The organism is Phocaeicola sp. RTP21198st1_B8_RTP21198_201120 (assembly GCF_040929485.1).
GTDB classification, from domain to species: domain Bacteria; phylum Bacteroidota; class Bacteroidia; order Bacteroidales; family Bacteroidaceae; genus Phocaeicola; species Phocaeicola dorei.
The window spans coordinates 1-55,515 of sequence record NZ_JBCOCI010000024.1 but is presented as its reverse complement, the minus strand read 5'-3'; the positions used below and the strand labels follow the sequence as shown (position 1 = coordinate 55,515).

At 45.1% G+C, this 55,515-nt stretch carries 45 protein-coding genes; 19 read left to right on the top strand and 26 right to left on the bottom strand.

Going from position 1 to position 55,515, the window contains the following annotated elements:
* Nucleotides 1-38 precede the first annotated feature (38 nt).
* The 5 genes from AB5935_RS11340 to AB5935_RS11320 all read left to right on the top strand — a co-directional run bounded on the left by AB5935_RS11340 (nt 39) and on the right by AB5935_RS11320 (nt 6,691).
* A complete protein-coding gene (locus AB5935_RS11340) occupies nt 39-707 on the top strand; it encodes a YggS family pyridoxal phosphate-dependent enzyme (protein WP_007854197.1) in 669 nt (222 codons plus the stop codon).
* A gap of 13 nt (nt 708-720) precedes the next feature.
* A complete protein-coding gene (locus AB5935_RS11335) occupies nt 721-1,695 on the top strand; it encodes a dihydroorotate dehydrogenase-like protein (protein WP_007840347.1) in 975 nt (324 codons plus the stop codon).
* A 189-nt stretch (nt 1,696-1,884) separates the two neighbouring features.
* The gene (locus AB5935_RS11330; protein WP_007832578.1) at nt 1,885-3,543 is read left to right on the top strand and encodes an AMP-binding protein; all 1,659 of its coding nucleotides are present in this window, start codon (nt 1,885-1,887) and stop codon (nt 3,541-3,543) included.
* A 253-nt stretch (nt 3,544-3,796) separates the two neighbouring features.
* Nucleotides 3,797-5,182 (top strand): hypothetical protein, encoded by a 1,386-nt coding sequence (locus AB5935_RS11325; protein ID WP_038612407.1) that lies wholly within the window; start codon nt 3,797-3,799, stop codon nt 5,180-5,182.
* A gap of 36 nt (nt 5,183-5,218) precedes the next feature.
* On the top strand, nt 5,219-6,691 hold the full coding sequence (locus AB5935_RS11320; protein WP_007832576.1) for a DUF3943 domain-containing protein: 1,473 nt from the start codon (nt 5,219-5,221) through the stop codon (nt 6,689-6,691).
* On the opposite strand, the gene AB5935_RS11315 is transcribed toward AB5935_RS11320, so the two are convergent.
* A complete protein-coding gene (locus tag AB5935_RS11315) occupies nt 6,688-7,266 on the bottom strand; it encodes a Crp/Fnr family transcriptional regulator (protein WP_007832575.1) in 579 nt (192 codons plus the stop codon). The two genes, AB5935_RS11320 and AB5935_RS11315, sit on opposite strands and share 4 nt — an antisense overlap.
* A 143-nt stretch (nt 7,267-7,409) precedes the next feature.
* Between AB5935_RS11315 and AB5935_RS11310 the strand changes: the two genes are divergently transcribed.
* The 5 genes from AB5935_RS11310 to AB5935_RS11290 all read left to right on the top strand — a co-directional run bounded on the left by AB5935_RS11310 (nt 7,410) and on the right by AB5935_RS11290 (nt 14,695).
* Nucleotides 7,410-9,008: a dipeptidase gene (locus AB5935_RS11310; protein ID WP_007832573.1), complete on the top strand. Its 1,599-nt coding sequence runs from the start codon at nt 7,410-7,412 to the stop codon at nt 9,006-9,008.
* A 31-nt stretch (nt 9,009-9,039) separates the two neighbouring features.
* Nucleotides 9,040-10,230, top strand: a complete 1,191-nt coding sequence (locus AB5935_RS11305) for an aminopeptidase C (protein WP_007832572.1) — start codon at nt 9,040-9,042, stop codon at nt 10,228-10,230.
* 130 nt (nt 10,231-10,360) lie between these two features.
* Complete coding sequence (locus AB5935_RS11300; protein WP_007832569.1) at nt 10,361-12,592, top strand: S9 family peptidase; 2,232 nt, start codon at nt 10,361-10,363, stop codon at nt 12,590-12,592.
* 176 nt (nt 12,593-12,768) lie between these two features.
* Complete coding sequence (locus AB5935_RS11295) at nt 12,769-14,256, top strand: capsule assembly Wzi family protein (protein WP_368327430.1); 1,488 nt, start codon at nt 12,769-12,771, stop codon at nt 14,254-14,256.
* Between the two features lie 58 nt (nt 14,257-14,314).
* Entirely contained in the window at nt 14,315-14,695 is a 381-nt protein-coding gene (locus AB5935_RS11290) for a lipocalin-like domain-containing protein (protein WP_005851610.1), read from the top strand.
* Nucleotides 14,696-14,914: 219 nt separating this feature from the next.
* Here the strand turns inward: AB5935_RS11290 and AB5935_RS11285 are convergent, their stop codons facing one another.
* The 15 genes from AB5935_RS11285 to AB5935_RS11215 form a co-directional block, all read right to left on the bottom strand.
* Nucleotides 14,915-16,348 carry an aspartate ammonia-lyase gene (locus tag AB5935_RS11285; protein ID WP_007832567.1) on the bottom strand — a complete coding sequence of 478 codons (1,434 nt, stop codon included), beginning with the start codon at nt 16,346-16,348 and terminating at the stop codon, nt 14,915-14,917.
* A 263-nt stretch (nt 16,349-16,611) separates the two neighbouring features.
* Nucleotides 16,612-17,502 carry a YitT family protein gene (locus tag AB5935_RS11280; protein ID WP_007832566.1) on the bottom strand — a complete coding sequence of 297 codons (891 nt, stop codon included), beginning with the start codon at nt 17,500-17,502 and terminating at the stop codon, nt 16,612-16,614.
* Between the two features lie 140 nt (nt 17,503-17,642).
* Nucleotides 17,643-19,520, bottom strand: coding sequence for an LruC domain-containing protein (locus tag AB5935_RS11275; protein ID WP_038610253.1), 1,878 nt, complete (start codon nt 19,518-19,520; stop codon nt 17,643-17,645).
* Nucleotides 19,521-19,811: 291 nt separating this feature from the next.
* Complete coding sequence (gene galE / locus AB5935_RS11270) at nt 19,812-20,846, bottom strand: UDP-glucose 4-epimerase GalE (protein ID WP_007832562.1); 1,035 nt, start codon at nt 20,844-20,846, stop codon at nt 19,812-19,814.
* A gap of 32 nt (nt 20,847-20,878) precedes the next feature.
* Nucleotides 20,879-21,775 carry a hypothetical protein gene (locus AB5935_RS11265; protein ID WP_038610256.1) on the bottom strand — a complete coding sequence of 299 codons (897 nt, stop codon included), beginning with the start codon at nt 21,773-21,775 and terminating at the stop codon, nt 20,879-20,881.
* A gap of 140 nt (nt 21,776-21,915) precedes the next feature.
* A complete protein-coding gene (rsxA, locus tag AB5935_RS11260; RefSeq protein ID WP_005841506.1) occupies nt 21,916-22,518 on the bottom strand; it encodes an electron transport complex subunit RsxA in 603 nt (200 codons plus the stop codon).
* Nucleotides 22,519-22,536: 18 nt separating this feature from the next.
* Complete coding sequence (gene rsxE, locus AB5935_RS11255; protein WP_007846519.1) at nt 22,537-23,121, bottom strand: electron transport complex subunit RsxE; 585 nt, start codon at nt 23,119-23,121, stop codon at nt 22,537-22,539.
* Between the two features lie 14 nt (nt 23,122-23,135).
* Complete coding sequence (locus AB5935_RS11250; protein ID WP_007832556.1) at nt 23,136-23,927, bottom strand: RnfABCDGE type electron transport complex subunit G; 792 nt, start codon at nt 23,925-23,927, stop codon at nt 23,136-23,138.
* The gene (locus AB5935_RS11245) at nt 23,924-24,913 is read right to left on the bottom strand and encodes an RnfABCDGE type electron transport complex subunit D (protein ID WP_007832554.1); all 990 of its coding nucleotides are present in this window, start codon (nt 24,911-24,913) and stop codon (nt 23,924-23,926) included. Before AB5935_RS11245 ends, AB5935_RS11250 begins: the two co-directional genes overlap by 4 nt.
* Nucleotides 24,914-24,927: 14 nt before the next feature.
* A complete protein-coding gene (rsxC, locus tag AB5935_RS11240) occupies nt 24,928-26,265 on the bottom strand; it encodes an electron transport complex subunit RsxC (RefSeq protein ID WP_007832552.1) in 1,338 nt (445 codons plus the stop codon).
* Nucleotides 26,266-26,304: 39 nt separating this feature from the next.
* Nucleotides 26,305-27,252 carry a Fe-S cluster domain-containing protein gene (locus AB5935_RS11235; protein WP_008671809.1) on the bottom strand — a complete coding sequence of 316 codons (948 nt, stop codon included), beginning with the start codon at nt 27,250-27,252 and terminating at the stop codon, nt 26,305-26,307.
* A gap of 20 nt (nt 27,253-27,272) precedes the next feature.
* Nucleotides 27,273-27,701 (bottom strand): SoxR reducing system RseC family protein, encoded by a 429-nt coding sequence (locus AB5935_RS11230; RefSeq protein WP_007832548.1) that lies wholly within the window; start codon nt 27,699-27,701, stop codon nt 27,273-27,275.
* A gap of 178 nt (nt 27,702-27,879) precedes the next feature.
* A complete protein-coding gene (gene ilvA, locus AB5935_RS11225; RefSeq protein WP_007832546.1) occupies nt 27,880-29,076 on the bottom strand; it encodes a threonine ammonia-lyase in 1,197 nt (398 codons plus the stop codon).
* Between the two features lie 180 nt (nt 29,077-29,256).
* Nucleotides 29,257-30,177, bottom strand: a complete 921-nt coding sequence (locus AB5935_RS11220; RefSeq protein WP_038610259.1) for a DMT family transporter — start codon at nt 30,175-30,177, stop codon at nt 29,257-29,259.
* Nucleotides 30,178-30,208: 31 nt separating this feature from the next.
* Nucleotides 30,209-31,399, bottom strand: coding sequence for an MFS transporter (locus AB5935_RS11215; protein WP_007832534.1), 1,191 nt, complete (start codon nt 31,397-31,399; stop codon nt 30,209-30,211).
* A 440-nt stretch (nt 31,400-31,839) separates the two neighbouring features.
* Here AB5935_RS11215 and AB5935_RS11210 point away from each other — a divergent pair, with 440 nt between their 5' ends.
* From AB5935_RS11210 to AB5935_RS11200, 3 genes are all read left to right on the top strand, one after another.
* Nucleotides 31,840-33,288, top strand: coding sequence for a glutamate decarboxylase (locus AB5935_RS11210; RefSeq protein WP_007846513.1), 1,449 nt, complete (start codon nt 31,840-31,842; stop codon nt 33,286-33,288).
* A gap of 65 nt (nt 33,289-33,353) precedes the next feature.
* Nucleotides 33,354-34,316, top strand: a complete 963-nt coding sequence (glsA, locus tag AB5935_RS11205; RefSeq protein WP_007832529.1) for a glutaminase A — start codon at nt 33,354-33,356, stop codon at nt 34,314-34,316.
* Between the two features lie 300 nt (nt 34,317-34,616).
* Nucleotides 34,617-35,480 (top strand): copper homeostasis protein CutC, encoded by an 864-nt coding sequence (locus AB5935_RS11200; RefSeq protein WP_007832527.1) that lies wholly within the window; start codon nt 34,617-34,619, stop codon nt 35,478-35,480.
* Nucleotides 35,481-35,570: 90 nt separating this feature from the next.
* Here AB5935_RS11200 and AB5935_RS11195 read toward each other — a convergent pair whose 3' ends face one another.
* Nucleotides 35,571-38,234, bottom strand: coding sequence for a transglutaminase domain-containing protein (locus AB5935_RS11195; RefSeq protein ID WP_007832526.1), 2,664 nt, complete (start codon nt 38,232-38,234; stop codon nt 35,571-35,573).
* An 81-nt stretch (nt 38,235-38,315) separates the two neighbouring features.
* Nucleotides 38,316-39,050, bottom strand: a complete 735-nt coding sequence (locus AB5935_RS11190; protein ID WP_007840321.1) for a potassium channel family protein — start codon at nt 39,048-39,050, stop codon at nt 38,316-38,318.
* A gap of 166 nt (nt 39,051-39,216) precedes the next feature.
* On the opposite strand from AB5935_RS11190, the gene gadC reads away from it, so the two are divergent.
* A complete protein-coding gene (gene gadC, locus AB5935_RS11185; protein WP_007832523.1) occupies nt 39,217-40,794 on the top strand; it encodes a putative glutamine/gamma-aminobutyrate antiporter GadC in 1,578 nt (525 codons plus the stop codon).
* A 217-nt stretch (nt 40,795-41,011) separates the two neighbouring features.
* Nucleotides 41,012-43,285 (top strand): PAS domain-containing sensor histidine kinase, encoded by a 2,274-nt coding sequence (locus tag AB5935_RS11180; RefSeq protein ID WP_007832522.1) that lies wholly within the window; start codon nt 41,012-41,014, stop codon nt 43,283-43,285.
* A gap of 2 nt (nt 43,286-43,287) precedes the next feature.
* Here AB5935_RS11180 and nhaA read toward each other — a convergent pair whose 3' ends face one another.
* The 7 genes from nhaA to AB5935_RS11145 all read right to left on the bottom strand — a co-directional run bounded on the left by nhaA (nt 43,288) and on the right by AB5935_RS11145 (nt 50,541).
* A complete protein-coding gene (nhaA, locus tag AB5935_RS11175) occupies nt 43,288-44,628 on the bottom strand; it encodes a Na+/H+ antiporter NhaA (protein WP_007854150.1) in 1,341 nt (446 codons plus the stop codon).
* A 132-nt stretch (nt 44,629-44,760) separates the two neighbouring features.
* Entirely contained in the window at nt 44,761-46,542 is a 1,782-nt protein-coding gene (gene lepA / locus AB5935_RS11170) for a translation elongation factor 4 (RefSeq protein WP_007832519.1), read from the bottom strand.
* A gap of 80 nt (nt 46,543-46,622) precedes the next feature.
* Nucleotides 46,623-47,015, bottom strand: coding sequence for a type II toxin-antitoxin system HicB family antitoxin (locus AB5935_RS11165; protein WP_007832518.1), 393 nt, complete (start codon nt 47,013-47,015; stop codon nt 46,623-46,625).
* A 214-nt stretch (nt 47,016-47,229) separates the two neighbouring features.
* On the bottom strand, nt 47,230-47,433 hold the full coding sequence (locus tag AB5935_RS11160) for a winged helix-turn-helix domain-containing protein (RefSeq protein WP_007832517.1): 204 nt from the start codon (nt 47,431-47,433) through the stop codon (nt 47,230-47,232).
* A gap of 156 nt (nt 47,434-47,589) precedes the next feature.
* Nucleotides 47,590-48,093 (bottom strand): C-GCAxxG-C-C family protein, encoded by a 504-nt coding sequence (locus tag AB5935_RS11155; protein ID WP_032933280.1) that lies wholly within the window; start codon nt 48,091-48,093, stop codon nt 47,590-47,592.
* A gap of 43 nt (nt 48,094-48,136) precedes the next feature.
* Nucleotides 48,137-49,093, bottom strand: a complete 957-nt coding sequence (locus AB5935_RS11150) for a D-2-hydroxyacid dehydrogenase (RefSeq protein ID WP_007832513.1) — start codon at nt 49,091-49,093, stop codon at nt 48,137-48,139.
* A 170-nt stretch (nt 49,094-49,263) separates the two neighbouring features.
* Entirely contained in the window at nt 49,264-50,541 is a 1,278-nt protein-coding gene (locus AB5935_RS11145; RefSeq protein WP_007832511.1) for a replication-associated recombination protein A, read from the bottom strand.
* 239 nt (nt 50,542-50,780) lie between these two features.
* Between AB5935_RS11145 and AB5935_RS11140 the strand changes: the two genes are divergently transcribed.
* Together AB5935_RS11140 and AB5935_RS11135 are read left to right on the top strand one after the other, a co-directional pair.
* Nucleotides 50,781-52,856 carry a hypothetical protein gene (locus AB5935_RS11140; protein WP_007832508.1) on the top strand — a complete coding sequence of 692 codons (2,076 nt, stop codon included), beginning with the start codon at nt 50,781-50,783 and terminating at the stop codon, nt 52,854-52,856.
* A 31-nt stretch (nt 52,857-52,887) separates the two neighbouring features.
* On the top strand, nt 52,888-53,964 hold the full coding sequence (locus AB5935_RS11135) for a hypothetical protein (protein ID WP_038610269.1): 1,077 nt from the start codon (nt 52,888-52,890) through the stop codon (nt 53,962-53,964).
* Nucleotides 53,965-54,188: 224 nt separating this feature from the next.
* Here AB5935_RS11135 and AB5935_RS11130 read toward each other — a convergent pair whose 3' ends face one another.
* On the bottom strand, nt 54,189-54,407 hold the full coding sequence (locus AB5935_RS11130; RefSeq protein WP_005841452.1) for a DUF4248 domain-containing protein: 219 nt from the start codon (nt 54,405-54,407) through the stop codon (nt 54,189-54,191).
* A 351-nt stretch (nt 54,408-54,758) separates the two neighbouring features.
* On the opposite strand from AB5935_RS11130, the gene AB5935_RS11125 reads away from it, so the two are divergent.
* Nucleotides 54,759-55,247, top strand: a complete 489-nt coding sequence (locus AB5935_RS11125) for a DNA-binding protein (protein ID WP_038610272.1) — start codon at nt 54,759-54,761, stop codon at nt 55,245-55,247.
* Nucleotides 55,248-55,389: 142 nt separating this feature from the next.
* Nucleotides 55,390-55,494 carry a smalltalk protein gene (locus tag AB5935_RS11120; RefSeq protein ID WP_153189162.1) on the top strand — a complete coding sequence of 35 codons (105 nt, stop codon included), beginning with the start codon at nt 55,390-55,392 and terminating at the stop codon, nt 55,492-55,494.
* The last annotated feature ends 21 nt before the right edge of the window (nt 55,495-55,515 follow it).

Below are 55,515 nucleotides of genomic sequence, written 5' to 3'. Positions count from 1 at the left end.
GAATAAAGCCTGATAAAAAATAGAAAGTATAACAGATAATGAGCATTCAAGCAAATTTAAAAGAAGTTCTTTCCGAACTGCCTGCGGGGGTCCGCCTGGTAGCCGTATCCAAATTCCATCCCAACGAGGCATTGGAAGAAGCGTATGCTGCCGGCCAGCGTATTTTCGGTGAGAGCCACGTGCAGGAAATGACTCAGAAATATGAAACCCTGCCCAAAGACATTGAATGGCATTTCATCGGCCACCTGCAAACAAACAAAGTAAAATACATGGCCCCTTATGTAGCTATGATACATGCCATAGACTCGTATAAATTATTGGTTGAAGTCAATAAACAAGCTTCCAAAGTCCATCGCGTCATCCCTTGTTTATTGCAGATACATATCGCCCAAGAGGAAACGAAATTCGGTTTCTCTTTTGACGAATGCAGGGAAATGCTGGATACAGGCGGATGGAAGGATTTGAAAAATGTCCGCTTATCAGGAGTGATGGGTATGGCGACCAATGTGGATGACGACGAACAAATCAAAAGAGAATTTTGTTCCTTAAATACATTCTTCAAAGAAATCAAGCAGAGCTATTTTTCTGATTCAGAATACTTCAAAGAAATTTCCATGGGTATGTCACACGATTATCCGCTGGCGGTGGAAGCCGGAAGTACACTAGTCAGGGTAGGAAGCAAAATCTTTGGAGAACGAAACTATTAAAACTACTATTTATATGACTCAATTAAAAACCACTTTTGCCGGGTTGTCACTGCGCAATCCTATTATTATCAGCAGTTCCAGCCTTACAAACAGCGCTGAAAAGAACAAGAAACTGGAGCTGGCAGGCGCCGGAGCCATTGTTTTGAAATCAGTTTTCGAAGAGCAGATCATGATGGAAGCACATCACATGGCTACTTATGGTTCTCCCGAAGGAGATGACTACTTGAGCACATATGTACGCTCTCATGCATTGAACGAATATATTTCATTGATTGAACAGACTAAAAAGCTTTGCACCATTCCTGTCATTGCCAGCATCAACTGTTTCAGCAACTCAGAATGGACAGACTTTGCCCGTACTGTGGAAACAGCAGGCGCCGACGCACTGGAAATCAACATCCTTTCCTTGCAGACCGAAAAAGAATATCAATGCGGTTCTTTCGAACAGCGTCATATCGATATCGTAAGCAGTATCAAGAAACAGATTTCCATCCCCGTCATTGTGAAACTGGGCAGCAATCTGACCAACCCCATCGCACTGATCAACCAGCTTTATGCCAACGGAGCCAATGCTGTGGTATTGTTCAACCGATTCTACCAGCCGGACATCAATATCGACACTATGACATATTCTGCAGGCGATGTATTCAGTACTCCTGCCGACTTGTCCAACGGACTGCGCTGGACTGCTATCGCTTCGGCACAAGTTCCTCAGACAGACTATGCCATCTCAGGCGGTGTGCACGATGGAAAAGCGATAGTCAAAGCAATCCTGGCAGGCGCTTCGGCTGTAGAATTATGCAGTGTCATCTACCAAAGAGGCAATCAGGTCATTGCAGATATGACAAATGAAATAACTCAATGGATGAACCGGCAGGGCTACAAGAATATCAGCGAATTCAAGAGTTCGATGAACGCGCTGTCTACTGGAGCCAGCAATCCGTTTGAACGTACACAGTTCATGAAGTATTTCAGCAGTAAAGAATGAAAAATAGTGGTTAGTGATTAATTGGTTGGTTAGTGGTTCATATCCATGCGGTATCACAGCACAGCCCATTAACTACTAATCACTAACCACTATTTTTTCCCTCTGTTTAATTTGTATGCTCCAAAGAAAGTCTTATATTTGCACATTTGATTAAAGTTTGTGCAAAATATAAACAAAAGAGTATATACAATGGAGCAGAGTTTTATTGCCTTCCTGGAAGACAGCATAAAGAAAAACTGGGATTTGGATGCCCTTACAGATTATAAAGGTGCCACATTACAATATAAAGATGTAGCCCGCAAAATAGAAAAGCTACACATCATCTTCGAATTAAGCGGCATCAAGCAAGGAGACAAGATAGCTGTCTGTGGTCGCAACAGTTCTCATTGGGGAGTTACCTTCCTGGCTGCCGTTACATACGGAGCAGTCATTGTTCCCATTCTTCACGAATTCAAATCGGACAACATTCATAATATAGTCAATCACTCGGAAGCACGCCTGTTAATGGTAGGCGATATGGTATGGGAGAATCTGAATGAAAATGCCATGCCGTTGTTAGAAGGGGTTATCTTGATGAATGACTATACCCTGCTAGTGTCCCGCAGTTCCAAATTGGACTATGCACGCGATCATCTGAATGAACTGTTCGGAAAGAAATATCCGCGCAATTTCCGCCGGGAACATGTCAGCTACCGCCGGGATACACCGGAAGAACTGGCTGTGATCAACTATACTTCCGGCACGACCAGTTATTCCAAAGGAGTGATGATTCCTTACCGCGCATTGTGGTCGAATACCCAGTTCGCTTTTGATGTCTTGAAAATGAATCCGGGTGACAAGCTGGTTTCCATGCTCCCTATGGCACACATGTACGGACTGGCTTTCGAGTTCCTTTATGAATTCTGTGTGGGATGCCATATTTATTTCCTGACCCGTACCCCCAGTCCGAAAATCATCTTCCAAGCCTTTTCCGAAGTGAAACCCAATCTGGTAGTAGCCGTTCCATTGATTATCGAAAAAATCATCAAGAAGAATGTACTGCCCAAACTGGAAACCCCGGCTATGAAGATTTTACTGAAAGTTCCTATCATCAATGATAAAATCAAAGCCACAGTCCGCGAACAGATGATTAATGCCTTCGGAGGTAATTTTTACGAAATTATTGTAGGAGGCGCCGCTTTCAATCAAGAAATAGAGCAGTTCCTGAAAAGTATAGATTTCCCCTATACCGTGGGATATGGCATGACTGAATGTGCTCCAATTATCTGTTATGAAGATTGGAAATATTTCAAGCTAGGGTCCTGCGGAAAGGCGGCTCCCCGTATGGAAGTCAAAATATTGAGCCCCGACCCTGAGAATATAGTAGGTGAGATAGTATGCAAAGGACCTAATGTAATGTTAGGCTATTACAAGAATCCCGAAGCTACCGCCGAGGTAATAGACAAGGACGGCTGGTTGCATACCGGTGACCTGGGTGTTATGGATGCGGAAGGCAATGTTACCATCAAGGGACGCAGCAAAAACATGCTGTTAGGTCCATCGGGACAGAATATTTATCCGGAAGAGATTGAAGATAAATTGAATAACATGCCGTTCGTTTCAGAAAGTATTATCATACAGCAGGCAGACAGCAAACTGGCGGCTTTGGTTTATCCCGATTTCGACGATGCCTTTGCTCATGGGCTGGATAATGACGCGATAACACAGGCAATGGAGGAGAACCGTATCAACTTGAATACAGAACTTCCTGCATATTCACAAATAGCCCGTGTAAAAATCTATCCGGAAGAATTCGAGAAAACTCCTAAAAAGAGTATCAAACGTTTCTTATATCAGGAAGTAAAATAACACCTGACAGAAAAAAGAACCTGCCTGCAACATATATAATGTATAAGTCTGAAGATTATAGATGTTGCAGGCTATACATTATATATGTTACAGGTTATACATCCGCATATATGGGCACCTGGATCATGATACGTGAAAGGAGACAATACAAAACATAATTTTACTTTTTCACCCCGATCAATTCTCCCCATAATTCCCCCTTATATCTACATTTTTATTACATTTGCACCCAAGAAACTAAAAATGTATGAAAATGAATATGCGTATAGCAGCAATACTCCTTTTAGGATATTGTGCAGGTATGTCAACTCCTGCTTTTGCCCAGAAAAAGGACAAGCTTAAAAAAGGCCCCAACATCTCCTTGAACATTTCCGCGAAGAAAGACAGTGTCAAAACCACTTATCTGAATATCGGTCTGCTTACAAATATCTATCAACTGAAAGGAATCGGTATCAACGCTGTATCCAGTGTTGTACAAAACGATATGACGGGTTTCCAAATCTCCGGCCTTGCCAGCATTACTGGACGCCACGCCTCCGGTTTCCAACTGGGAGGTATTGCCAATGTAGCCGGAGGCAATGCCAATGGCATCATGCTCAGCGGACTGATGAATGTTGCCGGAGGGAAAGCCAACGGTATCCAAATTTCCGGATTAGGCAACATTGCCGGAAACATATCAAGAGGAGTTACCATCGGCGGTCTGATGAATCTGGCCGGCAACAAAGCCCAAGGAGTTCAGATAGCCGGCTTGGCCAACATTGCCGGAAAATCACAAAATGGTGTCGCTATCGGCGGACTTATGAACGTATCTGCCGAGAAACTGAACGGAGCACAAGTTTCCACCCTGCTCAATATCAGTGGCGGAGAAGCCAAAGGCGCTCAAGTCTCAGCCATTGGTAATGTAGGTGTAAACGTGAATGGTATGCAATTCTCCGCCATCAGCAATATCGCTGCCGGAGAAATCAGAGGCTTGCAGCTTTGTGGTGCGGTAAATATCGCCGTCAAGACGGAAAATGCCCTGCAATTCTCAGGACTGACCAATGTTTGCCAAGGCAAGTTACGCGGTGTGCAGTTCGCTCCCGGCAACTATGCCGGAGAAGTAAGCGGTGCGCAAATCGGTTTACTCAACCTGTGCGGCGGGAATGTAAAAGGGATACAAATAGGAATCATCAACCATAGCAAGGATACTACCGCCCATAAACTAGGTTTGGTGAATATCACTCCTAAAACCCGTATCCAGATGATGCTGTTTGCAGGTAACACCAGCAAACTGAATGCTGCCGTGCGTTTTAAAAACCGCCGGAGTTATACTATGCTGGGTATCGGTACACACTATCTGGATTTGAATGACAAATTTTCGGGCTGTGTGTTCTATCGTACCGGTCTTTACTATCCCATCGCCTCCAAACTGGAACTAAGTGGCGACTTAGGTTATTTCCATATAGAAAACTTTGAAAATGAAGATGCGGAAACACCGGAACGCATGTATTCATTACAAGCCCGTATCAATCTGGAATATAAATTCAAATCCAGAATCAGTTTCTTTGCATCGGGTGGTTACGGCATGACGCGCTACTATGATAAAAATAAGTTCTACGAAAAAAAACCTATTTTCGAAGCAGGTGTTATCTTATTTTAAGCAGCCGTCACACTAGTATAAACTAATTCATACAATATGAAACTACAGCATATCGCATTAGTCTGCCTGCTGGCATTAAGTGCTGGGAATGTCACAGCCCAGATACTCCACCGCTCCGATTCCATTTATACATTCACCGACCCTCGCCTGCAAAAAAAACACCCTTGGCGTGCCGCTGCCGAAACTTTCGGAATGAATGTCGGAGTATGGGCATTCGACCGTTATGTAATGAACGAAGACTTTGCCAAAATCAGTATCGGCAGCATACGGCGCAATATCAAGCATGGTTTTGTATGGGATAACGACCAATTCTCCACCAACCTGTTCGCCCACCCCTATCACGGAAATCTCTATTTCAATGCAGCACGCAGCAACGGACTTACCTTTTGGGAATCAACTCCATACGCCTTTGCTGGTAGTTTGATGTGGGAAATAGCCGCAGAAGTGGAGCCGCCCGCCATCAATGACCTGATGGCAACCACCCTAGGCGGCATCGCCCTGGGAGAAGTAACGCACCGTATGTCTTCTTTGGTACTGGACGACTCCAAGCGTGGTTTCTCACGTTTCACCCGCGAGTTTTTGGGAACCCTGATCTGCCCCATGCGGGGATTGAACCGAATGATAACCGGCGAGATGTGGCAAGTAAAACGCTCTCATTACAAATACCACGATTACGACCGCATTCCGGTACACTTTTCCATAGGTGCCGGTGACCGTTATCTGGCCGACGACAATTACCTGTTCCGTGGAGAGCACAATCCCTACCTTGAATTCCGGGTACAATACGGAGATGCTTTCGATAAAGTGAATGACGGCCCATACGATTATTTCACCGCACGGGCCACCTTCGGTCTTTCCGGGAACCAGCCTCTTATCAGCCAGATCAACCTGATGGGCAAACTATGGGGTGTCCCCCTGAAAACCACTACCGGCATGGAAATGATGTTCGGTATCTTCCAGCACTTCAACTATTTTGATTCCGAGGAAGTGATTGACGGATCGGGACGTATCCCTTACAAGATTTCGGAAGCTGCCAGTGTGGGACCGGGTATGATTTATAAATTCCCTCAAATGAACAGTCTGGTAAATTTGGAGCAACGTGTATTCCTGAGTGCCATCCTGCTGGGTGGAAGCCTTACCGACTATTACAACGTAATAGACCGCAATTACAATATGGGAAGCGGATACAGCATCAAGAACAACACCATTCTGGATTTCGGCCGTTACGGCATGTTCGCACTGAATATGCATCTTTACCAGATTTTTACCTGGAAAGGATACGAACATAAAGATTTGGAAACAATAGATCCGCTCTATCTGAATGCGCAGGGAGACAAAGGAAATGTAATGCTCGCTGTGGTGAATCCGATTATCGAGCTAAATCTAAGTTCCCACTTCAAGGCCAATATGGAAGTGTCCTATTACTACCGCCACACACATTATTCCTACCATGAGGACGTAAGATATAAGACCTTTGAAACCCGATTAGGATTAATTTATCAATTCTAAAGCAATGAAGAACGGACACGGCTCAAGGTTTCGGGGGTCATCTGTAATAAGGAAGCGATGTATACAAGAGGCGCACGCTTTAATATCTCGGGATGAAGTTGCAACAGTTTGTTATAACGCTCATGAGCCGGTTCAAAACGAAGTGTGTCCGCCTTTACCTGTGACTCTATCAAAGAATGTTCGATAAAGCTGCGATAAAGACGTTCGATATCGTGATATTGATCTATCAATTTCTCCACTTCCACACGGGGTAACTCCCATACCACGGATGCTTCCAAAGTTTCCACCATCAAGCGGGTGGGCTCCTGTTTAAAATAACTCTCTATGCAAATAATCATTCCGTTCTCATAACCGATATGCTCAGTCAGATCTTTATCATACTTATAATAAAATTGTCTGAGCATTCCTTTTTCTATAAACAACATTGCTTTACACACCTCACCGGCCTGCAAAACAATCTCCCCTTTACGATATTTTCTACAAACTAAAATTTCGGCTAATGCGTGAACACTTTCTCTACTGAGAGGATGGTTAACTTCTGCTATCCTTCTAGCTATGTCTATACTAGTTGTCATGTGCTCCCAATTTTTGTATTTTTTGCAAAAATACAAAAAAAGGCCGAATAAATAGATACAAATAACAAAATTAAGCCGATAATGTTCTGAATAATAGTTTTTTTTATATACTTTTGAAACGCAATAGTAATAAAACGACCTTTATGAAACTACTAGCCTCTTTAACAATCCTGGGTTTAGTCATGGCACAAAGTGTCACAGCCCAAACGAATTACACAAAGGATCCAGAAAGCTGCACTAGCATTATGGTAGGAAAGAAAGCAACTACCGATGGATCAGTTATAACCAGTCATACATGCGACAGCTGGTACCGAACCTGGGTAAACATGGTTCCGGCAGAAAGTTATGAAAGGGATACTGTAATGAATATTTACGATGGCCGTATGCACACCGAGTTTGTAGCCGACCAGACTAATGTAAAAATCAAGGGGCAAATACCACAAGCGAGAAAAACATATGCCTTCATGGACACCTCCTACCCTTGTATCAACGAAAAGCAACTGGGAATAGGTGAAACTACCGTAAGCGGACGCAGGGATCTGGAAAATCCCAAGGGTATGTTTATGATTGAAGAATTGCAACGTGTGGCGTTACAACGCTGTACAACAGCCCGTGAGGCTATCCGCCTGATGGGAGATCTCGTAAAACAATATGGCTATGGCGACAGCGGTGAATGCCTGACCATCGCCGATCCTAATGAAGTATGGCATTTCGAAGTTTTCGGAGAAGGAAAAGATAAAATTGGCGGAGTATGGGCGGCAGTCCGTATTCCGGATGATCATGTAGGCGTATCTGCCAATATCTCACGGATCAGCACCCTCAATCTGAAAGATCCCGACCACTATATGGCTTCCGAAAATGTATTTGACGTGGCTAAAAAATTAGGGTATTGGGATGGAAAAGAACCTTTTAAATTTTGGAAAGCCTATAGCGGAAAGAATTACTCCGGCCAACTGAAATCCTTCAGCACCCGCGAGCACTTTATCCTGAATGCACTGGCACCGTCATTAAAGCTTGATTATGAAGCAGAAGAACTGCCTATCAGTGTAAAACCCGACAAGCAAGTATCTGTAACAGATGTTATGGCATTGCTCCGGGAAACATACGAAGGAACGCCGCTGGATATGACACAGAATCTGAAAGTTACGGTAAAAGATAGAAAAACCGGAAAAGTAGACACCATTATCAGCCCGAAAGCCAATCCGTGGATGCGTGGCGATGAACTGAATATGCTGAACGGTATTAAAAAAGGAGTTGTGAAATCAGTACGCAATATCGCAGTTCCGCAATGTGCTTATTCTACAGTTATCCAATTGCGCAACTGGCTGCCCGATGCAGTAGGTGGTGTGGTATGGTTCTCTATGGACAATCCCGGACAAAGCCCGCGCGTTCCGGTATTCTGTGGCATTACTGATTTCCCTGCTATGTATAAAATCTGCGGTAACCACCGCTATCGCGACGATGCCGCCTTATGGCACTATCGCCGCGCCAACAAACTGGCTGCTGTAAGATGGGGAGCTGCCCGTAAAGTTATGGAAAAAAATATTCGTCATTTCGAGGAAAAAGGACAACGGGAACTTCCATTTGTGGAAGCACAATACCAAAGTATCCTTCAATCCAAAGGAGAAGAAGCCGCCCGTGCTTATCTCACAGACTATACGGCAGACTTTATAGGCGCCACCATCCTTCGCTGGGACGAAATGGCAAACCAATATTGGATTGAGTCACGCTTCGGCTTTTAATTGTTAACCTTATCATATTAAAAACAAACTTATGAAGACAAAAGTATTCACACTAGCCGCACTGCTATGCTGCGCATCAGCCATGTATGCACAAGAAAGTGGTTACAAATTCACGACTGTTGCATCACAGAAAGCAACTCCTGTCAAAAATCAGGCCTCTACCGGAACTTGCTGGTGCTTTGCCACCACTTCGTTCATGGAATCCGAACTGCTCCGTATGGGCAAAGGAGAATATGACCTTTCTGAAATGTTCATTGTACGCCAAAAGTACTTAAACCAATTGGAAGACAACTATTACCGGGGAGGCAACGGGAATTTAGGACAAGGAAGCCTTTCACACACATGGAAGAACGCTTTCAATCAAGTGGGTATCGTACCCGAGGAAGTATATCACGGAATCAATTATAACTCAGAGAAACATAACCATGGTGAAATGGTGAGATACATCAACGCTTTAGGAAACACAGCCGTTAAAATGAAACGTCGCAGCGCGGAATACTACAAGCTGATCAACAATCTTTTCGATACTTATCTAGGAGAACTTCCTGAAAAGTTCACTTACAAAGGAAAAGAATACACTCCGAAATCTTTTGCCGAAAGTCTGGGTTTGAACATGGACGATTATATTGAACTGACTAGTTTCACTCACAAACCGTATTACCAGAAATTCTCTCCGGAAGTACCCGACAATTGGGAAAATGAACAAATGTACAATCTTCCGCTGGACGAAATGATGGAAGTTGCCGACTATGCTTTGACCCACGGATATACCGTATGTTGGGACGGTGATGTCAGTGAAAAAGGTTTTTCATTCAAAAATGGTGTAGCCATCAATCCGGTAGTGAAAAAAGTGGAAGACCTCTCGGGTTCCGACCGTGCACGTTTTGAAAAGATGGACCCTAAAGAACAAAAAGAGATGCTGGCGGAAGCCTACAAATTTGAAAAACCGTGTCCCGAAGTAAATGTCACTCCGGAAGTCCGTCAGGAAGGTTATGAAGCATTTGTCACTACAGATGACCACCTGATGCATCTTACCGGTATTACCAAAGACCAGAACGGGACCAAATACTATATCACCAAAAATTCTTGGGGTACAGAACGCAATACATTTGGCGGTTATCTGAATATGTCCGAAAGCTATGTACGTGCCAAGACTATTTTCCTCATGGTGCATAAAGATGCTATTCCGGCTGCAATCAAACAGAAATTAGGAATTAAATAAAAAAGAAAAGAGCAGGCGTCCGTTTTTCTAAAATAGACGCCCGTTTTTTGAAAACAGATATCTGGATTCCCAATACATACTTGTGTTTTCAAATGGACATCTATTTTTTAGTAAAAGATTCATAATAACTATGACGAAAAAGAACTTATTTACATTAGTCTTATGTTTATTCTGTCTCGGAACCACAACTCATGCGCAACATATCCCCACATTGGAGGAAGCTGTATACGGAGGACTGATCAAGACAGAAGGCGGAAGCAACGTGAGTTGGATGAAAGATGGAGAACGTTATTCCAAAATAGAAAAAAATGCCGAGGGAGCATACGAAGTCACTGCCTATAAAGCAAAGGACAATTCCAAAGAAGTGCTGATCCCTGCCAATATGCTTCTGAATCCGCAAACAGGAAAACCTATCTCTGTCCGCAATTTCATATTCAGCGAAGATAACTCCAAAGTATTGATCTACACCAATACTCGTCGCGTATGGCGTTATGATACCCGCGGTGATTACTGGGTGCTTAATTTGAAAAACGGCAAACTGCAACAATTGGGCAAAAGCTTGCCGGAAGCTACCTTAATGTTCGCCAAGTTCTCGCCGGATGCCAGCCGGGTAGCATATGTCTCCAGAAACAACATTTACGTAGAGAGTCTGGTTGACGGGAAAATCAACCAACTAACTCAAGACGGAAATAATGAAATTGTAAACGGAACATTCGACTGGGTATACGAAGAAGAATTCAACTGCCGCGACGGTTTCCGCTGGAGTCCCGACGGACAATACATAGCCTATTGGCAAAGCGATACCCAAGGTACGGGATGGTTTGATATCATCAATAATGTAGATTCCATTTATCCTAAAATCCAACGTTTTCCTTACCCTAAAGCCGGAACAGCAAACTCCGCTGTAAAAGTAGGCTATGTATCCGCCGACGGTGGAAACACCACTTGGCTGGCTCTTCCCGGTGATGCACGTAACCACTATATTCCCCGTATGGAATTCATTCCGGGCTGCAACGAACTGTTCATCCAGCAAATGAACCGTGCCCAAAACACCAATAAAGTATGGATTGCGAAAATAGGTGAAAATACCCCCGTCAATATCTTTACCGATCAAGATGCCGCATGGTTGGAAACGAATGACAATGTGCGTTGGTTGAAAGGGAACAAGTATTTCACTTGGGAAAGCGAACGTGACGGATGGCGCCACCTGTATCGTGTAAGCCGTGATGGTAAAGAAATCAAGCCCATCACCCAAGGAGCTTTTGATTATATTCAAGAAGTAGGTGCGGATATGGATAAAGGTTTTGTATACTTTATCGCTTCTCCCGACAACTTCACCCAGCGCTATCTCTACCAGGCACGTCTTTTCGGCAATGGAGAGGTAAAGCGGCTAAGTCCTGTTGACCAAAGCGGGCAACATCGTTATATCATGTCACCGTCCGGCAAATGGGCAGTCCATACATTCAGTAACTCGGAAACTCCCCCTGTAATCGACATGGTGTCTTTCCCTGCCCATAAAAGTGTACGTCTGATTACTGACAATGCAAAAGCCAAGGAGCAATACAAAGCCTTGGGGCTACAACCAAAAGAATTTGTAAAAACCCGTTCAGGAGAATTGGAACTGGATGCATGGATGATCAAACCCGTAAACTTTGATCCCAGCAAAAAATATCCGGTCATAATTGATGTCTATGGAGAACCTGCCAACGCCACTGTACAGGATGTATGGAGCGGAGGAAGTTTATGGCACCAATACTTGGCAAACCTGGGGTATATCATAGTCAGCATCGAGAACCGTGGTGCCAATGCACCCCGTGGACGCGAATGGCGCAAATGTATTTATGGAGAAGTCGGAACCTTTGCCAGTGAAGATCAGGCAAGAGGCATCCAAGACTTGGCACGTCAATACTCTTTCATTGACACCACACGTATCGGTATCACCGGCTGGAGTGGTGGAGGCAGCCAGACTCTGAATAGTATGTTCCGTTATCCCGATGTTTTCCACACAGGCATTGCCATTGCTTTTGTAGCAGACCAGCGTCTGTATGACACGATTTATCAAGAACGTTACATGAACACCCCTCAAAATAATCCGGAGGGTTACCGCAAAGGGTCTCCCATCTCGTATGCAGCAGGATTGAAAGGCAACTTGCTGTTAATTCACGGTACAGGAGATGATAATGTCCATTACCAGAATTGTGAAATGTTGGTCAATGAACTGGTACGGCACGGAAAGATCTTCTCACAGATTTCTTACCCTATGCGTTCCCATGGAATTTATGAAGGCGAGGGAACCAGCTTGCATCTGCGAAAGACAATGGCTGATTACTGGTTGAAAAACCTGCCTGCCGGAGGAAAATAAATATGCCAAAACTTTTGCTGATATGATTATATAGTTTGCCATTCTGGGCATTAGTGAAGCTTTTCATATACATAAAGTGATTAGAAACCAAATCTTTCACAAAAGTTCAGGATGGCAGACTGATAAATCTGCTTCGTTTTAGCAAACTTTACACTAAACCAAAACACATAAACTAAATGAAGAAAATACAACTATTCTTATTACTATGTCTGTTAATATCCATTACGCAGCACATCAATGCCCAATTCCCTGTCAAAACAGAATATACCGTTGAGATGGGAGGAACATCGGGTAAAGGAACTTACGCACCTATGTGGCTTACTGCCAATAGGCAAGGTTTATCTTCTGTCAATACTGAAAATGGTTATTTACGGGCAGGAATTGCACACACAATGCCATTAAACCAACATTTCGGCTTCAGTGCAGGACTGGATTTGGCAACCGCCTACAATTTCACCTCCTCATTCATCATCCAACAGGCCTATGCAGACCTTAGCTACCGATGGTTGAACCTGAGCATCGGCAGTAAAGAACGCTTGCCCGAATTAAAGAATTCCAAGTTAAGCAGTGGAGGCATGGTAGAATCAAATAATGCCCGCCCCATTCCCCAAGTACGCTTGGAAGTTCCCTATTATGTAGCCATACCAGGTACCCATAAATGGCTTTATTTGAAAGGACACATAGCCTATGGACGTTTTACTGATGACAAATGGCAGGAACATTTCACTTCCATAGGTAACAAATATGCCATTGATGTACTTTACCACAGTAAATCGCTTTTCGCCAAAGTAGGAAACAAAGAACATTTTCCGGTAGAATTTGAAGGAGGAATACAAATGTCCGCTCAATTCGGCGGAGACCAATATATTGCAGGACAAAAAGAGCCTGTAATAGATATGCCTACCCGGTTTGTTGACTTTATGCGCGTATTGGTTCCTATGGCTGGAGATGATACCACACCCGAAGGCGAACAAGTAAACATCTACGGAAACCATGTCGGTAGTTGGAATTTTGCCGCAACAGCTTATCTTAACCAGTGGAAGGTAAAAATCTATTATGAACATTATTTCGACGATCACTCCCAAATGTTTTTCCAATACGGACGCTGGAAAGACGGACACATCGGACTGGAAATAACTTTTCCAAAAAACCGCTTCATTGATACTTTTGTATACGAAGGATTAGGAACAAAGGATCAAACCGGACCTATGCTGTATGATTCCTTTTGGGGGGAGTTTGAAGAGCAAATCAGTGCTAAAGATAATTATTACAATCATTACCTCTATCAAGGATGGCAGCATTGGGGAATGGGAATAGGCAATCCTCTACTTCCCGGACCTATTTACAACAAGAATGGACAGATTACTTTTATCAGCAACCGTGTACTGGCACATCACATAGGATTCTGCGGTTCCCCCTGCCAATCGCTGAGTTATCGTATGCTACTCTCCTACTCCCGTCATTGGGGTACTTATGATAATCCTCTGAATGAAATAAAGAAACAATTCAACTCTTTGTTTGAAGTAACTTATGCTCCACAACAACTGAAAGGATGGAGTTTCACTGTATCCGGAGCTATGGATCGCGGCAGCATGCTTGGAAATAATTATGGTGGAATGCTGGTTATCCGCAAACAAGGAATTATCAAATCAGGCAATAAATAAAAGTTTTAACTGTCAACCCAATCAACATATGAAACAAATATTATTATTCATACTCTTTATGCTGGGAATCAGCAGTTGTGACAAAGCTCCCATCAATGGCAAATTAGATGGCAGATGGCAATTAATGACTATAGAATATACTAATGGAAAAATAGAAGAATGTAACCGCATTTATTATAGTATCCAGTTACATTTGGTGGAAATCAGTGCCAAAGGTGGAAATGGAGGCACTCATATCGGACGTTTCTCTTATAAAGGAGATGAGGTAACCATGAGTGAATTCCGCCACCGGGGAGATGAAGAAAAACTAACGACACTGAATGAATTGAAACCTTTCGGACTTAATCAAGCTATTAATCATCTTAAAGTGGAAAAAGCAACAGGCAAGAAACTAATTCTGAAATCTGATTATGCACGCCTCACATTCAGAAAGTTCTAAAAAAGTATACCACAGACTACGCAAACTATCTGCTGATAAAATATGAAAAAACAATTTATACGCTATAGCGGTGACAAAACACTATGCCGGATTTCTAGAAATTAATTTATCGGCAGGAATAAAACTAGTGCCACCACTCATGGAGCCGGCTTTACAAATATTGAAGCCGGCTTCATAAAACAAGTTCTTTACTTTCCTGTAGTCTGTGGTGAAATAAATTTATCTTCTAGGCTTAATATCCAATTTTACCGGTTTCAACATGTTCTCCGGACTTAGAATTGTATCCAACTCTTCCTTATTTAAAATACCATGTTCCAAGACCAGTTCATAGACACTTCTACCTGTTTCCAACGCTTCTTTTGCAATCTTTGTAGAATTTTTATAACCAATAATCGGATTCAATGCGGTTACTACACCAATACTGTTATGCACTTCAATCTTGCAGCGTTCCGCATTAGCAGTAATACCTTCTACACAACGTGTACGCAGGGTTTCAAAACCATTGACCATTAAATCTACAGATTCAAAACAACACTGTGCCATCACCGGTTCCATAGCATTCAGTTCCATTTGAGCAGCTTCGCCAGCCATAGTCACGCATAGTTCGTTACCTATTACTTTATAACAAATCTGATTCATCACTTCAGGAATCACCGGATTCACCTTACCTGGCATTATAGAAGATCCCGGTTGCATAGCCGGAAGGTTGAATTCTCCTAAACCACAACGCGGTCCACTGGCCAGCAAACGTAAATCATTACATATTTTATTTACTTTTACGGCTACCCTTTTTAAAGCTGAAGCATAACCTACCAAGCAGGAAGTATCTGAAGTAGCTCCTACCAAATCTGACGACAATTTGAAATCAAAACCTGTAATTTCACACAATGCTTCCACACATTTTTCTGCATATCCCGGTTCCGCACAAATGCCTGTACCAATAGCGGTAGCACCCATATTTACTGTCAGGAAGTCTGCCGCCGCTTCATTCAAATGACGAATTTCGTCTCTCAATATACTGGCAAAACCATTGAATGTCTGACCTAAAGTCATAGGTACGGCATCTTCCAACTGAGTACGCCCCATTTTGATGATATGTGCAAACTCCTCTCCTTTCTTATGGAATGCACCAATCAGCGATTCCAAATAAGGAAGAAAACGAAGATGAGAATAATACATACCAATATGGATTGCAGTGGGATAAGCATCATTCGTTGATTGTGAGCAGTTCACATGGTCATTAGGAGAGCAATATTGATACTCGCCACGTTTGTGTCCCATAATCTCCAAAGCACGGTTAGCAATGACTTCATTAGCATTCATATTGGTAGAAGTACCGGCACCTCCCTGAATCATATCCACCGGGAATTGCTCATGATGCTCACCATTTAAGATTTCCTGACACGCCAATACTATGGCATCTTTTTGTTCTTTAGTTAATAAACCTAACTCATAGTTAGCCATTGCAGCTGCCATTTTCGTAATGGCAAGACCGTTAATAAACAACGGATATTCATTTAGATGAAATTTACTAATTGGGAAATTTTCTATGCCTCTTAGAGTTTGCACACCATACAATGCACTGGCCGGAATTTCGCGGGCACCAATTAAATCACTTTCTACTCGGGTTTCTTCTGTAAGTTTTGTTTCCATGATCAGGTTATTTATTAGTTTATCATTTCTTATTTTATATAGCAAAGGTATAAACTAACATTTTGATATCAAAATATAATCTGATATAATTTTAAAATATTATTTTATACATGTTTATTGCTGCAAAACAGACAACAAACTTACATTATGAAAGTTTACTCAGTTAACAAAGTCTTATATCCTTTGAAGTTCATTCAAAAAACAGACATAAAAAAAGGCGTCCATTCAGAACGCCCTTATTCTATTTTTTAACTTCGGAACTCTTATTTCACCTTTATTCTATCAAAGCCTTCTCCAAATACACCAATGACAGCACTTTGTGATACAAATGCGTTCGGATCGATATCTTTTATCAAACGGAATATAGTAGTAGACTCACGTTTTTTTGCCAGCACAAACATCATTTTCACACCCGCACCGGTATAACAACCTACTCCGTCAATGAACGTCACCCCTCGATGAAGATCTTTATTTATGCGATGCCCTATTTCTTCATGCTTCTTCGAAATGATAAAGAATTGCACTGACTGACGAGCACTATTTACCACCTGATCCAAGACAAAGCTGGATATAAACAAGACAACATATCCATATACCACCTTCTCCCAATCATGCAATACAAAATAACTGGAAGAGATAATAACCAAATCACACATCAAAATAACCCGGCCCAAAGTAATATCACGATACTTATTGACAATAGCAGCTATAATATCCGTACCTCCTGTGCTACCATTGGCAGAAAAAGCGACACCAATACCACCTCCGCAGAAAAAGGCTCCCAAGACACAAGCCATGAAAGGTTGATCATGTATTAAAGACTCTCCCCCTGTCAAATCCTGTATGATAGGCAGAATAGAAGTCAGCACAAATACAGCATAGATGGTTTTCACACTAAACTTCCATCCCAAAATAACCAAAGAAAGTATCAACAATACTCCGTTTATTCCCAAATAGGTGTACTGAACCGGCAAACCGGTAGCCCAATAAACAATAGAAGCAATACCTGGCACCGCACCTGAAGGAAGGTCATTAGGTAACAAAAAGACGGTCCATCCGATAGCATACATCAGCATACCAAGAGCAATCAACATATAATCCCTTAGTTCTCTGATAACCCGTTGCTTACGCGTCGTAATAAAGACTGAATCCATGTGAGTTTTCCTTTATAAAATCATATTGTCCGCAAAAGTACAAAAAGATTGAATCACTTGGCTTCAAAAGGTGACATTTTTTCAAGTAAAAAGTCCTGTTAATCTGATTTATCAAAAACAACAGTACTTTTCACCCTTTATTATTCTTTGGGGTGTAAATACCAATCTTTATAATCCGCACCAAAAGAATCTCTCCACTGTTTAAACTCGGGATAATAGGTGGTAATAGACACCTTCTCTGAAGGCCATCTAAATTCACTGTTACTGATATTTATAGCGAAAGGCATATTATCTTCTGCTATATAATACATTGGGGTACCATTGGAATCTTGACTCAAATCACTACCCGTACCACGTAAACTCTCATCAGCTACGCTTGTCGGCTTATAGCCTGACAAATGTACTTCATGAGAACGTTTATTCACAAAAATGAAAGAATTGTAAGGCGGATAAGCATCCATATCGCTTACTTTATCATATTTTTTAAATCCGATCACTACAGTCACAGGCTTTTTGAGAACAGGCTTTATATCAGAAAAAAGTATTAATACAGGCTTTTCTATTCCCGGCTCAAAGTTTTTTCCGATCACATTACCTTCTTGACTCACCTGCACCAAATCAATATGCTCCTTCCCTACGTAATCCAACTGGAAACCAAACCCATTTGTATAAGTAGCACCATCATTCATCGGAGTAAAAGTAGTAGTGGTGCGCACCAATGCGTTAGAAGATTTATCTTTTACAACTGTACTGGAATAATATATCACAACATCATTCATATCATAATCATTCTTATCAGGCCAATTGTCCTCATAAGCCAAAGACCCTTTGACTACATACGAAATTTCACCCTTATTTACTTCATCCGGTATATTAGGAGTAGGTTCTACAGAAGAAGAAGCAGATGCCATAATAGCAAACTGTACATCATTAAAACGCATGTCCACATTATCTTCCATAGCCATAAAGAAACAATTGTCCAGTTCCGGATCACTTAACAAAACTGAACGTTGCTCTTTATTATCGTTATATGCAGGATTAGAATAACGAGGAAAAACACCCTTTTCTTTTCCAAATCCCATTCCCAATAAAATCCATCCAATATGAGTGCCTTGGGGGAATTCATCTTCATACTTGCTTTGTTCCTTATTCCAATATTTTAGTTTTATTTGCTCACCGACTAAAGATTTAGGAGCATTCCTACTGGAACGAGGAATCAGGATGGTCTTTTTTATGGTAGCCATGTCCACGGACTCTCCTTCTTTATAAGTATAATAAGCAACCATATCCTCCCACGTAGTAGACGAGAAATTAAAATAAGTCGCTACCAAACCTGTAGATTTAGTTATTACCATATCATTACTCCCTGAAGTACGCAGTTCCGGAAATCTTTCCAACAAATTACGATTATCTACTACTATAGAACGGCTTAAATTACTGCATCTCTCTAAAAAAGCACCAGGTATATCCAACTTTTCAGGCAACAAATAATCAGGAACCCCATTTTCATTCCAATTACCCAATACATCATATCCGTCAGGATAACTCACTCCTCTCATTACTGCTCTAGAACGCCCATCGGCAGACAGTTGTGCCTTATAATCAACATAATTAAAGGTTAGTCCGTCAGATAGTAATTCCAATTCAACAGGTGATACGACCAACACATTATCAGTTACCAGCCATACCTTTTTCAAATAAGCCGGCAAAGATACTTTTGAAAAAAATCTACCATTCATATCAGTCGAAGCAGCATAAATGGGATTTATATCTTTAAACTCCCAAGTATTTTCAACTAATTCCATAGGATATTCATCATACAGATAAAAAGCAGTCTGTACTTTCATACCATAATCAATAATAAGTTGACTATTACGGACAGTAGTAAAATCAAAAAAATCGTCTTTATTGATTTTTTCCTCCCCTTCTTCCCCTCCCCCCGTGTATATATCATGCATATTACGCAAGCAAGACACAAAGAAAACTGATAAGCAGATGATCCAAAATTTTGTTTTCATAAAGTAGTGCGTGATTATTTTCGGCAAATATAGCCATAAATAACTAAAAAACAACTAAATAGTCAAAAAAAACTGTCCCCCGACTCACGTCGGAGAACAGCCACAACACAAACACAAAATAAAACACGACAAAACTACTATGCAATTTTTTAGCCTGCTCTATGTTTTGAGTAACATAACTACCGCCAATCAGGTATTCACATATCCAAGAGGGGTTTCAGGTTATTTGCATCTATAAAACGCCACACTAGCGTCCTTTGTTCATCGGTCTTTCTAAAAATATCTTAATTCTTATTGAATTCCTCTTTCTCTTAGCTTCAACTGCCAGTTCCAAGCTGAACGTAGAGTGTCCTCCAAATTGGCTTCTGCCTTCCATCCCAACTCCTTATTAGCGAAGTCAGGATTAGCCCATACCTTCTCAATATCTCCGGCACGACGACCCACGATCTGATAATTAAGTTTCACACCGGTAGCTTTTTCAAATGTATTGATCAGTTCCAATACAGAAACGCCTTTACCCGTTCCAATATTAAAGACTTCCACCTTCTCCTTCTGCTTGTTATTCAAAATGCGATCCATTGCGATAACGTGAGCCTTCGCCAAATCCACTACATATATATAGTCACGGATGCAAGAACCGTCCGGTGTATCATAATCATCCCCAAACACACTCAGTTTTTCACGAATACCCATTGCTGTCTGAGTAACGTAGGGTAACAAGTTTTGTGGAACACCATTAGGTAATTCACCTATTAATGCAGTGGGATGTGCGCCAATAGGATTAAAGTAACGCAACATAATAGCATTAATAGGCGATCCCGAAGCAACTGTATCACGAATAATTTCTTCATTGATCTGTTTTGTATTACCATACGGAGACTCAGCCTTCTTAATCGGAGCCTCTTCCGTTACAGGAAGAACATCGGGCTGACCATACACCGTACATGATGATGAAAAAATAATACCTTCTACTCCATGTTTCGGCATTAACTCCAACAGGTTAATCAATGAAACCAAGTTATTGCGATAATACAACAACGGTTTTTGTACCGATTCACCCACAGCCTTGCTAGCCGCAAAATGAATAATACCTTTTATGCCCGGATATTTAGTAAACAGCTTGTCCATTCCCTCAAAATCCAAGCAATCCAACTTTTCAAATGCAGGACGGATTCCTGAAACCTTTTCTATATTATCTACCACATCGGCGCTTGAATTGGACAAATTGTCCACAATCACTACGTCGTAACCGCTATTTTGCAGCTCTACTACCGTATGAGAACCGATGTAGCCGGTTCCTCCTGTTACTAAAATTCTTTCTTTCATAATACTTAATATTCTGTCGTTTTCTAATAGGTTCAAAACAACTTCGACGGGTAAATCCCTTTTCGTATCATATCATTGATACGAAGCAGGACTTGTATCTTGTCATCATGCGATACCAACCCCATCCATCTGGCAGGTGTCTCAATCACTTTCACCCTAACTCCGTCAGCAATACGCTCATTCATAAAAGCCGGAATAGAATAATGAGCTTTCATATCCATTCCATTCTCATCTATAAACTTATCGAACGCCTTCTTCATCTCACCAAATACCTGCGGAGTAAATCCCCACATATTCATTGAAACCAAGCTGTTGTCATCCAAAGCTACCCATTTATGTAATTCATTAGGATACATCGGATTTCCACTTATCCGTTCTACTCCTACACGGTCTGTAACGGACAACAGATATCCCTTTTCATTCACTTCACAAATACCACGGGTAACCCCTCCGCTTTCCGCCAATACATTTCTCAGCCTGTAGCAAATATTGAAACTATGGTAGTCAGCTTCTCCCAACATCACCAGATTATCATATAACAATTCAAAACTTTCTCTTTGGTAAAAGTTCACGGCATTTATCACACCGAATGGAGAGTCAATCAACTCTTCTCCCATCAAAACAGCTCTTACCGAGCCGTACAGTGCTTTGCGTTTCGGATTACGCTTTTCTTCAGGAATCGTTTCCACATCCTGATAAACATACTCCACTTCTACCACATGTTCATATTTGCCTGATACCAGTTTCTTGAATTCTTGTTCAAAATGTCTGCTTATGACAAATACGATCTTATTAAATCCGACTCTTACGGCATCATATATGGAAAAATCTAATATTGTTTCGCCATTAGGACCTATTCCCTCCAGCTGTTTCAATCCACCATATTTATTCCCCATAGTGGCCGCGAGTACAATCAAGGTCATAGCCATTTAATCTCTCTATTAATTCTAATGCAAAAATAAGCATAAAAATTGAATTTACGGACAAGAACAATGGATTTCTTTCTAATAAAAAAGTCCGAAGCTGTGCTCCGGACTTCTGAATCGGTTTATTTTAACGATGAAGTGAACTATTCTATTCCAAACAGAACACCCAAACCTTTGTCTACACCTGAAAATCCCATGAATGCCATTGCCAGCAGACCGGCAGTAACCAATGCGATAGCCATTCCCTGCATTCCTTTAGGTATATTCACCAAACTTAATTGTTCACGGATACCTGCAAACAATACCATAGCCAAAGCAAAACCAAGAGCTGTAGAGAAGGCGTAAACCACGCCAGTCAACAAATCAAAATCTTTCTGAATGACCAAGATAGCTACACCCAAAATACAGCAGTTAGTGGTTATCAACGGAAGGAATACTCCTAATGCCTGATAAAGGGCAGGAGACACTTTCTTCAATATGATTTCCACCATCTGTACCAATGCTGCAATGACAAGGATAAACGCAATGGTCTGCAAATATTCCAACCCGAAAGCATCGAGTACAAATTTCTGGATAAGATAGGTAACAATGGTAGCGATGGTAAGCACGAATGCAACAGCCGCACCCATACCCGTAGCTGTCTCAACTTTTTTGGATACACCGAGGAACGGGCAGATACCCAAGAATTGTGACAACACAATGTTGTTCACAAATATAGCGGTGATAAATATCAATATATATTCCATATTCTTACTTTTTACGGGTTATGCTTTCTTCAGTTTATTCACAATCGCAATAAGGTATCCCAATGCAATGAAGGCTCCCGGTGCGAGAACGAAAATCAACATTCCGTATTGCTCAGGCATGATAGCGATATCAAACAACTTGCCTGTGCCTAGGAACTCACGTACACCACCAAGGATAGTCAATGCAAGAGTAAATCCGAGTCCCATACCCAGTCCGTCGAAGAATGAAGGCACGGGGCCGTTCTTTGCTGCAAAAGCTTCGGCACGTCCCAGCAGAATACAGTTTACTACGATCAATGGGATGAACAAGCCCAAAGTAGCATAAAGTGCCGGCACATATGCCTGCATAATCATCTGCAACAAGGTTACGAATGATGCAATAACCACAACAAAGGCCGGAATGCGCACCATATCAGGTATCAAATTCTTAATGGCCGAAATTACAACATTAGAACAGATTAATACAAAAGCCGTAGCCAATCCCATCCCCATACCATTGATGGCAGAAGATGTTGTTCCTAATGTAGGACACATACCCAAAAGGAGTACAAACGTGGGATTCTCTTTTACAATCCCGTTCATCAATACTTTAAAATTATTCATAGTCTGCTCCTTCCTTATTTTTTATTTTTACAATCTTGCTTGGGACATTCTACTTTTTTGCAGTCTGCCTTATCGCAGTTAGCAGGATCACATTTATCGCTACAAACAGTCTTGCAGGCTGTAGAGTCACAAACCTGCTTACATGCCTCGTTTCCTTCACATTGAGCATCGCAGGCAGTAGCATTTTCGGCAACAGTTTCAGACACTTGCTGAGTTGCACCACTAGCGCCATCCACATTCTGACCACTATATGCTGCATAAGCATTGTTCACAGCTTTTAGAAAAGCACGTGTAGTGATGGTAGAAGCTGTGATAGCATCTATCTGACCACCATCCTTATTTACCACCAATGCTCCCTGTCCCGGATTCATACCGGTAATGTCGCCTTTTGCACCTTTCTTAAACCAATCAGCCGCCTTTGACCCCAAGCCCGGAGTCTCAGCATGGCTCAACAAAGAATAGTCTATGATATTTCCCTCTTTGTCAAAACCTACCAGCACACTCAAAGCGCCACCAAAACCATTGGCAGAAGATTCTACGGCAGCACCAATAAATTCGCCACCCTTGGTTGCCTTATATATTTTATAAGTAGCACCATCCAATTCTATAGTTTCAGGAGCTTCCGCAGGATTGTTATCAAACCCCGGAACTACAACTGCAATAGCGTCACTCAAAGCTTTTGCATTAGCCTCAGCAATAGGACCGGCAGTCAGTTGGTTGACATAAGCCAAAAGTCCGGTTGCAATCACAGTAATCGCCGTCAGTACGATAACCATGTTTTTCAAAGATGATTCTAGTTTTTTCATTTCTTCACTACCTCCCCGAATCTTTTAGGTTTACAATAAGTATTGATTAACGGAGTGAATGCGTTCATAATGAATATAGCGAAAGACATACCTTCGGGATATGCACCGAACAAACGGATAACCACGGTCAGGAAACCGATAGCCACACCGTATATAATCATACCTTTATGAGTCATAGGCGAAGTAACATAGTCGGTTGCCATGAAAATAGCACCCAACATCAAACCACCTGTAAACAAGTGAGCCAACGGAGATGCGTAAGCCACCGGATCAACCAAATGCATCAGACCGGCAAATACAAATACAGTCACCAGAATAGATACAGGAATATGCCAGGAAATAATCTTTTTCCATAGCATATATCCCAGGCCAAGCAATAAAGCCAATGCACTCACCTCACCTAGCGAACCCGGGTTATTACCCAGAAACAGACTTAATGTATCGGGCAACTGACCTAAAGCATTTACATCACCCTTTACAGCCATTTTCATCAATGCCAGCGGAGTAGCACCGGTTTCAGCATCGGTATAACTTCCCCATTGTTGAACCAACGGCCATGAAGTCATCTGCACAGGAAAAGAAATCAGCAAGAAGATACGACCTACCAACGCAGGATTAAAAGGATTACAACCCAATCCGCCGAAAGTCATCTTGCCCACACCGATTGCCACCAACGCACCGATGATAATAATCCAAAGCGGCAAGTTGGAAGGCAGATTGAATGCCAGCAACACACCGGTTATAATAGCCGAACCATCACAGATGGTAGAGCGTTCTCTCTTCAAAATAAACTTGGTAATCGCCCATTCGAAGAATACACAAGCGGCAACCGAGGTCAAGGTCACCACCACGGCGCCCAGTCCGAACATATAAAATGACACCAGCAACGCAGGTATCAACGCAATGAGTACACCATACATATTCTTCTGTATGCTGTCACCGCTATGAACGTGAGGCGATAATGATACTATTAATTTATTAGCCATACTATTTTGTCGAATTATTTTTTAGCATTACGTGCACGGATAATACCGCCTACTGTGCCCTTACCCAAACGGATATAGTCCAGCAAATAACGATGAGACGGACATGTAAACTGACACGAACCGCACTCGATGCACGACATTACATCTTCTTTCTCTACTCTCTCCCAATCCTTATGAGCTGAAAGTGTTGCCAATAAGAAAGGCTCCAGTCCCATGGGACACACGTTAACACACTTGGCACAGCGGATACAGGGCTGAGCTTCCGCACGGGCAGCTTCCTTATCATTCATAATCAGCACACCCGAACTACCTTTACAAATAGGAACTTCTGTATTAACCAGTGCTTTACCCATCATCGGACCACCACCAATCACTTTTCCCGTATCTTCGGGCAAACCGCCAGCCGCATCAATCAGCTGGCTCATCGGAGTCCCCATACGGGTGAGAAAATTAGATGGATTTCTGACAGACTTACCTGTAACGGTTACAATGCGTTCAAACAAAGGTTTGTTTTTCTGAACGGCTTCATAAACGGCAAATGCAGTACCTACATTCTGAACTACCGCACCCACATTGATAGGAATAGCGGGAGGAGCAGGAACCTGGCGACCGATCACAGCATCTATCAATTGTTTCTCACCACCTTGCGGATATTTCACTTGCAAGGGAACCACCTCTATACCGGGATATTGAGCAGCTTTTTCAGTCATCAACTTAATAGCATCCGGTTTATTATTTTCAATACCGATATATCCCTTGGTTACTTTTGCAGCTTTCATCAGAATGCTTACGCCCACCAGTACTTCGTCTGCCTTTTCCAACATCAAACGATGGTCGGCAGTGAGGTAAGGCTCACACTCTACAGCATTGATAATTACACATTCCGCCTTGCAGCCCGGAGGAGGAGAAAGTTTCACATGAGTAGGGAAACAAGCACCGCCCATACCTACTACACCTGCATTTTTCACTTTAGCAACGATTTCTTCGGGTGTGAGAGCACACTCTTTCACCAATGTCGAACTGCGGTCTATTGATTCTTCCCATTCGTCACCATCCACATCGATAAAGATAGCCGGCTTGCGGTAACCGCTTGCATCGATTACGGCGTCTACCTTGTTCACTTTACCGGATACAGACGAGAAGATGGCTGCTGAAACAAAGCCACCCGCCTCAGCAATCTTCGTACCTACCTTCACCACATCGCCTTTTTTCACGATGGCAGTAGCAGGAGCACCGATATGCTGTGACAAAGGAAATACCGCTTGCTTAGGAAGTGCAAGGGTTTCAATGGCTTTGCCTGCTGACAATTTATTTTCTGCTGGATGTACTCCACCAATTCTAAATGTCTTCACTGTTATATCTTTTTAATTTTTACTTACTTTGAATTTTGATTATGCTTCCGCTTTCGGAGCGTCAGCTTTCACCGCTTCCGGAGTTTCCACCTTTGAAGCCTCTACTTTTGCAGCAGGTTTTGCAGCAGCCTCACCAGCCGGCACTTCTACCTTCGGTTTACGTGGCGGGAAATTAATAGCTTGGATAGCCCCTTTCGGACATTCCGATTCACATTTACGGCAAGATTTACACTTAGCCGGATCAATGTATGCCAAATTATTCTCTAACGTAATGGCTTCGAACGGACACACTTTCACACACTTTCCACAACCAATACAACTAGCCTTGCAAGCCTTGTTGGCAACAGCTCCCTTATCCTTGTTCACACACATCACCACTACGCGGCGGTTGTTCTTTCCTTTCGGACGAATTTCAATGATCTTACGCGGACAAGCTTTGCTACAAGCCCCACAAGCTGTACATTTTTCTTCGTCCACTTCCGGAAGGCCGGTTTCAGGATTCATGTGAATAGCATCAAACTGACACGCTTCCACACAATCACCACAACCCAGACAACCGAATGTACAACCCGTCTCACCACCTGAAGTGGCATGAGCGATGGCACACGATTTAGCTCCGTCATACAGAGCAGTACGAGGGCGATTTTCACAACTACCGTTACATCTTACCACCGCAACTTTCGGTTCGGCAGCAACGGCTTCCAATCCCAAAATGGCAGCTACTTTCTCCATTACCGGAGCACCACCAACCGGACATAACTTACCCTCCAGCGAACCGGCATCGGCAGCCTTCACGCAGGCACCAGCAAAACCAGAGCAACCGGGATAACCACATCCACCGCAATTCGCCTGAGGAAGCACTTCGCTCACCTTGGCAATCCGCGGATCTTCATACACAGCAAACTTCTTAGAAGCGGCATACAAGATTACCGCGGCAATCAAGCCAATCGCTCCCAACGAAATTACTGCAACCAGAATTAAATCCATAAATTTTAGTTAGTTATTTATTAATTATTTTTTATTGGTTCAAGCGTAAATGAAAACTTCTTGCTCAACTTATTCCTGCATACATATATGATAAGGTAATACGGGAGCAAGGCTGACAAAGCAACAAGCGCCGACCTTAACTCATCCCCCCCCGTAAAACGCATGGAAATAAATAAAGTAATCAGCAATACCAAGAAAGGGATACCAAAAGCCAGCAATACGGCTTGCATCCCCATGGAAGTGGTACCATAAATCATCACCTCCTCACCTATGCGGTAAGAAGATGCCTTCATGTCAAAAACATCAATCAGTTTCTCTTTACTTTCAGATGCATTGCAATGCCCTTTCACACTACAAGCCGAACAGGCAGAAGTTTGTACGATTCTCACCCGCACATGAGAACCTTCAATGTTTTCCACAATACCACGATGTTTGATTATATCGGTCATTTTTGCAAACTCTACATTACAAAACTGCGGCAAATGTACGATTTTAATTGGATTCTAAGAAGTATAAAATGATATTTTCACTATAAAAATCGATTTTTTGTGTGGAGAAATTAAAATTAGAAACAAGAAAGGGAGGAAAATTTTAAATTCCCCCCTTTCTACTTGTAAAGTATATAATTTATTTCATTATCACATAGCCTGCATCCAAGAGTTTTTGACGAATGGATGCTATATGTTCCTCGTTTCTGGTTTCCATAACGACACGAAGGGCACATCCGGTGACATCTGCACTCTCACTATTTCGCTCATGATGTACAGAAATTACATTTCCTCCCTGCTCTGCGATAATTTTGCTGACTCCCAACAGCTGCCCCGGTTTGTCTATCAAGTCCAAAGTTACTGCATAGGTACGTCCCGACTTTGCCATACCGCGACTGATGACACGGCTCAATATCGTCACATCAATATTACCTCCAGACACCAGGCAAACAGTTTTCTTACCCTTTACCGGTACCTTATTGAACATGGCTGCAGCAACGGACACAGCTCCCGCCCCCTCTGCAACAATCCGCTGGCGTTCTATCAATGCCAGAATAGCTGCGGCAATCTCATCCTCGGTCACAGTTACAATTCCGTCCACATACTGATTAACCAAGTCAAAAGTATTTGTTCCCGGCTCTTTCACCGCGATTCCATCGGCAAAAGTGGAAACAGAGTGAAGACGCTCAATACGCGAATGAAGAATAGAATTTGCCATACTGGCCGCACCCAACGCCTGTACACCATATACCTTGACAGACGGTTTCAAAGCCTTCAACGCATAAGCCACTCCCGAAATCAGTCCGCCCCCACCAATGGGGACAATGACTACCTCCACATCCGGCATTTCCTCCAATAACTCCAAACCGATAGTACCTTGTCCGGCTATCACATTCTCGTCATCAAAGGGATGAACAAAAGTATATCCCTTTTCATCACGTAATTGCAGAGCTTTCTGATAAGCATCATCATAGACTCCCGGAACCAAACAAACTTCCGCCCCATAATGCTTCGTAGCCTCAACTTTAGATATAGGTGCTCCCTCTGGAAGACAAATCAACGACTTGATGCCACACTTAGTGGCAGCCAATGCCACCCCTTGCGCATGATTACCGGCAGAACAGGCTATCACACCTCTCGCCTTTTCTTCATCAGACAATTGGGAAATCTTGTAATAAGCACCACGCACTTTAAACGATCCTGTGAATTGCAGGTTTTCGGGCTTCAGATAAACTGTACTCTCAGGATTTATCTGAGGAGCATAAATCAAATCAGTGCGACGGACAACCTCTTTCAGGACATGAGCCGCCTTGTATATTGCATCTAATTGTAGCATAGGTATAACACTCTTGTTTTTTAATTGGGTGCAAAGCTACAAATAAAATTGATTCCTTACACTCGCTTTCGATGTAAAGTTGCATTCTTTTTTTTCGCTCATTCATTTGCCGGTAAGTTTCTTTACATTACACACCGCGATAATTTTTTTCTTAGGGTCTTATACTTTTTTCCCGGTGTCTTATCTGGATTTCGATATAATCTGTTTTTCACTTTTACTCTCGGCCACCTCTACCAGATAAACACTGGCACAAATAAGAACAATCGCCGCCAACTGCGTCCATGAGAAGCGATCCTGCCCCAAAATAAAAGAGGTCACCGTAGCAACAATCAAAATTAAATATCCATAAATAGCTACCAATGTAGTTTTCAGATATTTCAACCCGAGGGGAAGTAGTAAATAACTAATAGTGGTAGGGAATACCAAAACAAAAAGCAAGACCAACATAGGAGTAGAGAAAAGTGACATTCTCAGTATAGGAGCATCAAAGCCGTAAATTGTATTGACAATAACAGCCATGACAGCCGCCCCTAAAAAGGTATATTTCAACATCGTCATATTTCCCACCCCTTTTAACAGACGATTGCTGAGAACAAGATAGACGGCATAAACCAGCGAACTGACCAAACACATTAAATTACCTAACGGAGCATTAGAGGCAAGATCGTCACTAGGTTGTGTAGAAATGCAAAGAATAGCTCCTCCCAACCCCATTCCAATACCAAGCACTTTCATCCAAGTTACTTTTTCCTTATAAAACAATACAGCAATAATGAATACCCATATAGGCTCCAAACTGACAAAAATGGAACTGGAAACCGGAGTGGTCTTACTGATACCCAGCAGATAAAAAAACATATATCCGTAAATACCTAAAGCCCCTAACATAAAAAGCTGCCATTTCTGACGAATAGTGGAGTTTTCGGGTTTGCAAAATATATCAATAAGCCAAAAAGCGGCGGCCCCAAATACCAATCGGAACGTAACCCCTGTCACAGGAGCTATCCATAAAGGTAAAAGATATTTCAACGCGTTCATATTAAAGCCTCCCAACGCTTTGGAGACAACCATGCTAAGGTTTGCTTCAACTTGTTTATTCATACTTCATGCTGTTATTACGTGGGTATTTTTCTTATAAACTCAACTTTTCTTGCTTCATCACCACAAACATGGCCATCAGCGCCACCATCAAATTGAGCCAGAAAGCAAAAGTCTGCGAGTCAGAATGAAACAAGCTCTGTACTGCATCTACAATAAAAGGACAAAGCAGGATAGCCACATAATTCATAGCCATCACAAAGGCAAGTGCCAATGTCACCTTATGAGGTACGGCCACATCAGAAGTCTTATCATAAATCAACGGCTGGATGATACCGTATGAAAGACCGTTCAGGACACACCCCAAAGCAATCAATATCTCAGAACGGCTGAGCAAAATAATTCCCATCCCACAAGCTATCATCAACAAACAAACCATATAGATGCGACGCCCCAACACTTGCACTATCCTGTTCAGCACAAAGCCCGGCGCCATGATAGCAAGGAAAAACAAGGAAATCAATATTCCTGCCCTGCCACTGGAAAGCCCGTACTCTTCCATCAGAAAAGGAAGGTTGAAACTGATAATGATTACCAGATAAGTAGCCAGACCGTAAAAAGCCATCAGCTTGATTAAGGCCTTGACATTCATTCCCCTCTTGCCCATTTCTTTGGCGGTATCAGACGGAATATCATCAGACGGATGATAACTGGAGAGGTCTTTCTTCAGATAATGAGTAAGAAAAATGGATATAAAAGGAAACAGATAAACCAAAAACGGCAAATGCCAGTTCACTTCCGCCAGATAGCCAGTCAATGTAGTGGCCAGTACCAAGGTGATATTGGTTATGGCAGAACTGTAACCGAACTGTTTCGTACGGTAAGCTCCCACAAAATAACGGGATATCAATCCGGTGGAAAGCGGAACAATCAACCCGGACCCTATCCCCAACATGGCACTGATGGCTATCAGTTGCCACATCTTATTGGAGAGCAGATAAAGGATACCACTCACCCCAAAGATGGTCAGGCCGATTTGCAGCAGCAAGAGGTTGTTCACTTTCTCTGTCAGCTTACCCGACAACAAGATAAAAGGAATAATAAGAAGTGACGGCAACGAGGACAGCATCTGGATTTCCAAGTCTGTAGCAGACGGAAAGATTTTATTCAAATCGCCCAAAATGGGAGAAACCGCCAATCCCGGCAATGCATTTAATGCCGAAATGGAAAATATACCTATTAAAGTAATGAGGGGAATAGTCCCCTGCCCTGTCTGTACTTTCATACTTGTAGTAATTTATTGTATGAGATACACAACAAGGCAAAAGACGTTTGGTTCAAAGCGACATATCGTTTATTCCTTTACTTTCCATTCCAAAATATTATGCCGGGTAGTGTCAAAGTTTACGCCTATGTTAATTTCCTAAACGCAGTTTATCAAAATTCTGAATGCCGATGGGATAACGCTTCTTCATATTTCCTTCTTATTGTTTAATTACATACCCCTAAAATATCGGATACGGGCATCCAATGATTTTATGTATAAACAAAGGTATCTCTTTTTCGTTCATAGTACAATGATTCCCATCGTTTTTTTGTATTCCCCCTACTTACATTAAAAAACATAAAATCAAGGAACTTTTCACCAACCCCTATGTTGAGGGAGAAAAACGCGGGAAACTCCCACGTTCTTCATTGTATTACTAACCTAAACTTTAAGTAAAAATGAAAGATTGTAATTGTGATTTAAGAGACGGTGACGCAAAAACAGCCGTGTTTGGTTCAAACGAAATGCTGCAACCTGCTCCGGTAGACACCATTCCCATGGAACCTACCACTCCGCAGATTGCTTATCAAATGGTTAAAGACGAAACATTCGCCCAAACCCAGCCTCGTCTTAATCTGGCTACTTTCGTTACCACCTATATGGACGATTATGCTACCAAATTGATGAACGAAGCTATCAACATCAACTATATTGATGAAACAGAGTACCCGCGTATCGCCGTGATGAATGCCAAATGTATCAACATCATGGCCAACCTATGGAATTCCCCCGAACAGGCAAAATGGAAATCAGGAGCGTTGGCCATCGGCTCCAGCGAGGCTTGTATGCTGGGTGGTGTAGCTGCCTGGTTGCGCTGGAGAGACAGGCGTAAAGCCCAGGGCAAACCGACCGACAAACCTAACTTCGTCATTTCAAGCGGTTTCCAGGTTGTATGGGAGAAATTCGCCCAACTTTGGCAGATTGAGATGCGCCAAGTACCTCTTACTCTGGACAAGACCACCCTGGACCCCGAAGAAGCCTTAAAGATGTGTGACGAGAACACCATCTGTATTGTTCCTATCCAAGGTGTGACATGGACAGGTCTGAACGATGACGTGGAAGCATTGGACAAAGCGCTGGATGCCTACAACGCCAAGACAGGTTATGAAATTCCTATCCACGTAGATGCCGCAACCGGTGGCTTCATCCTGCCGTTCCTCAGCCCCGAAACGAAATGGGACTTCCGTTTGAAATGGGTTCTTTCCATCAGCACTTCCGGCCACAAGTTCGGACTGGTTTATCCGGGACTGGGATGGGTAGTATGGAAAGACAAGAAATACCTTCCGGATGCCATGTCATTCAGTGTCAATTATCTGGGTGCGAACATCACACAGGTTGGTTTGAACTTCAGCCGCCCCGCCGCACAGATTCTAGGCCAATACTATCAGTTTATCCGTCTGGGATTCCAAGGATACAAAGCCATCCAATACAATTCCATGGAAATCACCAAGTACATTCACAGCGAAATAGCCAAGATGGCTCCGTTCGTAAACTACAGCGACAAAGTGGTAAATCCTTTGTTCATCTGGTACATGAAACCCGAATACGCAAAGAATGCCAAATGGACTCTGTACGATTTACAGGCTAAATTACAACAAAGCGGATGGATGGTTCCTGCCTACACCTTGCCGGAAAACATTCAAAATTATGTGGTTATGCGTGTTGTGGTACGTCAGGGATTCAGCCGTGACATGGCGGATATGTTGTTGAACGACATCAAGAATGCCATCAGCGAGTTCGAGAAACTGGAATATCCCACTCCTACCCGCATCGCCCAAGACAAGAATATCGCTGTAAAAGGTACTGTGTTTACTCACAATGCCCATAGCAACGCCGCTAAAAAATAAGCATAAATAACAATAATGCAACCATCCGCCGTTAAGGTGGATGGTTACTTCAATCAAATTAATTTATGGAAAGAACTATAACTATCCAGCAAATAAAGGATGCTGCACAAGAGGCCTACAATCTGTATAAAGACAATACAGACGGTAAGAACGCCGACTACATTCCTTATCTGGCAAATATTGATCCCAAACTGTTCGGAATCAGTATCTGTCTGATGAACGGAGAAATCATCCAACTGGGTGACTCTCAGTACCGTTTCGGTATCGAGTCCGTTTCCAAGGTGCTGACCGCCATCCTGGTACTCCGCCAATACGGCGCCCCCAAGGTGCTCGAAATGATTGGCGCCGACGCTACCGGACTGCCGTTCAACTCCATCATGGCTATCCTGTTGGAAAACGACCACCCTTCCACCCCACTGGTAAACGCCGGGGCCATCTCGGCAGACAGCATGGTACAACCCCTAGGCAACAGCGACGGCAAGTGGAAAGCCATCGTAGACAATATGACCGAACTATGCGGAAGTGCCCCGCAACTGATTGACGAATTGTACAAATCGGAGTCTGCAACAAATTTCAACAATCGTTCCATCGCCTGGTTATTGAAAAATTATAACCGTATCTACGATGATCCTGATATGTCGCTTGACCTCTACACCCGTCAGTGCTCTATGGGCATCACCGCGGAACAATTGTCCATCTGCGGAGCCACCATCGCCAACGAAGGATTGAACCCGAATACGAACAAACAAGTGTTCGACAAGGCCCTCGCCCCGAAAATCACCTCCATGATAGCTACCGTAGGTTTCTACCAGCACACAGGCGACTGGCTTTATACCTCAGGAATCCCTGCCAAGACCGGCGTAGGAGGCGGTGTGATGGGTGTGATGCCGGGTGTAATGGGTATTTCGGCCTTCGCGCCTCCTTTGGACGATGCCGGCAACTCCGTAAAAGCGCAGCTTGCCATCAAATATATTATGAACAAACTGGGCATGAACGTATTCAACGGGCACCGCATCCACGTGCAATAATATATTCTATTCTGACAGAAAGCCGATATTTCTCTCACCCCGAGAGAAGTACCGGCTTTTTAACTAAAAAAATTTTCCGCTAAATATTTCTCACACTCTTACATTATGCCTATCTTTGCACAGACAAATTCATATATTATGAAGAACAAAGTCATCCGTAAAGAACTGGGCCAATGGATGAACTCATGCAGAGAAACCATTTATGGTCCCCTAGCGGAGAGATTGAAAGAAAATTGCTGAAACAGCCCAAAGCGCCCGATGACGTTAGTTATGTGATTGAATTAACTATTAAATAACTTTATGAGTAACAAATCAAAAATCGAGATTTGCGCCAACTCCGTGGAAAGTGCTGTGAAGGCACAACAAGCCGGTGCTTATCGTGTAGAACTATGTGCAGGTATTCCGGAAGGCGGAACAACCCCGTCTTTTGGCGAAATCCGTATGGCACGCCAATTATTGAACCAAACAAAACTACATGTCATTATCCGTCCCCGTGGCGGAGATTTCCTATATTCTCCCATCGAGCAAGAAATCATGTTGCATGATATTAAAGTGGCACGTCAGTTGGGTGCGGACGGTGTGGTGTTCGGATGTCTTACCGCAGAAGGCAATGTCGATGTACCCTTGATGCAGAAACTGATGAATGCGGTAGGCGAGATGAGTGTCACCTTCCACCGCGCTTTTGATATGTGCAGCAATCCCAAGGAGGCCTTGGAACAGATTATCGGCCTGGGTATCGACCGGGTCCTTACTTCCGGACAAGAAGCGACCGCCGAAAAGGGTATCCCTCTTTTAAAAGAATTGGTAGAACTGGCCGACGGACGAATCATCATCATGCCGGGATGCGGTGTGAATGCCGGTAATATCCGTAAGATTGCCGAAGAAACCGGAACTTCGGAATTTCATTTCTCCGGACGGAGCAGCGTAGACAGCGGCATGATTTATCGTAACTCAAAAGTATCTATGGGAGGTACTGTAAAGATAGAAGAGTATCTGAAGGATGTTACTGACCCCAACAAAGTAAAAGCCGCCTTGTCCGAACTGGCATTGAAAGACGAAAACGACAAAGCACTGGAAAAGAAAAACAAAAGCCTCAACCCCAAGAAATCAAAGAAAGAGGATGACTGGGACGATGACGATGATGATTTGGATGATGACAAGTAATAAGCAAGCATAAACGTTATTATCATATTAAACGCGGATATTCAGGGTTTCAAGCTGAATATCCGCGTTACTTTTTGTTTATACCGGATTCTACAACTTATGTATCACCTTCATCAGCTGCTCACCCAGCCCGATGGTATATCCTTGTGACACGAATACCACCCGGTTAAAGGTATCACCAATGATAAACATAGGCAAGATAGTCTTGTTAGACAACTTCATGCCTTCTGCAATCTGCTTCTGGATGGAACCGTCCACATCAATACCGTAAGTAATGGTAGCCGGTAATCCCGGGAATTCCTGCGGACGGAACTTCTTGTACTGCTCCTCATTGGGGAACAACAGCACGATTCCTCTGCCCCATTCATCAAAGTCCTTGCCCAATGCCGCAATATCGCGCAATGCATGGTTGGTAGGTTCTTGTCCGGCGCCCAGTACGGCTACAATGTAGTAACCACGTCCTGTAGTGGCAAGAATGGACTTCAGTTCATCGCTATCCATCGGTTTATAAGTAGATTCTGAATTGAAATTACCGATCACCTGAATATCATCCTTACTTTCACGCATCACCAAGTCCACCGTAGTCGTTTCTCCCGGCTTGATGGTAAAGAAAGTCAGCTGGGACAATACGCCGCCGTTAGCCAGACGAGTACCGGTCACCATCACATAATTGCCGGCATCCAGTGCCGTTCCGTTCTTCAACAGATTAGCCCAAGTAGCGCCGCCACCCATATCAATATCGCCTTCATCATAATTCAGCAATTTCAAAGTTCCGGCAGGAGTCAGTCTGGAAATAGAGAAATGAGAATAATACTTCGGATCAGCCAAAGACTTGATCGGCGTATATCTGGCAATAAACTTGCCGGTAAGTGCACTGGCCTGTTCCATTGCTTCGAAATTCACATCAATAGCACCTTCATCGCCTATCAACTGCACTTTTCCCGTCACTTCGTCTATACGTGCAGGAATACCCATGCTGCGTGCCATGGATACAAAGAAGATATCACGGCTGTGCGCATCGGCTGTACGGGCCTTCCACACCCCTTCCGGAGTGATTGGCGAGCCGCCCAGGTTGCAATCCTTGTCCACACGGATATTCCCGGCAACCCATGCAACCAGCTTCATCGGATCGGCAAGGTAAGCCTCACGATCCTGTTCGGGCACTGCTTTCTCAAAGAACCCTTTATACGGAGTAATCATTTCGTTGCTCACGCGCGGATTACGCACAAATCTGCGGAAATAATCAGCATTGGCGCACAAGTGTGAATTCATCATGTGGTCTATCAACACTTCGGAGCTTACATCACGAAGGTCTTTGGCAGAAATCTGCTGAAGCAGGTCAATGCCGCCCTTCTTTGACTTGTCCGAACGGAGACGGGCCATAAAGTCACGGATGGTTTCGTAGTTGCCACGTGATGCCACCAGCAATTTGGCAACGGCATCCTCATCCAGCTGGTATTCTTTAGCGAAATTGCGAGCCGATTCATCCGTCATGAATGTAGCCACGTAGGCATTGCGGATAGAGTCCTCCAAAGCCATGCGGCGATTGTTCTCCGCACGTTGTTCGGGAGTCACTTCGGGCATATTGGCGCCTTCCATCGGAGGAATGATATCCATATCCAGTGTATAAGCCTCGCCGGCCGTTTTGTCCAGCTTCACGGTCAAGGCATTGTCCTGTCCGAAAGACAGTTTGGAATAACCGAATTTTCCATCTTTGGAAGCCCATACCAGCATATCCCCTTTTCCGGCGGTCAGGAACGTCTTACCGTCCGCATCCGTCTGTTTGGAAGCTACGGTATAAAATTCGGCATAGTTATACACTTTGAATTCCACTTTGGCGTCAGCCACCGGTTTGCCGTCCGCATCCACGATGGTCACATCGGCTTTTGCCGTGGGAGCATAGTTGTCAATCACATTGATTTCCGTATAACGGGGAGTGCGGTACATCACTTCTTCCGGTCCGTTATAACGTCCGAACACCTTGGTGTGCATCAGCATACCCCGTGAAGCGGGAGCGTTGAACCAACCCAGATTCAGTACCGGTTCGGGCTCGCAAGCACCCAGGAAGTACCATTTGCCATCTACCCAAGCTTCCACCCAGGCATGATTGTCGTCGGTATGTGCCCAACGCGGCGTATATACCTGACGGGCAGGAATACCTACCGAACGCAAGGCAGCTACCGTGAACGTAGATTCCTCGCCACAACGTCCGTAGGCTGTCTTTACGGAAGCCAGCGGACTACTGGTACGGGCATCAGAGGGGGTATAAATCACCTTTTCATGACACCAGTGGTTCACTTCCAGCACGGCATCATATAAAGAAAGGTTTTTCACTCTGTCCTTCAGCTCCTCGTAGAATACCTTACGGCTGTCGTCCAGATTCTCGTTGTTTACGCGGATGGGCAATACAAAGTGGCGGAACTCTCGTTCGGGAACCACTTTTCCCCATGGCATCTCCTCACGCGCCTTGAAGGCGTAGTCCACATTTTCCAGATAGAATTCACCGGGATGGTCCGCTATATCCGCCAAGGGCATATAGGCGTAAAGGAAAGTCATCGCCTCCTTCTGTTCATCGCTCATGGGTTGTTCAAATACCTGGAAGAGGTTACCTTGGGTCAGCGTATCACGCCGTGCCTCAAAATCCTGCTGAACAGCGGCACGTTCAGCCTCATCACTGATTAAATGTTTGTTGTTTGTACACGAGGCGCACAGCATCAAGCCTATCCCCGCCGCACACAGAGCCAATAATTTCATCTTGTTGTTTATTTAGGTTAGCAATTTGTTATTGGCTACGAAGATAAGACTTTTTTCTTATTTTTGACGAAGTTCAAGCTATTATTTAGTATCCGCCGGCTCCGATTGTTGAGATTGATAATATTCCTCCTTCCGCTTGTTGGCCTGCTGCACCAGACTGGTGACGTATACCGTGAAGATAGGGAACATCATCATTCCCAGGGCGGCCAGCACCACCGACAGTATTTTCCCCGTAGGAGTGACGGCATAAATATTACTCCCTACGGTGGTAACATCCATAAAAGCCCACCACAGCGCACTCCAGTAGTCCGTCACCATAGGGTTCACCTTATGTTCCAGCACAAAGAAGATAAGACTGGCAAAATACACGGTGGCCATCAGCATGGTGATGTACGAGGTAAACAACCCGGACGCTTTGCTGCCCGACAGCCAGCCCACCACGATGGCTAGTGCATACCCTCCCCTCAGCAAAGGGATAAAGCGCAGGAAATAACTGATTTCGGGCGAGAAAGTGATGTGATAGAAATCAATGATATTTAAATAAGGTATAGATACCAGCAGAAAAATAAAATGGCTGGTGAAGTACCTTCCTTTTTCTTTCGAGAGGAAAAACTCCAGCAGGAAATCGAACAGGAAAAACATGCATATCCAGAACTGAATCTTCAGATAAGAACCTTGATTCAGGAAAGGGATGTTATGAAAAGTATCTATCGAGATACTGATAACCAGAAAAAGGGACATCAACAGGATGAATATATGCAAGATCCCGTAAATCCCCCTACGGGAATAGATGAATGAGGAGAAAGCTGTTTTCATAAACTATACTGATTATATTATTTTTTCTAGAAACACCCTTCCGGGTACGATTGTTTAATTCCGCATACCTTCCGGGTTAATAAACCTAAACGGATAAACATCATTTCCAAGGAGTTGTTATAAACTCCGTAAACAAAAAACATATATTTTTTAAAACCTAAACTTTATGGCAAACATTAGTAAATCAGTCAAGCTAGGGGTATTTACCCTCGCTATTATGAACGTGACTGCGGTAGTATCCCTGCGCGGGCTGCCTGCCGAAGCCGAATACGGACTGAGTTCGGCATTTTATTATTTATTCGCGGCCATCGTCTTCCTGATACCTACCTCATTGGTAGCGGCGGAACTGGCGGCCATGTTCCAGGACAAGCAAGGCGGTGTGTTCCGATGGGTGGGTGAAGCCTACGGAAAGAAATTCGGCTTCCTCGCCATCTTCCTGCAATGGGTGGAAAGCACCATCTGGTATCCCACCGTATTGACTTTCGGAGCTGTGGCACTGGCTTTTATCGGCATGAGTGACACCCATGATATGGCCTTGGCATCCAACCGCTATTACTCACTGGCGGTGGTCTTGATTATCTATTGGCTGGCCACTTTCATTTCGCTGAAAGGCATGGGCTGGGTAGGCAAAGTGGCCAAAGTAGGCGGTATGGTAGGTACGATTATTCCTGCCGGCCTGCTGATGGTACTGGCGGTGATTTACCTTGCCTCCGGCGGACAGAGCCAGATGAACTTCGACGGCAACTTCTTCCCCGACTTCAGCAACTTCGACAACCTGGTGCTGGCTTCCAGCATCTTCCTGTTCTATGCCGGTATGGAAATGGGCGGTATCCACGTAAAAGACATAGAAAATCCTGCCAAGAACTATCCGAAAGCTGTATTCATCGGTGCGGCTATTACCGTAATCATCTTCGTGCTCGGCACCTTCGCACTGGGGATCATTATTCCCGAAAAGGATATCAACCTGACTCAGAGCCTGCTGGTAGGTTTTGATAATTACTTCAAGTATGTCCATGCTTCGTGGTTGTCACCTATCATCGCCGTGGCTTTGGCATTCGGTGTGCTGGCAGGTGTGTTGACCTGGGTGGCCGGTCCGTCCAAAGGTATCTTCGCAGTGGGTAAAGCAGGCTATCTGCCTCCCTTCTTCCAGAAGACCAACGCCAACGGCGTACAGAAAAACATTCTGCTGGTCCAAGGCCTTGCCGTAACCTTGCTCAGCCTGCTGTTCGTTGTGATGCCTTCCGTACAGAGTTTCTACCAAATCCTGTCACAGCTCACCGTATTGCTTTACCTTATCATGTATCTGCTGATGTTCAGCGGCGCCATCTATCTGCGTTACAATATGAAAAAGGCTCCTCGCCCATTCCGTATCGGCAGCAAAGGCAACGGACTGATGTGGCTCATCGGCGGTCTGGGTTTCTGTGGTTCACTACTGGCATTCGTGCTCAGCTTCATTCCCCCCAGCCAGATTGCGGTAGGCAGCAACACCGTATGGTTTGCCGTTTTGATTATCGGCTGCATCGTGGTAGTCGCAGCTCCGTTCATTATCTATGCATCGCGCAAACCGTCATGGGTAGACAAGAACACACAGTTCGAACCGTTCCACTGGGAAGTACAGGCTACAACGGCACAGACAGCGGCTCCGGTTTCCGGCGCGGCTAAAAGTTCCGCTTCAAGCGCCTCTACAAACGCTGCCGCCGGACCGGCCTCTCAAAGCACCCCGACCCCGGAGCAACACAAATAACCCCCGCTAACGGGTTAGCCCATTCCTTTTTATCACAGGCTATTCCGGTTCCTTGAAAAGCAAGAAGCATGTTTTTCAAGAAGCCGGAATTGCTGTTTTCCACAAACCGGGATGGTTACTTTCCCTCTCTCTTCCAATAATTTCCTGTAAATCATAGCCGGAATTAAAGAAACATTCCTATCTTTGTCCCTTGGTTCACTTAATAATCACGTTTGACATGAAGCATAAAGCCTTTTTCATTTTTATGACAGCCCTTCTTATAGGGAGTCCGCTTTATGCACAAAAATATAAAATAGCCCTTATCCATTCCTACCAGGAAGGGTACAGCGGTGCCGGCATTGTAAACAAACTGTTTGTCAAAGGACTGAAAGACCAGCAAATAGACTTCCAGCTGCGCACTTTTTATCTGGATTGCGAGAAATATGAATCTGTAGAAGAAGAGCAACGGATTTCCGAGTTTGCAGATTCCATCCGCTCATGGGAAGGGGATTTGATTGCCGTGCTCGATGATCAGGCAACCTACTCTATCATGGCTTGCGGAAACCCGTATGTCAGGCAGATTCCCGTCGTATTCAGCGGAGTGAATTATCCCAACCAAGACTTGCTGGCACAATATCCCAACATTACGGGCTACATAGACAAACCCGATTACCTCACCACCTGCCGGATGATAGAACGCATTATGGGCAAAGTCCGCATCCACATCCTGAACGGCCGGACCGTGCTTGACCGCCTTATCTGGAAAGACCTGAGCGAACAATGCAAAGGATCGGAAATCACCCTCCACCAATGGAAAAGACAAGAGGCCCTGCCCGGCAAGCTGAATATCCCCATCAGTGACAAAGATGATACCGAATATGAATCCCTGCACGAAAAACTGAACGAATATAACCACTTGGACTCCACCATCGTAGTCCGCCTGTCCAGTGATTCCGTAGCTGCCCGCGACCTGATGTGGCTGTCCAGCGGGATCTTCAAATACTCCTTGTTCCTGTATACCAAACGGGACTATACCACCCTGCGCATCGGCAGCCTGTTCGACAATCCCGGCTTCGAAACCATCAACGAAGGATTCGGGATAAAGGAATATATGCTGGGAGGTTATTTCGCCCCCATCGAAACACAGCTAAGCGACATGACCGCCGGCATCAAAGAAAGACTGCAAGGAAAGATACCCGTCCCGGCAGTAAAACAAATCGCCAAACAGCATCTGGTCAACTGGCAGGCCATGAAGAGATACCAGATCCCCCCTGAAAGCATTCCACCGGAATATACCATCATGTACAGGCCGTGGAGGGAAAAATACGCAACCCCCATCCTGATTCTTGCAAGCCTCCTGGTCTTCACACTCCTTGTGGGGATAGCCTACCTTATTTATATCTATACACTGGAAAAAGGACGGAAAAAAGAAGCCTTGCGCAACCTCAGGTTCGAACACGAAGCATTAACGCTTGCACTGGAAGGAGGAAAAACCTACGCCTGGTGTTTCGACGGAAAAACAGCCGTGTTCGACCAAGCTTTCTGCGAACTGACCAACCGTTCCCAAAACCTGTTGGAAATAAAGGAAATAGCCAACTATGTACACCCCGGCGACCAAGCCCAGTTCAGAAAAAACGTATCCAACATATTACACCGGCCACGAAGAACAGCCCAATACCGTTGCAAATTCGACGACACCGGTTACCAATGGTGGGAATTCAGATACAGCGTGTTGCAGCATTATGAACAAAATCCTATCATCACCGGACTTCTGGTAAACATTCAGGAGATCAAAGACAAGGAAGAAGAACTGATACGTGCCCGCAAACTGGCGGAACAGGCGGAACTGAAACAATCCTTCCTGGCCAACATGAGCCATGAAATCCGTACTCCGCTTAATGCCATCGTGGGATTCTCCAACCTGCTCACTACCGAGAAAAACATCTCGGAAGAAGAGAAAAAAGAATTTGCCTCCATCATAGACAACAATACCAGACTCTTGTTGAAACTGGTCAATGATGTGCTGGAACTATCCCGTATAGAATCCGGCAATATGTCCTTTCATTGTGAGGATTGCAGCGCGCATCATTTTGCAGAAACGGTCTATCAGACCCATCAGGTAATTATTCTCCCTCCTGTGGAATTCATCAAAGAATTTCCCGACGAGGATGTGACCATACACATAGACCGTATGCGCCTCACCCAAGTCATCACCAACTTTTTGGGAAACGCCAAGAAGTTCACCTCCCAAGGACACATCAAACTGGGTTATTTCTGCGACAAAGAGAAAAAGGAAATCCATTTCTTCGTAGAAGATACCGGTGCGGGAATCCCTAAAGAAGAATTACAAATGATATTCGAACGGTTCTACAAGCGGAATGAATTTGTACAGGGTGTAGGACTGGGACTCGCCATCAGCAAGGTCATTGTAGAAAAAATGAACGGACACATCGATGTGCAATCCGAGGTGAACAAGGGCAGCCGTTTCACCGCCGTACTGCCCTATCTGTAATTTTATTCCTGTGCAGGCTGTTTAGGCAAGGCGAACTGCAAGACCAGATACGCCAGCACACCCGCCAGCACCGTTCCCAGTATGACACCCATCTTTGCCTGCGTCAGCAACACCGGTGAATCCCCGAAAGACAGGTTGGCTATAAACAAAGAAACCGTAAAACCGATACCGCCCAAAAGACAGACACCTGTCAGGTTCACCCAGGTCATGCCTTTCAGCAGTCCGGCGAACCCCATCTTTATCACCAGCCAGGTAAAGAAATAAATGCCGGCAAACTTACCCGCCAGCAATCCCGCCAGCACCGCCCAAGTAGCCATCCCCACTTCCAAGCCACCATGATCCGCCGTGAGCGAGACACCCGCATTGGCAAAGGCGAACAAGGGAAGAATAATATAATTCACCATTCCATGCAGACTGTCTTCCAATGACTGCAAGGGAGATATGACACGGTCCGAGGAAGACTCGATGCTTTTCAGCACATTGATCTGCATCTTGCTTAACACAACACCTTCCTTGTCACTGGCAGGAAAGACAGCAATGTTCTCCCGGATGCGGTTAATGTACTTACCTATCTTGTAATGAGGAGTGGCGGGAACCGTGAAGGCTGCGACAACTCCCGCAATGGTAGCGTGGATGCCGCTCTGCAAAAACAGATACCACATAATCACTCCCCAGAAAATATAAAACCAACGGTTGCGCACCCGGAAGAAATTCCCGCCGCAAAGTATCAGCAGGATACCCGCCGAAGCAATCAGGTAGTTCACCGCCAGATGAGAAGTGTAAAAAAGAGCGATGACCAGAATGCCGCCGATATCATCGACCACAGCGAAAGCAGTCAGAAAGACTTTCAAGCTCAGCGGAACCCGCTTGCCGAACAGGCTGAGCACTCCCAGCGAAAAAGCGATATCCGTAGCCATCGGTATGGCCAGGCCACTTTGGGCCGGAGTTCCCGCCGTCATGAAATAATAGATCAGCACCGGAACCAGCATACCGCCGCACGCCGCCACGATGGGCAAAAGCGCCTGCCGGAAACTGGACAATTCGCCCACCAGTATCTCACGCTTTATCTCCAGTCCCACACTGAAGAAAAAGACAGCCATCAAAGCATCGTTGATAAAAGTCATCAAGGTCATGTGATGCCCGTTATGACTAAAGAAATTAAATTCTCCTATCTGAAGATGCACTTCGTAATTCCAAAAGGAGGCATAAATATCCCCCCACGGAGAATTGGCCAGGAACATAGCCAGCAAGACTACCCCCATCAGCAACATCCCTCCATTAATATGATAGTGCGCCGCTCGCTGGAAGGAAAAGTTCAAGTTCAGAATTTTCAGTTTTTCCATATCAATTGAATTTAAGAGTTTGTGATAAATTGCCATCAAAACACAAGCCCTTTCTGTTATTGACTTTTTAATTTCAACTAACAGAAAGAGCCCGCTTATTGTTTGCTCCTCAGAGCTTGTTTTATTCTTGAATTAATCCAGCTTCAGAACGGCCAGGAACGCCTTTTGCGGTACTTCCACATTACCGATCTGTTTCATTCGTTTCTTACCTCTTTTTTGTTTTTCCAACAATTTACGCTTACGGCTCACGTCACCGCCATAACACTTCGCGGTCACATCCTTGCGCACCGCCTTGATAGTTTCCCTTGAGATAATCTTGGCCCCGATAGCTGCCTGGATAGCAATATCAAACTGCTGGCGCGGAATCAGCTCTTTCAGTTTCTCGCACATACGCTTGCCCAGGTTATAGGCATTGTCCACATGGGTCAGGGTAGAAAGCGCATCCACCGGCTCACCGTTCAACAAGATATCCAGCTTCACCAGTTTGGAAGGGCGGAAACCCGACTGATGGTAGTCAAAGGAAGCATATCCTTTCGAAATACTCTTCAGCTTGTCATAAAAATCAATCACGATTTCACCCAGCGGCATCTTGTAGTGAATCTCCACCCGGTTGCCCGACACATAATTCTGCCGCACCAATTCGCCACGCTTGCCCAGACACAGCGTCATGATAGGGCCGATGTAATCGGTGGCGGTAATGATCGTGGCGTCAATGAAAGGTTCCTCGATGTGGTCAATCAGCGTCGGATCGGGCATACCGCCGGGATTATGTACCTCATTGGCATGTCCCTGCTTGTCATATACCATGTACGACACGTTGGGCACGGTCGTGATCACATTCATATCAAACTCGCGGTCCAGACGTTCCTGAACGATTTCCATGTGAAGTAATCCCAGGAAACCGCAACGGAATCCGAATCCCAGAGCCAGTGAGGACTCCGGCTGGAAAGTCAGCGAGGCGTCATTCAGCTGAAGTTTCTCCAGCGAGGCGCGGAGGTTCTCGTAATCTTCCGCCTCGATAGGATAGACCCCGGCAAACACCATCGGCTTCACTTCCTCGAATCCGGCAATCGCCTTGTCACACGGACGGGCAATGTGAGTGATGGTATCCCCCACCTTCACCTCGCGCGAAGTCTTGATGCCCGAAATGATATACCCTACGTCTCCTGTACGCAACTCCGTGCGGGGAATCATGTCCATTTTCAGCACACCGATTTCATCTGCATCATACTCCTTGCCGGTATTGAAAAATTTCACCTTGTCCCCTTTGCGGATCACGCCGTTCTCTATTTTAAAATAAGCGATGATTCCACGGAAAGAATTGAATACCGAGTCGAAAATCAAAGCCTGTAGCGGCGCCTCCTCGTCACCCGTCGGGTGCGGGATACGTTCCACCACCGCTTTCAATATCTCCTCCACACCCATTCCGGTTTTGCCGGAGGCACGGATAATATCCTCACGTTTGCAGCCCAGCAGGTCGATGATTTCATCTTCCACCTCATCGGGCATGGCACTCGCCATATCACATTTGTTCAGCACGGGAATGATTTCCAGGTCATGCTCCAACGCCATGTACAGATTCGAGATAGTCTGCGCCTGCACTCCCTGCGAAGCGTCCACAATGAGCAGCGCCCCTTCACAGGCGGCTATGGAACGGGATACCTCGTATGAAAAGTCCACGTGTCCCGGAGTGTCAATCAGATTCAGTACATACTTCTCTCCCCCATACTCGTATTCCATCTGGATGGCATGGCTTTTGATCGTAATACCTCTCTCCTTTTCCAGGTCCATATCGTCAAGCATCTGTCCTTCGGTTACCTGAATGGTTTTTGTGAACTCTAACAAACGGTCGGCCAAGGTGGACTTCCCGTGGTCTATATGTGCTATAATGCAAAAATTACGGATATTCTTCATCTTTAACAGCTATCTATTTAAAAAACAAGTTTCTTGCTTTCCGGGCGCAAAGATACGTAAAAAGAACAAGATTTTAAAGACTATAATAAATTTATAGCAGACAATTCCCTACTCAAAGACTGTATGCCTTTCTGGATCTTTTCCAACTGCTGCCTGCGAGGTTTATGCACTCCGGCTGCATAATGCCACAACTGACGTTCATTGATTCCGGTAATCCGGCTCAAAGCAGCCTTGGTGAAGATGCTGCTATAATAGTTGATAAAAGTAGCGGCATCTATCTTAAATTTCAATTCAAACTCTCCCGACAAGACTTCACAAGGATTCGGATTATCTTCCAGATACAACTCAATTGCCTCCTTCATGTTATCCTCAATCTCCTTTATGTCATTGCCTACAGTAATAACGGGAGCACCTTCGATATAAGCACTCAAGTTCTTTCCTGCGTGTTCTACAATCACTTCCACTGTTTTCATAATACAAAACCGTTTTCCAGCAACATCGTTACAACGTCTTTCACTGATTTGTAACTCATAACGTTTTGGACTTAATTACCCTGCAAATATAGTAATAATACGAATACTATTCAAAGAAATGATTCATCATTTTACTATAATATACAAAAAAATGCGTTGACAACATACAAAACGATGTGCCAACGCATTTTTTTATGAGTTTAAAATCTTCTTCTTACACTAATTTTACAAAGATCTCGCCTTCCACTTCAGAAGTAACGACCTTATCTTCTCTCAGTAACCAGCCCAGCCCCAGGAAGAAATCCTTGTCAGCTTTCAGTTTGGCTGCTTTCTTGATTTGTTTTTGTGTCAAACCTTCAGTTCCATTCAATGCTTCCCAGATCTGTCCGGCCAAAGCACCTGCTTTTTCTTTCAACATTTTCAATTTGCTTTTAGTTAAACGTTAACCGCACCCACACATTCCTATGTGAATGTTTGTGTTTCTTATCGCTTGCAAAGATACACAAAATTATGTTATTCAACACTTTTGCATCAAAAAAGTTTGTATTTCTATAAGAAAAAGCGATTTTTCAACCTATTTTTTTTGTTTTTCGAGGTGTTCGCTCCAAATCCTGGCCGCTTCCTCTACCATTCTTGCACAAGGACGCTTGGCATAATACTGTTCCGTCCTTGCTTCCGGCGTGGATACTACCGGCTCTTTTCTGGACAATCCCAGCAAATCGGCACACCGCAGGGCGCCGTTCCGCTTCTTGAATTCTTCGGCCAGTTCCTGCACCAGAGCGTAATTCGCCGCCTTGCTCTCACGGTCTTTCCCCTCGACGGCGCACTTCTCCAGCCCGGCCAGCAGGAACATGCCGCAAGCAGCACCGCAGGTCTCACGCATCCGCCCTATACCGCCGCCGAAAGAGGCGGACATGTGCAGGGCCTGTTCACGGGTGAAACCATACAGATCGGCAAAAGCCGTCACTACGGACTGGGAGCAGTTATATCCTTCCCTGAACAAAGCTACAGCCTTTGCCACTCTATCTTCTTCCCTAACTTCCGGATGCAAACCCAACGTATTCTTGTCTTCCTCCATTCTTCTCACCTCCTTCTTTTCTTCCCGTCTTTTTCCTTTGTTCTCATTCCGCCACATTATTTACAATCTCACCCTTGATAAATCCTTTCAAGTTCCCCACCGCAATCTGCATCAGCCGGACACGGGCTTCTTTCGTGGCCCAGGCGATATGCGGCGTAATGAAGCAGTTCTTCGCCGTCAGCAAGGGGTTGGTATATTGGGGAGGCTCGGAAGAAAGCACGTCCAGTCCGGCAGCCGCTATCACGCCCTTGTTCAGTGCGTCGGCCAGGTCTTTCTCGTTTACCAAGGGACCGCGGCCGGTATTTATCAGAATAGCTGTCGGTTTCATAAGGGCCAGGCGGGTGGCATTGACCAGTTCTTTGGTATCGGGGGTAAGGGGGCAGTGCAGGCTCACCACGTCACATTCGCAGAAAAGCTCATCCAGCTCCATTTTCCGGATTCCTCCGGGAAGTTGTGACTGCGGCTTGGAAGTATAGGCGCATACCTGCATTCCGAAAGCGGCAGCAATGCGCGCCGTCGCCTGTCCGGTGTTTCCCAAGCCGATGATTCCCAGCTTCTTCCCGTCCAGTTCCACCAGGTCGGTATCCCAATAGCAGAAGTCGGGATTATTTGCCCAACGCCCGTGACGGTTGGCATAGGCATAATGGCCTACACGCTGGGTGATGTTCAGTATATGCGCAAAGACCATCTGGGCAACGGAAGCGGTGCTGTAGGCAGGTATGTTGGTGACAATGATGCCCCGCGCTTTCGCAGCCTGGATGTCCACAATATTATATCCTGTAGCCAGCACGCCGATGTATTTCAAGGCGGGCAGAGCGGCCATATCCTCCGCCGTAATCACCGTTTTATTTGTAATCAGCACTTCCGCTCCGGCAGAACGCTCCAATAACTCGGCAGGGGCCGTGCGGTCATATACCGTCAGCTCGCCCAACGCCTGCATCTCCTCCCATGACAAATCACCGGGATTCAATCCGTAACCGTCTAAAACTACTATTTTCATATTTTCAAAAATTAAATTTCATATTTTGTTCATTTATTCGGTTAGATTGGAACGCGAATGACGCAAATTAACAGCTGCACAGCATGGATATAAACCGGCCGGAAGGTTGGATTTATGTCATTTGCGTTCCAATTTTTAATTTTATAGCACAGGATCAATGCTATTCATTTTCATTCCTTGAACCGTTCCCCCCAGAGGCTCTGCATCCGTTCCTTTATCTTCGCTTCCTGCGCATTGTTCTGCGGATGCCAGATGCGGCTGCCCTTCACCTCGTCCGGCAGGAACTGCTGCTGCACGAAATTGCCCTGATAGGCATGTGCATACTTATAATCCTTGCCATAGCCCAACTGTTTCATCAGCTTGGTGGGTGCGTTGCGCAGATGCAAGGGAACAGGCAGGTTGCCCGTCTGCCGCACCAGTTCCAGGGCGCTGTTGATCCCCTCGTATGCCGAGTTGCTCTTAGGGCTGGTGGCCAGATACACCGTAGCTTCCGCCAGCGGGATACGCCCCTCAGGCCATCCTATCTTCATCACGGCATCAAAAGCAGCGTTCGCCAGGAGCAATGCGTTGGGATTGGCCAGACCGATATCCTCGGCTGCCGAAATGACTAGCCTGCGGGCTATGAAAGCCGGGTCCTCTCCGGCCTCCACCATACGCGCCAGCCAGTAGAGCGCCCCGTCCGGATCACTTCCGCGGATGGACTTGATAAAGGCGGAAATGATATCATAATGCATCTCTCCATCCTTGTCATACGCCAACGGATTCTGCTGCAGACGCTCGGTCACCTTCTCATCCGTAATCACAATGGTTCCGGCATCCGCATCCGCTTCCACCACCAATTCCAGTATGTTCAGCAACTTGCGGGCATCGCCTCCCGAAAAGCGGAGCATGGCATCCGTCTCCTTCAGCTCTATCTTCTTTTCTTTCAGTATCACATCCTTTGCGATGGCATTATGCAGCAGTTCCAGCAAATCTTCCTTCTCCAATGATTTCAACACATACAACTGACAACGGGAGAGCAAGGGCCGGATCACCTCGAACGAGGGATTCTCGGTGGTGGCGCCTATCAGGGTCACCACTCCCGTCTCCACCGCCCCCAACAAGGAATCCTGCTGGGACTTGCTGAACCGGTGGATTTCATCAATGAACAGGATGGGACTGGCCTGCGAGAAAAAACGGTTGCTTCTCGCCTTCTCTATCACATCGCGCACATCCTTCACACCGGAAGTGACCGCGCTCAGTGTATAAAAAGGAGTTTCCAGCTTGTTGGCTATGATCTGCGCCAGCGTAGTCTTTCCCACCCCCGGAGGCCCCCAAAGGATAAAGGAGGAGATGCGTCCCGCATCAATCATCTTGCGCAAGACAGCCCCCGGCCCCACCAGGTGTTTCTGACCTATATAATCGTCCAATGTCTTCGGACGCAAACGTTCTGCTAAAGGTTGTGCCATATCTTCATCTTTATTTCGGATAACAAAAATACAGCATATTTTCCGATGAACAAAGCCCAGGGCAACAATATAGGATTTATTTTTTTAAGGCAGAAAAACAAAAGAACATAAAAAACAGGGGCTCATATAAAATGCAATACGGGTTCTTTGTTCATCTGATCTAAAACAATTATTTTTGCAACCCTTTTTCAAAAGAGTGATTATTTCAAATTTAAATGTAATTCTAATAAAGACAGACGATGAAAAAACTTTTTTCCACCAGCCTGTTGATTTTAGCAGGTATGCTTTTACTGCTGGGCGGCTGCAAAGAGGACGAACTTCCGGTTTCCGGAGAAGGAAACGTGGCAAACAATGAATTGCCCGTCCGGCTGGCCGAAACGGATTATAACCCGGACAACACGTATTACCTGCTGAATGACAATGAATCCCAGGATGTTTATTTCGACTCCAGCCAGCGCAGCTTCTACGTCAGCCAGCCTCTTCAGTTCGGAATGGACGACGAGCACTGTTTCCAACTCCGTTTCTATAGTCCCAGAGCCTTGAAAAACGTGACTTTCTGGGCCAGGATAGACGGTTACGAGGAAGAATTCAAGTTCATGTCGCTGGAAAAGATCATGCCTTTCCAGCAACTCCGGGTACACATACCGTTCGCCACCAAGGACCTGACCGCCTATACCCGCAGCGGAAAGAAAATACGGATCATGGCAAACCCCTACCTCACGGAAGAAAACCTGACCTTCACCGTAGAGTGTGACGACCCGTACTGGGCAAGGCTGCAATCCATCCGTTGCAAATGGTACATCGCCTTCGGCAGATACAGTGACACCCAGGACAGCTGGAAGTACAAGATGAAGGCTTCGCACACGCGTGAGGCGGTGGCCATCGCGCTGAACATGGGATATATGTTCTCGTCGGAACGGTTCAAGACCGCCCTGTACGAGTTCGGCCCGCTGCACAGCAACAATGACAAGGCGGAAATAGACAAGACCGCCCTGCTGGCCAACGTGCTCAACCACCGCGGACTGACCTTCGGCTATACCACCGGCGTGATGGGACTGGGCGGAGGAACCACCTTCGGCATGCATGAAGTGTGTTATCTGGAACACTATGCCGATGACAAAAGCATCACCGAAACCATATTCCACGAGTTTGCCCACTGTGTGGGCTACGGCCATGCGGGAAACATGACCTACGAACAGACGGGACCGGGGTGGATCACCCTGTGCAACAACGTATATGTGGCGCTGTCGCTGGACAAGGAGCTGCCCGTCTATTCCCGCCGCTTCCTGCACACCCGCTGGAGCAGAAACCGTTATTTTGATGATATATACGTGGCTTCGAAACACATTATCGAAGATCCGGAACTCGATGCGCTGGACGGTGGCCTGTCTCCCCTGCGCGGAGAAACCGACCGGGGAGGAAACGACGGGGAGCCGGTGGCGTTCAAGCTGGATTATACCGACTTGCCCGGCGCTACGGGAACCACCTTCCGCCCCAAGGATGTATATGTGTACGGAGATACCCTGTATGCCGTGAACGATGCGGACAACCATTACAGCGTAGAGGTGTTCGGCCTTGCCGGCAGCGGCAAGAAGCACTTGGGAAGCATCAAGGAATGGAAGCACGGAGAAGTTACCGGGAAATTCGGCGGCCGCCCGAACGGTGTCACCCGTGCCCACGACAAGATTTATGTCACCCACGAAGGAAGCCGTACCGAGATTTTTGATGCGAAGAGCCATCAGTTCCTTACCTGCATAGGCAATGGAAGCTGGGGAACAGGGCCCACGCAGACCGTACATGCCTTCGATGTGCTGCTCTACAAAGGGCTGGTCATGATACACGACAAACGCTACGTCAACTTTGTAGAAGAGCAGGCTATACAGTCCGGAGTGACTCCGCGGATTTATGTACGTTCCGAACATCTGGGCGAGACAAACGGCACTTACGGCATGGCAGTGGACGAACAGACCGGCCTGCTCTACTCCACCCATCCCGCCAAACGCATAGACCTGTTCGCCCCCGACGGGATACGGGAAGGAGTTTCCCCCAAACGTACCGGGCAACTGGCTTATAAAAATGTACCCTACGACTTGGATTTCTACGAAGGAAGGCTGTTTGTAAGTTCCAACGGCACAGAAAAGTTCTGTGAGGTCAATCCCCGGACAGGAGAGATCGTAAAGGACCATACCACCATCGGCGGCATCACCCTGCAAGCACCCGAGAAGTTCTGTATCCGCCGCCACACGCTGTTCATCACCGACCGCGTGAAAAACGGGACATGCGTTTACGCCATCCCCATGAGTGAGCTGAAATAAATATATACCTATATAATATAGTAAGAACAACATGAAAATATACGCTTATATCCTGATTGTGCTGTCCGGAGTCCTGACGGCACAATGCAGCAAAGTCACCCTGGATGAAATCTGCGGCTACCCCTCCGCTCCCGGCGGAGGAAACGGGGAAGGAGAAGGAAACGGTGATTATAACAGTTACTGGTATTACTCGTATGAGGCGGCGCAACTGATTGATGCGGAAACCCTGGGCATGGAAACGGCCGAGGATTTCACCCCTTATACCGTCGCCCATCTGGGGGATACCCTTTTCATCGCAAACATCGGAAAGGCAGGCAGCAGCCTGTTGCTGTTCAGTATAAAGAAAGGTGAACGGCTGGGAACCTTGCAGAGCTGGCAGCACGACGGCGGGGAGAAGAGTTTCGGAAGTCAGATAGAGGCCATCGTCCCGTCGGGCAACCGGCTGTATGTGGCCGAACGCCAGTCGCGCATCCATGTATTCCGGTTGCCGGAACTGTCCTACCTCACCTGCATAGGCAACGGGCAATGGAGCGGCCCCGTATTCCAGGCACAGGCCATGACGGTAAAGGACGGGCTGATTTTCGCACGCGACAAGAACGGAATGGTCAGCATTTACAAAGAGGAGGATGCCACCCCGGAAAATTACCAGAAGGTGAACCGCTACCGCCGGGCATCCGGCAACGGCAGTCCGGGCAACAACGGCTTTGCCAGCCATTCCATGCAGCCCGATGCGGAAGGGCATCTGCTGCTCACGGATTATGAAGGAAAGAAAATACGGGTGCTCGATCCGGCACTGGTCAACGATGATATGGCAAACGACGCTTCCATCGATCTGGACGATCTTTCCCTGTCGCCCGGCTTCAAGCCCAAGACACTGGCGTTGTGCGGCGACCGCTGGTATGCTACCGGCGATAATGACGCCATCAACATATATGAACGCCAGTCCAACGAATGGAGCAAGAAAATAAAAACTGTAAAAGGATATGCTTTTTCCCAGCCTGCCCGCATCTATGCGCAAAACGACTCTGTGCTATGGGTTTCGGACACGCACAATTCCAAACGGACACTGGTGAAAATGCTGGTGCATAAGGGGGAAATACGGGAATAGAGGTTCTATTCCGTTCTTTATTCAGAATGAAAATGACACGAATGGCGCAAATTGGGTTTATATCTCTGATTGGCGTCATTCGTGTCATTTTCATTCACATATATCAACATTGCCAATCTTTCAATGCAACTGTCAACACGAACCGGTCGTTCACTTGCAATATCGATTACGTAATTGGGGAAGCTATTCTTTTTATTTGGCTGCACACCCATCACAATCCCCTTTCACGGCTCCCCTATCGCCCCCACAATCAGCTGTACCTGAGCCGGCATATAGGTACGGCAGCTCAAACCACTGCCCATCTTCTCCAGCTCCTCCCTGAGGTGAGGATAATAGTCAATCCAATACTGCAACTTACGGTAAGCCACCTGCGGATTCAAATCCGGGAAATAACACAGGGCCAGTTCGGTGCGGCCGTACGTGCGTATCTCAAAATTCTCCATACATTCCATACTTTTTATTTACTTCCATAAAAGTACGAAAAACGGACGAGAAGAAAGAATGTTTTTCCAACAATAATCAACTAGAATCAACTGTTATCAACCACAATCCACCGGAATCAACTTTCCGGAATCCGCACATCGTATCTTTGTAATGTCGGGACGATGAAGGCGAAAGATCTATAATCTTACAGCTGTAAGATATAGGATCTTACACGTGAAAGATAGGGTTCTTTCAGCAGTCGGCAACCAGTGGCAGACGGTTAATGGACAGTGACTGACGGCTGACTTACTTCATTCCCCGGCAACAGTGTTTCTTAATTCTCAATTATCAACTTTTAATTTTAACAGACTATGGTAAATTACAGTATCGTTATGCGTAGCAATCCGATGGACGTGGACGCCGCCAAGAAGGCCTACGCCAGTGCACAGTATTCGGAAGTGATGGACATCAACCGCTTTGCCGAGCACATTGCCAGCCACGGCTGTGTGTACAAGCGTGCGGACATCGTGGCTATCCTCACCATGGCAGTGGACTGCATGAGGGAACAGCTTCTGGGAGGACAGAAGATACAGCTGGGCGACTTGGGGGATTTCTCCATCAGCATCAACAGTATAGGAGCGGAAAGCGCTGCCGACTACAATCCTGCCATCCATGTCAGAAAGCTGAATGTGAACTGGAGTGCCGGAACACGTTTCCAGAACTTGCAGGAGGAAGCTATGTTCAATCTGGTGGCTACGCGCAAGGCGGCCCGACTGGTGGTGAAGGCGCTGAAAGCCGGAAAGACCAGTGTGGATCTTACCGGAGAGGCGAAGGAGCCGGAAAACGGAGGACAGGCCTGACGGAACCCCAGTACGACGGAGGCAAGACACGACGCTAAAGGGCTGAATGTGCCCCAATGAAAAACGGCTTGTCATAGGGGCACATTCAGCCCTTGGCTTCCATTACAATTCACTTATTATCAACCTCTAAAACAAAATTCCAATGAGTTCAAGAACAATGAAAAACACCTGGACACTGATTCTGAAAGTAATCATCACCGTAGCCACCGCCGTTGCCGGCGCACTCGGCCTGAACGCCTGCATCTGATGAACAGGAGAACCATCACCT

What these genes read in the sequence shown, in the direction of transcription:
- AB5935_RS11340 (WP_007854197.1), top strand. Translation starts at nt 39, where the DNA reads ATGAGCATTCAAGCAAATTTAAAAGAAGTTCTTTCCGAACTGCCTGCG.
- AB5935_RS11335 (WP_007840347.1), top strand. Translation starts at nt 721, where the DNA reads ATGACTCAATTAAAAACCACTTTTGCCGGGTTGTCACTGCGCAATCCT.
- AB5935_RS11330 (WP_007832578.1), top strand. Translation starts at nt 1,885, where the DNA reads ATGGAGCAGAGTTTTATTGCCTTCCTGGAAGACAGCATAAAGAAAAAC.
- AB5935_RS11325 (WP_038612407.1), top strand. Translation starts at nt 3,797, where the DNA reads ATGAATATGCGTATAGCAGCAATACTCCTTTTAGGATATTGTGCAGGT.
- AB5935_RS11320 (WP_007832576.1), top strand. Translation starts at nt 5,219, where the DNA reads ATGAAACTACAGCATATCGCATTAGTCTGCCTGCTGGCATTAAGTGCT.
- AB5935_RS11315 (WP_007832575.1), bottom strand. Translation starts at nt 7,266, where the DNA reads ATGACAACTAGTATAGACATAGCTAGAAGGATAGCAGAAGTTAACCAT.
- AB5935_RS11310 (WP_007832573.1), top strand. Translation starts at nt 7,410, where the DNA reads ATGAAACTACTAGCCTCTTTAACAATCCTGGGTTTAGTCATGGCACAA.
- AB5935_RS11305 (WP_007832572.1), top strand. Translation starts at nt 9,040, where the DNA reads ATGAAGACAAAAGTATTCACACTAGCCGCACTGCTATGCTGCGCATCA.
- AB5935_RS11300 (WP_007832569.1), top strand. Translation starts at nt 10,361, where the DNA reads ATGACGAAAAAGAACTTATTTACATTAGTCTTATGTTTATTCTGTCTC.
- AB5935_RS11295 (WP_368327430.1), top strand. Translation starts at nt 12,769, where the DNA reads ATGAAGAAAATACAACTATTCTTATTACTATGTCTGTTAATATCCATT.
- AB5935_RS11290 (WP_005851610.1), top strand. Translation starts at nt 14,315, where the DNA reads ATGCTGGGAATCAGCAGTTGTGACAAAGCTCCCATCAATGGCAAATTA.
- AB5935_RS11285 (WP_007832567.1), bottom strand. Translation starts at nt 16,348, where the DNA reads ATGGAAACAAAACTTACAGAAGAAACCCGAGTAGAAAGTGATTTAATT.
- AB5935_RS11280 (WP_007832566.1), bottom strand. Translation starts at nt 17,502, where the DNA reads ATGGATTCAGTCTTTATTACGACGCGTAAGCAACGGGTTATCAGAGAA.
- AB5935_RS11275 (WP_038610253.1), bottom strand. Translation starts at nt 19,520, where the DNA reads ATGAAAACAAAATTTTGGATCATCTGCTTATCAGTTTTCTTTGTGTCT.
- galE (WP_007832562.1), bottom strand. Translation starts at nt 20,846, where the DNA reads ATGAAAGAAAGAATTTTAGTAACAGGAGGAACCGGCTACATCGGTTCT.
- AB5935_RS11265 (WP_038610256.1), bottom strand. Translation starts at nt 21,775, where the DNA reads ATGGCTATGACCTTGATTGTACTCGCGGCCACTATGGGGAATAAATAT.
- rsxA (WP_005841506.1), bottom strand. Translation starts at nt 22,518, where the DNA reads ATGGAATATATATTGATATTTATCACCGCTATATTTGTGAACAACATT.
- rsxE (WP_007846519.1), bottom strand. Translation starts at nt 23,121, where the DNA reads ATGAATAATTTTAAAGTATTGATGAACGGGATTGTAAAAGAGAATCCC.
- AB5935_RS11250 (WP_007832556.1), bottom strand. Translation starts at nt 23,927, where the DNA reads ATGAAAAAACTAGAATCATCTTTGAAAAACATGGTTATCGTACTGACG.
- AB5935_RS11245 (WP_007832554.1), bottom strand. Translation starts at nt 24,913, where the DNA reads ATGGCTAATAAATTAATAGTATCATTATCGCCTCACGTTCATAGCGGT.
- AB5935_RS11235 (WP_008671809.1), bottom strand. Translation starts at nt 27,252, where the DNA reads ATGGATTTAATTCTGGTTGCAGTAATTTCGTTGGGAGCGATTGGCTTG.
- AB5935_RS11230 (WP_007832548.1), bottom strand. Translation starts at nt 27,701, where the DNA reads ATGACCGATATAATCAAACATCGTGGTATTGTGGAAAACATTGAAGGT.
- ilvA (WP_007832546.1), bottom strand. Translation starts at nt 29,076, where the DNA reads ATGCTACAATTAGATGCAATATACAAGGCGGCTCATGTCCTGAAAGAG.
- AB5935_RS11220 (WP_038610259.1), bottom strand. Translation starts at nt 30,177, where the DNA reads ATGAATAAACAAGTTGAAGCAAACCTTAGCATGGTTGTCTCCAAAGCG.
- AB5935_RS11215 (WP_007832534.1), bottom strand. Translation starts at nt 31,399, where the DNA reads ATGAAAGTACAGACAGGGCAGGGGACTATTCCCCTCATTACTTTAATA.
- AB5935_RS11210 (WP_007846513.1), top strand. Translation starts at nt 31,840, where the DNA reads ATGAAAGATTGTAATTGTGATTTAAGAGACGGTGACGCAAAAACAGCC.
- glsA (WP_007832529.1), top strand. Translation starts at nt 33,354, where the DNA reads ATGGAAAGAACTATAACTATCCAGCAAATAAAGGATGCTGCACAAGAG.
- AB5935_RS11200 (WP_007832527.1), top strand. Translation starts at nt 34,617, where the DNA reads ATGAGTAACAAATCAAAAATCGAGATTTGCGCCAACTCCGTGGAAAGT.
- AB5935_RS11195 (WP_007832526.1), bottom strand. Translation starts at nt 38,234, where the DNA reads ATGAAATTATTGGCTCTGTGTGCGGCGGGGATAGGCTTGATGCTGTGC.
- AB5935_RS11190 (WP_007840321.1), bottom strand. Translation starts at nt 39,050, where the DNA reads ATGAAAACAGCTTTCTCCTCATTCATCTATTCCCGTAGGGGGATTTAC.
- gadC (WP_007832523.1), top strand. Translation starts at nt 39,217, where the DNA reads ATGGCAAACATTAGTAAATCAGTCAAGCTAGGGGTATTTACCCTCGCT.
- AB5935_RS11180 (WP_007832522.1), top strand. Translation starts at nt 41,012, where the DNA reads ATGAAGCATAAAGCCTTTTTCATTTTTATGACAGCCCTTCTTATAGGG.
- nhaA (WP_007854150.1), bottom strand. Translation starts at nt 44,628, where the DNA reads ATGGAAAAACTGAAAATTCTGAACTTGAACTTTTCCTTCCAGCGAGCG.
- lepA (WP_007832519.1), bottom strand. Translation starts at nt 46,542, where the DNA reads ATGAAGAATATCCGTAATTTTTGCATTATAGCACATATAGACCACGGG.
- AB5935_RS11165 (WP_007832518.1), bottom strand. Translation starts at nt 47,015, where the DNA reads ATGAAAACAGTGGAAGTGATTGTAGAACACGCAGGAAAGAACTTGAGT.
- AB5935_RS11160 (WP_007832517.1), bottom strand. Translation starts at nt 47,433, where the DNA reads ATGTTGAAAGAAAAAGCAGGTGCTTTGGCCGGACAGATCTGGGAAGCA.
- AB5935_RS11155 (WP_032933280.1), bottom strand. Translation starts at nt 48,093, where the DNA reads ATGGAGGAAGACAAGAATACGTTGGGTTTGCATCCGGAAGTTAGGGAA.
- AB5935_RS11150 (WP_007832513.1), bottom strand. Translation starts at nt 49,093, where the DNA reads ATGAAAATAGTAGTTTTAGACGGTTACGGATTGAATCCCGGTGATTTG.
- AB5935_RS11145 (WP_007832511.1), bottom strand. Translation starts at nt 50,541, where the DNA reads ATGGCACAACCTTTAGCAGAACGTTTGCGTCCGAAGACATTGGACGAT.
- AB5935_RS11140 (WP_007832508.1), top strand. Translation starts at nt 50,781, where the DNA reads ATGAAAAAACTTTTTTCCACCAGCCTGTTGATTTTAGCAGGTATGCTT.
- AB5935_RS11135 (WP_038610269.1), top strand. Translation starts at nt 52,888, where the DNA reads ATGAAAATATACGCTTATATCCTGATTGTGCTGTCCGGAGTCCTGACG.
- AB5935_RS11130 (WP_005841452.1), bottom strand. Translation starts at nt 54,407, where the DNA reads ATGGAGAATTTTGAGATACGCACGTACGGCCGCACCGAACTGGCCCTG.
- AB5935_RS11125 (WP_038610272.1), top strand. Translation starts at nt 54,759, where the DNA reads ATGGTAAATTACAGTATCGTTATGCGTAGCAATCCGATGGACGTGGAC.
- AB5935_RS11120 (WP_153189162.1), top strand. Translation starts at nt 55,390, where the DNA reads ATGAGTTCAAGAACAATGAAAAACACCTGGACACTGATTCTGAAAGTA.